The 57671-nt window shown below is 45.1% G+C and carries 53 protein-coding genes and 1 tRNA gene (1 of these 54 running past the window's edge); 43 read left to right on the forward strand and 11 right to left on the reverse strand.

All coding sequences use genetic code 11. From position 1 onward, the window contains the following. The first annotated feature begins 238 nt into the window (after positions 1–238). The 3 genes from rnhA to DYP60_RS08355 are packed head-to-tail and all read left to right on the forward strand — an operon-like array spanning position 239 to position 1784. On the forward strand, positions 239–691 hold the full coding sequence (gene rnhA / locus DYP60_RS08345) for a ribonuclease HI (RefSeq protein WP_117330554.1): 453 nt from the start codon (positions 239–241) through the stop codon (positions 689–691). Beyond that, the gene (locus DYP60_RS08350) at positions 688–1242 is read left to right on the forward strand and encodes a chromate transporter (protein ID WP_117330555.1); all 555 of its coding nucleotides are present in this window, start codon (positions 688–690) and stop codon (positions 1240–1242) included. The genes rnhA and DYP60_RS08350 overlap by 4 nt, the downstream gene beginning before the upstream one ends. Further along, a complete protein-coding gene (locus DYP60_RS08355; protein ID WP_117330556.1) occupies positions 1239–1784 on the forward strand; it encodes a chromate transporter in 546 nt (181 codons plus the stop codon). Before DYP60_RS08350 ends, DYP60_RS08355 begins: the two co-directional genes overlap by 4 nt. A 558-nt stretch (positions 1785–2342) precedes the next feature. On the opposite strand, the gene DYP60_RS08365 is transcribed toward DYP60_RS08355, so the two are convergent. The 4 genes from DYP60_RS08365 to DYP60_RS08380 all read right to left on the reverse strand — a co-directional run bounded on the left by DYP60_RS08365 (position 2343) and on the right by DYP60_RS08380 (position 6505). Next, entirely contained in the window at positions 2343–3407 is a 1065-nt protein-coding gene (locus DYP60_RS08365) for a uracil phosphoribosyltransferase (RefSeq protein WP_117330558.1), read from the reverse strand. Between the two features lie 55 nt (positions 3408–3462). After that, entirely contained in the window at positions 3463–4299 is an 837-nt protein-coding gene (locus DYP60_RS08370) for a carbohydrate ABC transporter permease (RefSeq protein ID WP_117330559.1), read from the reverse strand. 1 nt (position 4300) lies between these two features. Continuing rightward, complete coding sequence (locus DYP60_RS08375) at positions 4301–5131, reverse strand: carbohydrate ABC transporter permease (protein WP_338067793.1); 831 nt, start codon at positions 5129–5131, stop codon at positions 4301–4303. Positions 5132–5272: 141 nt separating this feature from the next. Beyond that, positions 5273–6505 (reverse strand): ABC transporter substrate-binding protein, encoded by a 1233-nt coding sequence (locus DYP60_RS08380; RefSeq protein ID WP_117330561.1) that lies wholly within the window; start codon positions 6503–6505, stop codon positions 5273–5275. A 143-nt stretch (positions 6506–6648) separates the two neighbouring features. On the opposite strand from DYP60_RS08380, the gene DYP60_RS08385 reads away from it, so the two are divergent. After that, entirely contained in the window at positions 6649–7278 is a 630-nt protein-coding gene (locus tag DYP60_RS08385) for an adenylate kinase (RefSeq protein WP_117330562.1), read from the forward strand. Here the strand turns inward: DYP60_RS08385 and DYP60_RS08390 are convergent. Further along, on the reverse strand, positions 7259–8320 hold the full coding sequence (locus DYP60_RS08390; protein WP_117330563.1) for a LacI family DNA-binding transcriptional regulator: 1062 nt from the start codon (positions 8318–8320) through the stop codon (positions 7259–7261). The genes DYP60_RS08385 and DYP60_RS08390 overlap by 20 nt on opposite strands. A gap of 144 nt (positions 8321–8464) precedes the next feature. Here DYP60_RS08390 and DYP60_RS08395 point away from each other — a divergent pair, with 144 nt between their 5' ends. From DYP60_RS08395 to DYP60_RS08430, 8 genes are all read left to right on the forward strand, one after another. Then, the gene (locus tag DYP60_RS08395) at positions 8465–10345 is read left to right on the forward strand and encodes a glycoside hydrolase family 13 protein (protein ID WP_117330564.1); all 1881 of its coding nucleotides are present in this window, start codon (positions 8465–8467) and stop codon (positions 10343–10345) included. An 82-nt stretch (positions 10346–10427) separates the two neighbouring features. Next, complete coding sequence (locus tag DYP60_RS08400) at positions 10428–11936, forward strand: IMP dehydrogenase (protein ID WP_117330565.1); 1509 nt, start codon at positions 10428–10430, stop codon at positions 11934–11936. Positions 11937–12007: 71 nt separating this feature from the next. Continuing rightward, on the forward strand, positions 12008–16423 hold the full coding sequence (locus DYP60_RS08405) for an EAL domain-containing protein (protein WP_117330566.1): 4416 nt from the start codon (positions 12008–12010) through the stop codon (positions 16421–16423). Between the two features lie 36 nt (positions 16424–16459). Next, positions 16460–16531: transfer RNA gene (locus tag DYP60_RS08410), tRNA-Val, on the forward strand. Between the two features lie 101 nt (positions 16532–16632). Continuing rightward, positions 16633–17442: a putative ABC transporter permease gene (locus DYP60_RS08415; protein ID WP_117330567.1), complete on the forward strand. Its 810-nt coding sequence runs from the start codon at positions 16633–16635 to the stop codon at positions 17440–17442. After that, positions 17435–18118: a YggS family pyridoxal phosphate-dependent enzyme gene (locus DYP60_RS08420; RefSeq protein ID WP_117330568.1), complete on the forward strand. Its 684-nt coding sequence runs from the start codon at positions 17435–17437 to the stop codon at positions 18116–18118. The genes DYP60_RS08415 and DYP60_RS08420 overlap by 8 nt, the downstream gene beginning before the upstream one ends. A 2-nt stretch (positions 18119–18120) precedes the next feature. Then, a complete protein-coding gene (locus DYP60_RS08425; protein ID WP_117330569.1) occupies positions 18121–18462 on the forward strand; it encodes a hypothetical protein in 342 nt (113 codons plus the stop codon). Further along, the gene (locus tag DYP60_RS08430; RefSeq protein ID WP_117330570.1) at positions 18452–19459 is read left to right on the forward strand and encodes an RluA family pseudouridine synthase; all 1008 of its coding nucleotides are present in this window, start codon (positions 18452–18454) and stop codon (positions 19457–19459) included. Before DYP60_RS08425 ends, DYP60_RS08430 begins: the two co-directional genes overlap by 11 nt. Here DYP60_RS08430 and DYP60_RS08435 read toward each other — a convergent pair. Then, the gene (locus DYP60_RS08435; protein ID WP_117330571.1) at positions 19392–20000 is read right to left on the reverse strand and encodes an MBL fold metallo-hydrolase; all 609 of its coding nucleotides are present in this window, start codon (positions 19998–20000) and stop codon (positions 19392–19394) included. The genes DYP60_RS08430 and DYP60_RS08435 overlap by 68 nt on opposite strands. Beyond that, positions 19997–20575: a pentapeptide repeat-containing protein gene (locus DYP60_RS08440; RefSeq protein WP_117330572.1), complete on the reverse strand. Its 579-nt coding sequence runs from the start codon at positions 20573–20575 to the stop codon at positions 19997–19999. Before DYP60_RS08440 ends, DYP60_RS08435 begins: the two co-directional genes overlap by 4 nt. A 79-nt stretch (positions 20576–20654) precedes the next feature. On the opposite strand from DYP60_RS08440, the gene rsgA reads away from it, so the two are divergent. The 5 genes from rsgA (at position 20655) to udp (ending at position 25688) form a co-directional block, all read left to right on the forward strand. Next, complete coding sequence (gene rsgA, locus DYP60_RS08445) at positions 20655–21623, forward strand: ribosome small subunit-dependent GTPase A (RefSeq protein WP_117330573.1); 969 nt, start codon at positions 20655–20657, stop codon at positions 21621–21623. Then, positions 21604–23952: an endonuclease MutS2 gene (locus tag DYP60_RS08450; protein WP_117330574.1), complete on the forward strand. Its 2349-nt coding sequence runs from the start codon at positions 21604–21606 to the stop codon at positions 23950–23952. The genes rsgA and DYP60_RS08450 overlap by 20 nt, the downstream gene beginning before the upstream one ends. A gap of 75 nt (positions 23953–24027) precedes the next feature. Further along, positions 24028–24324: a GIY-YIG nuclease family protein gene (locus DYP60_RS14005; RefSeq protein WP_133299321.1), complete on the forward strand. Its 297-nt coding sequence runs from the start codon at positions 24028–24030 to the stop codon at positions 24322–24324. 37 nt (positions 24325–24361) lie between these two features. Next, the gene (locus DYP60_RS08455) at positions 24362–24841 is read left to right on the forward strand and encodes a DUF6530 family protein (RefSeq protein ID WP_117330575.1); all 480 of its coding nucleotides are present in this window, start codon (positions 24362–24364) and stop codon (positions 24839–24841) included. Between the two features lie 55 nt (positions 24842–24896). Next, positions 24897–25688, forward strand: coding sequence for a uridine phosphorylase (udp, locus tag DYP60_RS08460; RefSeq protein WP_117330576.1), 792 nt, complete (start codon positions 24897–24899; stop codon positions 25686–25688). On the opposite strand, the gene DYP60_RS08465 is transcribed toward udp, so the two are convergent. Continuing rightward, the gene (locus tag DYP60_RS08465; protein ID WP_117330577.1) at positions 25654–26055 is read right to left on the reverse strand and encodes a hypothetical protein; all 402 of its coding nucleotides are present in this window, start codon (positions 26053–26055) and stop codon (positions 25654–25656) included. The two genes, udp and DYP60_RS08465, sit on opposite strands and share 35 nt — an antisense overlap. A gap of 47 nt (positions 26056–26102) precedes the next feature. Further along, positions 26103–26417, reverse strand: coding sequence for a GIY-YIG nuclease family protein (locus tag DYP60_RS08470; RefSeq protein WP_117330578.1), 315 nt, complete (start codon positions 26415–26417; stop codon positions 26103–26105). 221 nt (positions 26418–26638) lie between these two features. On the opposite strand from DYP60_RS08470, the gene DYP60_RS08475 reads away from it, so the two are divergent. The 12 genes from DYP60_RS08475 (at position 26639) to DYP60_RS08530 (ending at position 39768) form a co-directional block, all read left to right on the forward strand. Beyond that, entirely contained in the window at positions 26639–27241 is a 603-nt protein-coding gene (locus DYP60_RS08475) for a V-type ATP synthase subunit E (RefSeq protein WP_117330579.1), read from the forward strand. 9 nt (positions 27242–27250) lie between these two features. After that, positions 27251–27784 carry a DUF2764 family protein gene (locus tag DYP60_RS08480; RefSeq protein ID WP_117330580.1) on the forward strand — a complete coding sequence of 178 codons (534 nt, stop codon included), beginning with the start codon at positions 27251–27253 and terminating at the stop codon, positions 27782–27784. 11 nt (positions 27785–27795) lie between these two features. Next, positions 27796–29553: a V-type ATP synthase subunit A gene (locus tag DYP60_RS08485; RefSeq protein ID WP_117330581.1), complete on the forward strand. Its 1758-nt coding sequence runs from the start codon at positions 27796–27798 to the stop codon at positions 29551–29553. A 10-nt stretch (positions 29554–29563) separates the two neighbouring features. Further along, positions 29564–30868 carry a V-type ATP synthase subunit B gene (locus DYP60_RS08490; protein ID WP_117330582.1) on the forward strand — a complete coding sequence of 435 codons (1305 nt, stop codon included), beginning with the start codon at positions 29564–29566 and terminating at the stop codon, positions 30866–30868. A 9-nt stretch (positions 30869–30877) separates the two neighbouring features. Then, positions 30878–31489 (forward strand): V-type ATP synthase subunit D, encoded by a 612-nt coding sequence (locus tag DYP60_RS08495; protein ID WP_117330583.1) that lies wholly within the window; start codon positions 30878–30880, stop codon positions 31487–31489. A gap of 1 nt (position 31490) precedes the next feature. Beyond that, on the forward strand, positions 31491–33329 hold the full coding sequence (locus DYP60_RS08500; RefSeq protein ID WP_117330584.1) for a V-type ATP synthase subunit I: 1839 nt from the start codon (positions 31491–31493) through the stop codon (positions 33327–33329). Between the two features lie 31 nt (positions 33330–33360). Then, positions 33361–33798, forward strand: coding sequence for a V-type ATP synthase subunit K (locus DYP60_RS08505; RefSeq protein ID WP_117330585.1), 438 nt, complete (start codon positions 33361–33363; stop codon positions 33796–33798). Positions 33799–34144: 346 nt separating this feature from the next. Beyond that, a complete protein-coding gene (locus DYP60_RS08510; protein WP_117330586.1) occupies positions 34145–35434 on the forward strand; it encodes an ABC transporter substrate-binding protein in 1290 nt (429 codons plus the stop codon). Between the two features lie 72 nt (positions 35435–35506). Then, positions 35507–36406, forward strand: a complete 900-nt coding sequence (locus tag DYP60_RS08515) for a carbohydrate ABC transporter permease (RefSeq protein ID WP_117330587.1) — start codon at positions 35507–35509, stop codon at positions 36404–36406. Continuing rightward, positions 36406–37254 (forward strand): carbohydrate ABC transporter permease, encoded by an 849-nt coding sequence (locus tag DYP60_RS08520; protein WP_117330588.1) that lies wholly within the window; start codon positions 36406–36408, stop codon positions 37252–37254. The genes DYP60_RS08515 and DYP60_RS08520 overlap by 1 nt, the downstream gene beginning before the upstream one ends. 30 nt (positions 37255–37284) lie before the next feature. Then, a complete protein-coding gene (gene arfA, locus DYP60_RS08525) occupies positions 37285–38775 on the forward strand; it encodes an arabinosylfuranosidase ArfA (protein ID WP_117330589.1) in 1491 nt (496 codons plus the stop codon). A gap of 57 nt (positions 38776–38832) precedes the next feature. Continuing rightward, a complete protein-coding gene (locus DYP60_RS08530) occupies positions 38833–39768 on the forward strand; it encodes an ArsR/SmtB family transcription factor (protein ID WP_117330590.1) in 936 nt (311 codons plus the stop codon). Here the strand turns inward: DYP60_RS08530 and DYP60_RS08535 are convergent. Both DYP60_RS08535 and DYP60_RS08540 read right to left on the reverse strand, forming a co-directional pair. Next, positions 39753–40226, reverse strand: coding sequence for a methylated-DNA--[protein]-cysteine S-methyltransferase (locus DYP60_RS08535; protein ID WP_117330591.1), 474 nt, complete (start codon positions 40224–40226; stop codon positions 39753–39755). The genes DYP60_RS08530 and DYP60_RS08535 overlap by 16 nt on opposite strands. Positions 40227–40291: 65 nt before the next feature. Then, complete coding sequence (locus tag DYP60_RS08540) at positions 40292–40870, reverse strand: nitroreductase family protein (protein ID WP_237446240.1); 579 nt, start codon at positions 40868–40870, stop codon at positions 40292–40294. 129 nt (positions 40871–40999) lie between these two features. On the opposite strand from DYP60_RS08540, the gene DYP60_RS08545 reads away from it, so the two are divergent. The 14 genes from DYP60_RS08545 to DYP60_RS08610 form a co-directional block, all read left to right on the forward strand. Beyond that, complete coding sequence (locus DYP60_RS08545; RefSeq protein WP_117330593.1) at positions 41000–41419, forward strand: YhcH/YjgK/YiaL family protein; 420 nt, start codon at positions 41000–41002, stop codon at positions 41417–41419. A gap of 64 nt (positions 41420–41483) precedes the next feature. Beyond that, a complete protein-coding gene (gene ispG, locus DYP60_RS08550; RefSeq protein ID WP_117330594.1) occupies positions 41484–42524 on the forward strand; it encodes a flavodoxin-dependent (E)-4-hydroxy-3-methylbut-2-enyl-diphosphate synthase in 1041 nt (346 codons plus the stop codon). Further along, on the forward strand, positions 42517–45354 hold the full coding sequence (gene uvrA, locus DYP60_RS08555; RefSeq protein ID WP_117330595.1) for an excinuclease ABC subunit UvrA: 2838 nt from the start codon (positions 42517–42519) through the stop codon (positions 45352–45354). Before ispG ends, uvrA begins: the two co-directional genes overlap by 8 nt. After that, positions 45341–48436 (forward strand): LPS-assembly protein LptD, encoded by a 3096-nt coding sequence (locus DYP60_RS08560; protein ID WP_117330596.1) that lies wholly within the window; start codon positions 45341–45343, stop codon positions 48434–48436. The genes uvrA and DYP60_RS08560 overlap by 14 nt, the downstream gene beginning before the upstream one ends. An 8-nt stretch (positions 48437–48444) precedes the next feature. After that, positions 48445–49410 carry a PhoH family protein gene (locus tag DYP60_RS08565; RefSeq protein WP_117330597.1) on the forward strand — a complete coding sequence of 322 codons (966 nt, stop codon included), beginning with the start codon at positions 48445–48447 and terminating at the stop codon, positions 49408–49410. Beyond that, positions 49407–51620, forward strand: a complete 2214-nt coding sequence (locus tag DYP60_RS08570; protein WP_117330598.1) for an HD family phosphohydrolase — start codon at positions 49407–49409, stop codon at positions 51618–51620. The genes DYP60_RS08565 and DYP60_RS08570 overlap by 4 nt, the downstream gene beginning before the upstream one ends. 7 nt (positions 51621–51627) lie before the next feature. Further along, on the forward strand, positions 51628–52128 hold the full coding sequence (gene ybeY, locus DYP60_RS08575) for an rRNA maturation RNase YbeY (RefSeq protein WP_240622850.1): 501 nt from the start codon (positions 51628–51630) through the stop codon (positions 52126–52128). 2 nt (positions 52129–52130) lie between these two features. After that, positions 52131–52889 (forward strand): hemolysin family protein, encoded by a 759-nt coding sequence (locus DYP60_RS08580; RefSeq protein ID WP_237446238.1) that lies wholly within the window; start codon positions 52131–52133, stop codon positions 52887–52889. Between the two features lie 85 nt (positions 52890–52974). Next, positions 52975–53979 (forward strand): type I glyceraldehyde-3-phosphate dehydrogenase, encoded by a 1005-nt coding sequence (gene gap, locus DYP60_RS08585; RefSeq protein WP_117330601.1) that lies wholly within the window; start codon positions 52975–52977, stop codon positions 53977–53979. Positions 53980–54063: 84 nt separating this feature from the next. After that, positions 54064–55248: a phosphoglycerate kinase gene (locus tag DYP60_RS08590; protein WP_117330602.1), complete on the forward strand. Its 1185-nt coding sequence runs from the start codon at positions 54064–54066 to the stop codon at positions 55246–55248. Continuing rightward, positions 55245–55997, forward strand: coding sequence for a triose-phosphate isomerase (gene tpiA / locus DYP60_RS08595; RefSeq protein ID WP_117330603.1), 753 nt, complete (start codon positions 55245–55247; stop codon positions 55995–55997). Before DYP60_RS08590 ends, tpiA begins: the two co-directional genes overlap by 4 nt. Positions 55998–56017: 20 nt before the next feature. Then, positions 56018–56365 carry a preprotein translocase subunit SecG gene (gene secG, locus DYP60_RS08600; protein WP_117330604.1) on the forward strand — a complete coding sequence of 116 codons (348 nt, stop codon included), beginning with the start codon at positions 56018–56020 and terminating at the stop codon, positions 56363–56365. 74 nt (positions 56366–56439) lie between these two features. Further along, positions 56440–56853, forward strand: coding sequence for a flavodoxin family protein (locus tag DYP60_RS08605; RefSeq protein ID WP_117330605.1), 414 nt, complete (start codon positions 56440–56442; stop codon positions 56851–56853). Between the two features lie 57 nt (positions 56854–56910). Then, positions 56911–57671: the 5' portion of a peptidylprolyl isomerase gene (locus tag DYP60_RS08610; RefSeq protein WP_117330606.1), read on the forward strand. It continues 283 nt past the right edge of the window; 761 of the gene's 1044 nt are visible here — the first part of the coding sequence; it begins with the start codon at positions 56911–56913; its stop codon lies beyond the right edge, outside the window.

Consider the following 57671-nt stretch of genomic DNA (forward strand, 5'->3'; position numbering starts at 1 on the left):
AGAAACATGCCACCAATGCGCACAAGACTGACACCTGGCGGTTTTAGGAGGAGGAAAAAATCATTTACGGGTTACAGTCTATCCTTTGGTGTATATTGCTATTGCTGTGCATTAGCTGTTTCGTTACAGTACCTGCATCCACAAATCCTCTTGTTTCAATGTTTTTCATAGGTGTAACCATACAGGGATCTGTTTCCAATAGTTGACCGGAGTCTCAAGCTATATTACTATCCGGTCTATGAATCATGCAGAAATAGAAGTTTATACAGATGGCGGGTGCTTGGGAAATCCAGGACCCGGTGGGTGGGCCTTCGTGCTCAGGGCAGATAACGGGAAATTCGAGAAGGAAGCAAGTGGGTTTGAAGCTGCCACCACAAACAACCGCATGGAACTCCGTGCCGTTATTGAGGCACTGGAGGTGTGCAAGCAGTATAAGCCAAAGCATATTGTCATCAATACTGACAGCCAATATGTAAAAAATGGAATTACCAGCTGGATCAAGAAATGGAAAATAAACGGGTGGCGAACAGCAAGCAAGAGCCCGGTTAAGAACAAGGAGTATTGGGTAGCACTGGATGCGCTCAACGAACAATTGCCGATTCAGTGGAACTGGGTGAAAGGGCATGCTGGTGTTGCAGACAACGAACGGTGTGACCAGCTGGTACGGCAGGCAATGGAAAACGGGGCATGAAAAGAAAAGAAGCATCAATATGGCAACTCTACCTCACCTTCTTGAAGATTGGTGGGCTTACCTTTGGAGGTGGGTATGCCATGCTTCCCATGTTGCAGCGGGAGGTCATCGACATCCACCACTGGGTTACAGAGGAAGAAGTGTTGGATATCTATGCCATTGGCCAATGCAGTCCAGGTATCATTGCGGTGAATACAGCCACTATGATCGGTTACCGTAAGCGTGGTATTTCCGGAGCAATTGCTGCAACGTTGGGTGAAGTAACTCCATCTTTGGTCTTGATTACGATGCTTGCAACTATTTTGCTACAAATCCAAGACAATATATGGGTGCAACGTGCATTTGGAGGTATCCGAGTAGCAGTGTGTGCGCTCATCACACAATCAGTGTTCACACTTTCCAAGAAGAGTCTTATTGATGTACCAACCGTTCTGCTTTACGTTGCAACGGTTGCTGCAACACTTGCTTTTTCATTATCCCCGCTTATGGTGATTCCTGCTGCAATCCTGTATGGACTGGTCGTACAGCGGCTCAAGCGGAGAAAACCATGATCTATTTGGAACTCTACTGGGAGTTTTTCAAGATAGGGCTTTTTGCAATTGGAGGAGGGCTTGCCACCCTGCCATTTCTGTATACGCTTGCCGAGACCCATGGTCATTGGATTACTTCCAGTGACATCGCTGACATGATTGCCATCAGTGAATCAACACCCGGCCCGATTGGTATCAATATGGCGACGTTTGCCGGGTATCAAGCAGCTGGCCCTTTGGGAGGCTTGGTTGCCACATTGGGAGAGATAACCCCTTCGCTGATCATCATCATCTTCATTGCACGCTTTCTTGGTCAGTTCGACAAAAATCCGTATGTGAAGGATGGGCTCTATGGTCTGAGAGCTGCTGTTGTAGGTCTTATCACCTATGCCGGCTTGAAACTATTTGGAACAACATTGCTCGTGAATGGGAGTATACGAATCAAAGAGACGATTCTGTATCTTGTACTGGTGTTTCTTGTGCTCCGTTTGAAGAAGATCCATCCTCTGTACTGGATTCTTCTGGGAGCAATACTGGGGATTGTACTGCATCTTCCTTCGTAAGATACCGTACCATATGAGCATACCAACTCGATTCTCCCTCTAAGGAAGCGAGTAAGGCGAATGCATCTTTCTCCCTCTGGTGTTCACATACCAAGATGCGTGCAAGTTCAATTGCCTCTTCCTCGAATCCCCAACTTGCAGCCTGTTTGGCTACCTCCAGCTGCTCCGCATAGAGCTCTGGGTTCATGCTGAAAATCTGTCGGTACACCTGCAAGGCCTGCTCATACTGTTTTTGTTGAGCCAAGGCTTTTGCTTGGAGAAAAAGGAATGAGAGATGGGTAGGAAAGTTCTGGAACGAAGCATTGCTTTTATCGAGTACCTGCTCATAATCACCTAAATGAAAGAGAGCCAGCTGCTCATTGTATTGGTAGGATGCTTGACTGGGATCGAGAAATGCTGCTTCCCTGTACAACTGCCCAGAAGCAGCATACTCCTGATTCTGGAAAAGCTGACTTGCCTTTTCTGCTGCCTGCACTGCACGCTTTTCACTGCCCATAGAGGTACAGGAGAAGAGAAAGAACATGGAAAGCAGTAGAAAAACAGTCAGAAGTCTTTGCATCAGCGCTCCAATACCGTTTGTTCGATTTCCCGTACCTGATCACGATAGAGATTGGTAATGGCAGAACCGTAATCAGCAATAAGCTGAATTATGTTCCTTGGGGTGTCACTGTTATCCATACCATTGAGTCGATCCCCAGCATCACCAAGGCCGGGCAGGATGTAGGCAGCATCGTTGAGCACTGGATCCATCCAGAGGGTATACACTTCAGCCCCTTCGATGGCACGGACAATTCTCAATGAACCCTTGAGCGCACTGATGACATTGATGAACTTAACGGACTTGGGTTTTACCCCATTGTCCTCCAGATATTTCACAATGGTGACCAGACTTCCTCCGGTTGCATTCATTGGATCAGCAAAAATCAAATCCTTTCCATCAAGTGATTCCAGATCAAAATAGGATTTGTCCAAATCCAGGATGTAATCCATATTCGCTTCTTTCTTTGCATCATCTCGCTTGATTTTGAACAAGGCAAAAGGAGTGACAAATTTGTCAGTGGAGTATTCCTGGATTTCCTTGCTGAGAATCATACTGGGAAGGAGCGCACCACGAAGCATGACGCACATGACACTATTCTCAATCAATGAGTCGACATCTGGAATTCTATGTACTGCATAGTTTCTTACCGGACTAGTCACAGGAGTCTTGGTGATGATCGAGCGCTTGGTTGGTAGTGCGGCATCAGCGAACACATGGGAAAAGAGCATCTCATATGCACGTTGGATATAGTAGAGAAATTCCTCATGACCAGTACTAGGAGAGCGAAGTTTGGAAATCAATCGGCTTGCCTGACCATGTTGCTCCTGAGGAGTCTCAAAGGAGTAGACATGAATGGAGGGTTCCTCGGCACATACATCCTTGAGGTATCGGCCAATCTCCTTAGCACTATCCACCAAACCTTTTCGAGCTTCTTCTAGTTGCATCACATCGCTGGCAGTCTCGAGAACAGTACAATGGTAGAGCGACTGCTTGTACAACTCATCAACATGGGCGAGTTTATCCCTGTCCGAATCCTTGAGGTACCCGTCAAGGTCGGTTGCGTGTAATACGATTTTATTCATCTAAACATTTCTCCTCAGTATTGGCTTCCGATTCTATCCCAAGTTGCAGAGTCTGTCACCCCTTTACAGAGCCTGCAGTAACCCCTTTGATAAACTGACTGCTCATTGCCAGATAGAGTACAAGCACCGGAATTGCAGACAGGGTGAGGACTGCCAATACTTTAGACCAGTCAGTTTGATATTGTCCAAAAAGACGGGTAACACCAAGCAGTAGCGTCTTATGGCGTTCATCATTGATGAAAATCAAAGGGAACCATAGGTCATTCCAGAATGGTATAAGGTTATAGATTGCCGTTGTTGCAAGGGCGGGCCGTATGAGGGGAAGGATGATCATACTATAGATTTTTCCGCTGGACGCACCGTCGATGATGGCTGCTTCATAGAGATCTTCAGGGAGTTCCCTAATAAAAGTGGTAAGAATGAATACCCCGACAGGAAGTCCCATCGCTACATAGATTGGAGGAAGAGCATAGATGGTATTAAGCAACCCTAGTGCTCTCATAATTTCCAGCAACTTGATTGACGCTATCTTGATGGGAATCATCATTCCTGCAATGAAAAAGTAATAGATGATTGTTCCAATACGGCTCTTGTATCGAGCCAATGCATAGCCGGCAAGGCTTGCAAGCAGGGTTACCAACACCAGTGAGATGGAAACGACGAAAAAACTATTCTTGAAATACGTGAAAAAATCACCATCACGAAGTACCGTGGTGTAGTTGGAGAATTCCCATGTCTTGGGAATCCAAAATGGATTCTCATAAATTGTCAGTCTAGTCTTGAATGAGTTGATCACTAAAACCCAGATGGGGAACAACACCACGAATGTCCAGAGTAGCAACACAATATGGGAGAATATATGCCTATTTTCTTTTCTTAGAGATCCTCTCATGCTATGCACCTCTCTGTGTTTGTCTCAGGGTTGGTATAACCAGCACCATGAGCAGCAGGAAGGTAATTGTTGCGATGGCGGCTCCCAGCCCTGCATCCGGTATTCCAATAGGATGCTGCCCGGCAATACCATAACGGTAGAAGAGTGTTCCAATGAGGTCGGTGGAGTACTCTGGTGCCCCATTCACGTTTTCCATGGCAAAGACAATATCAAATGCATTGAAGTTGTTTACGAAGGTAAGCACGGCAACAATGCCGACGATTGGCTTGATCAGGGGAAGCTTAATGTACCAGAAGGTTTTTACACTTCCCGCACCTTCAAGACGTGCTGCTTCCAACAGTTCAACATTGATATTTCTCAGTGCTGCCACAAACATCATGGTTGGAATACCAAGCCATTGCCAGCAAGAGACCAGGGAGACAGCCCACAAGGCGGTGTTGGTATCACCAAGGTAGGGGTGTTTGAGAAACGGCAATCCAATAGAGACGAGAAAATCACCTGCCCACACCGGGTTAAGCATCAATTTCCATAGGTATCCTGTGATCAGAACTGCAAATGTAGTGGGAATAAAGATAATGGTCTGATATATTTGTCTTCCCTTCATGGTTTCCTGGGTAAGCAGTACAGCGAAGAAAATACCCAGACCATTTTGTACTATGAAATGGACAAAAAAGAACTTCCATGTATTGAAAAAAGCTCCCCAATACCGTGTAGAAATTTCTGGATCAGTAAACAGTCGTTTAAAATTATCCAGGCCTACAAAAACCCGGGTGACTTGATTGTTGCCACTGAAAAGACTCAAGCGTAACGAATCTATGAGCGGAAAAGCCATAAAAACGGTATACACAAGCAACGCTGGAGCCAGATAAAGCAACCAAGGAAAATGTCTGGAGTGTTTTATACGCATACACTACCTCAAAGACTTCCCGGGTATATGCATATGCCCGGGAAGTAAGATTGGACGACTTTTCAGTTACATCAATGCCTGTACGGAGTCTGCAGCCTGCTTTGCTGAAATATCTCCCTTCATCACCTTAATGACTGCTTGGTTCATCGGTGCATACAGGTTCATCAGTTTCGGCCATACAAAACGTGCATCGGTTTTCCTGCCGGCGTTCAGTGAGAGGAACTCATTTGCATGGGGATCCTCAAGCTTGATGGGGAATTTGATCATCGGGAAGTATCCACTAGGCAGGTTTTGACTTGCTGTGGTTGCTCCTTCTTCACTGCAGAGCCATGCAAGGAACGCCCTCGCTTCTTCAGGATGCTTGGTCGCTGTATTCATTGTGATGGCCATATCGGGGTGGAAACAGATTGCAGTGCTCTTTCCCTTGGGTGCAGGAATGGCAAACAAGCCCCAGTCAAAAGGGGCATCCTTGTACACACCGGCTGTCCAACTGCCGTCCACAAACATGACCGCCTTTTGGCTATTGAACAACACCTGGCTGTCGTTGTAGGTGACTGATTCAAATCCATCCGGGCAGTATTGTGCTACATCTGCCATAGCCTGGTAGGCTTCTACAAAGTTTCTGTCGTTGAGAGGCAATTCACCACTTTCATACTTAACACGCATATCAGCTCCGCCAATGTAATTGGGAAGTAGTCCAAAGAAAAAGGTCTCCAGGATATCCCATTCATCAGCCAAACCATTTGCTAGAGGTGTATATCCCTTTTTCTCCAGGGTATCGCAAAGCGAAAGAAATGCTTCCCAGTTTTCGGGAATCGACAAGCCTTCTTTCTTGAAAATATCCTTGTTGTAATACACTGCATGGCTTACTGCAGCAAAAGGAACAGCAAACATAGTACCATCACTCATCTGCCAAGGAGCCAGATTGCTTGCCGAAAAGTTTTCCATCAAGCCTGGAATATCAGTACAATCGGCAAAATAACCAGCGTTGTACAACTCCTGCCCGGCAGCGTAAGAACGTGCATACATCAAATCTGGTCCAGTACCACTATCGAGTTGCAGACGTAGGGTAGCATTATAGTCTGGAGGGTTGGTCGGTTGGAACTTGATTGTTACCTTAGGGGCAAGTTTTTTGTAGGCATTAAGCAAACGGTTCATCTGCTCGACATCGTCGGTTCTCCAAGAGCCCATGGTGAGCACAACCTCATCAGAAATCTCAGCCTTGTTGCCTTGGGCGGAAACAGGAAGCAATACACAAAGAAGCAACAGCATAGGTAGAAGAACGTGCAATCGTTTCATACAATACTCCTTCTTAGTGAAATTTTGTTATAGTATAGCATTAAATAAGCAAATGAGCGTACATTTTCTAGAGCTCCACTAGGGGAGGACAAAATATGGGCATTGTGGTAGGATGCGGATAATCTTCTGTTGTGAGGTGTAACATGAATTTAGTTTTTCTCGGCCCTCCGGGTGCCGGCAAGGGGACCATCGCGTCCGAAGCAAAAAATCTTTTTGGCATTCCCCATATCTCGACCGGCGACCTGTTTCGCAGTCATATCAAAGGGGAAACAGAACTTGGAAAGCAAGTAAAGACTATTCTGGCTGCCGGTGATTTGGTTCCTGACTCAGTTACCATTGAAATGGTAAAGCAACGATTCCTTGAATCTGATGCACAGAATGGATTCATCCTTGATGGCTTTCCACGCACCATCGCCCAAGCCGATGCACTTGCTGAGATGAAACCGCTTGATGCAGTGGTAAATTTCGTACTTGACCGTGATCTAATCGTCAAACGCCTGAGTGGCAGAAGAGTATGTAAATCCACCGGAAAGACATATCATATCCTCTATAACCCACCAAAAAGGGAGGGGATTGATGATGAAACCGGAGAACCTCTCATACAGCGTGATGACGACAAACCAGAAGCTATTCTGAATCGTCTGAGTGTCTATGAAAAACAGACCGAACCCCTGATCGCTTACTATCGTGAGAAAGGTCTGTTGGTAGACATCGATGCTTCCCCGGCTCCAGAGGTTGTCCTAGAAGCCTTGGTCAAGGTTGTCCAGAAGTAAGATCCTTCACTGAATCACGTTGTATCAACGTATGGGGTATTTGTATATGGACGCTTTGCAAGGTTTCCTTGTGTATCATTTTGAACAAGGCCTCAGCAGCAAGGCGTCCTTTTTCTTGTGCTGGTTGCTCAACCGTTGTCAGGTGGGGCATGATGCAGGAAGCTTCGTCGATATTGTCAAACCCAGCGATGGAGATGTCCTTGGGTACAGACAATCCGGCTTCATTCCAGCTGACGATACATCCGATAGCGACAATGTCATTCATCGAAACAACACATGTGGGAAGCTCATTGAAATTGAGGATTTCCTTGCCTTTCAGTTTCCCATCCGCTAAGGAAGGCTCACTGACCAGAACCGGTACATCCTGAAGGTCAACACCTACTTCAGAGAGGGCCTTTTTAAACCCCTCCATTCTTCGTTGGGGAAGACTCATTTTTGTCGCTTTTTCTGCAAAAATGTCCCCTCCAAGTGAAATGATGCAGAGGTTTCGGTGGCCGAAATCTAGAACCGTTTTCATTAACTCATAAGAAGCCATCTCATCGTTTATATTTACGCTTGGCATCTCCTCATTGGGAGTACCATCAATGGTAACATAGGGGAGCAAGCGCGTTTTCATGACCGAGACGATATCCATCCCGACCTGCATGCCCATGGTGATCAACCCATCAACTGCTGCATTACGCACAGCCTCGGTTACGCTTTCATTGAGTGGTGGAATGAGGGTGAGGGTATATCCGTATTTTTCACACACACTCCCGATACCTAACAACACTTGTTGTGCATACGGGTTCTGCAGTGAGTAGCGGATTTCCTGGGGAAGTAGGAAGCCTATCGAAAGATGTCGGCGGAGTGAGAAATTGCGAGCCATTGGGTCTGGAATGTATCCAAGCCGTTCTGCGGTCTCCAGAATCTGGGAACATGCTTTTTTGCTGATCCTTGAAGGATCATTGAAAGCGAAAGAGACTGCAGTCTTGGAATATCCACTTTCCCGTGCGATATCCTTGATTGTAGGTCGTTTCCTCTTCGTCGTTTGCTCTGCCATGGTGCAATCCTCAACTTCGGCCGATTTCCTACCGCAATGTTGTATCGAGCAGTAATAGTGCAGGTTGCACAGCCGAAAAACTTAGTATAGTATGATACTAAACCGGTTTTGTAACAGAGTCAATAAACCATATAAGGAAGTAGTATGCCGAGTACAACCTGGAAGCAATATATTGATAGTAATGTCTCATCCCTGTATGTCCAACCGCTTTATCCAAAGCAAGGTGAAATGGTTGATGTTTCTATTCAAGTGGATGCTGGAACTACAATTAAACAAGTCCGCCTGGTAAGTTTCCAACTAGGCCGAGAGATGCAGATTCCCCTAAAACGTGTGCAGGAAGGGCTTCGTGTTTTGTATCGGGGTAACTTTAAGATGGTGGATTCTTCCGCCCATTGGTATTTTTTTCTCATAACAGATGAAAGAGCCTATTCCTATAGCAAAGCAGGAGTGAAAGCCTCAGTTCCTCCTCTTTCAGAATGTTTCCATCTGGTCAGCAACCTGGTTCCTGTAGAGTGGGTGGGAAGTGCTCTCTGTTATCAGGTGTTCCCTGACCGTTTTAGAAAGGGAGATGAAGCGGTGGGTGCAACAGAAGGGCAATACAACTTTGATGGTGGAAAAGTCTCGGTACATGGGTTTGATGAAATTCCGCTTACATTCGAAGAGGGAAGATGTCTCGATTTCTTCAATGGCGATCTCAAGGGAATAGAGGACGCCATTGATCATTTCAAGCGCTTAGGTGTAACGGTGCTCTATCTCAACCCCATAGGGATGAGCAGGACAACCCATCGCTATGACTGCACCGATTTTTTCCATATAGATGAGAAACTTGGAGGAGATCGTGCCTTTGCTCATCTGTGTGAAGCGCTACACAGGGAAGGCATTCGCGTAATTGTCGATATCTCGATCAACCATACAGGGAGTGAACACCCTTGGTATACAAAGGCGCTTGCTGATCCTTCAAGCAAGGAAGCATCTTTCTATTACATTAATGATGATGGCTCCGTTGCTTTCTGGCAGGGAGTGGAAACGTTGCCTCAGCTGAACTACAACAGCCAGGAACTCCGTGATTTAATCTATCGCAGTCCTGATTCTGTCATGCGCTCCTTCCTTAGGCAGCCATTCCTTCAAGACGGCTGGAGGCTCGATGTTGCAAGCGAGGTTGGAAGAAGGGGAGAAGACCAGATGTGTGAAGAAATCTGGAAGGAAGTGCGAAAGGCAGTCAAGAGTGAGAACAGCCAAGCTTACTTGGTAGGAGAAGACTGGGTAGACTCCACTCCATTTCTCCAAGGGGATATGTGGGATGCAGCCATGAACTATTTCGGTAGCAGCCGCCCAATGAGAAGCTGGATGGGAGAAAAAGACCGATACATGGCTGATGATTGGGGCCATAATCCTGGAACCACACGTGCATTCACCGGAGTTGAATTTGCAGAGGCCTTGGAAAGTCACTTGCATTCAATGCCACAGCAGATGCTCAGCATGCAGATGAATCTGATCAACAGCCATGACACGCCTCGTCTCTATGAACATCAGGAGATTTTTGATTTCTCACTCTATGCAGGAATTGTGAAGTTGCTATATGTGCTTCCCGGTATGCCCAATATTTATTATGGGGAAGAAATTGCCCTACCGGGTCCTTATGGTTCAGTTGAATCATCGCGCTATCCCATGCAGTGGGATGAAGAGCAGTGGAACAAGGAGTTCTACTCCCTCTATACATATCTTGGTCAGTTCCGATCGGCTCATGCTGATACCCTTGCACATGGAGCGTGGAAGGTACTGTATCGTGATGAATACACCCTCTGCTTTGTACGGTATACAAACCATGAAGCGATTTTCTGTATCCTGGGAAAGCATGCACACACACAGACCATCACGCTTGACAATAGGGTGTTGCAAATAACCCACTTTGAAGGTTGCGATGTAGAGAGAACTACGGTTCAGCCTGATCGTATTGAAGTTTCTATGAAGAAAAGGGATTCGTTACTTCTGGTAGGCTGTAGAGAGGCAAAATGCAACAAATAGGTGAATAATTGTTGCAATATGCTTGCAATGTTTCTCTTAACTGTGCACAATATGGTGCCAAAGCCCTCTAAGGAGTTGTGTTATGGCCTACCTCTACGAAGAACCCTCCCGTACGTTCAGTGAATACCTACTTATACCAGGCTATTCAAGTACCGAGTGCATACCAGTCAATGTCTCATTAAAGACACCACTGGTCAAATTCAAGAAGGGCGAGGAACCCTCAATCACCCTGAATATCCCCATGACGAGTGCCATCATGCAATCGGTGAGTGGGGAGGCAATGGCCAAAGCTCTTTCCAGGGAAGGAGGAATCAGCTTCATCTATGGCTCGCAGCCAATAGGATCGCAGTGTGCCATGGTCTCCAGGGTAAAGGCTTTCAAGGCTGGTTTTGTTCCCAGTGACTCTAATCTGCGCTCAGAGGATACCCTTTCTGATTTGATAGCCCTCAAAAAGAAAAAAGGGCACTCCACCATAGCAGTAACAGAAGATGGTACCAGCTCAGGAAAACTCCTGGGCGTGGTCTCTTCGCGTGACTGGAGACCGAGCAGGACACCACTGGATACTCCTATCTACCAGCTCATGACCCCGTTTGCAAACCTGGTCTATGCGAAGGAAGGGATAACACTCAGTGAAGCAAACGATAGTATCTGGGAGCACAAACTCAATAGCCTTCCCATTGTTGATGAAGAGAACCATCTCAAGTATTTTGTTTTCAGGAAGGACTATGACTGCCACAAGGATAACCCTGACGAATTGCTGGATGAGAAAAAGCGCTATCGAGTCGGTGCAGGCATCAATACACGAGATTACAAAGAGCGAGTCCCCGCCCTGGTTGCCAGTGGTGCTGATGTACTTTGCATAGACTCCTCCGAAGGGTATAGCGAATGGCAACACCTGACACTTTCCTGGATCAAGGAACAATACGGTGACCAAGTAAAAGTGGGTGCCGGCAATGTAGTGGATAAGGAAGGGTTCCTTTTTCTTGCCGAAAGTGGTGCCGACTTTGTGAAGGTGGGCATTGGTGGTGGTTCTATCTGCATTACCCGTGAAACCAAGGGAATCGGGAGAGGCCAAGCAACAGCATTGCTCGAGGTTGCCAAAGCTCGAGATGAATATTTCCAAGAACAGGGTATCTATATCCCTATCTGTTCGGATGGGGGAATTGTCCTTGACTACCATATGACCCTCGCTTTGGCCATGGGTGCGGACTTCTTGATGTTGGGCCGATATTTTGCACGATTCGATGAGAGTCCTACGGAAAAAGTGAATGTCAAAGGTTCTTATATGAAAGAGTACTGGGGAGAAGGATCTTCTCGTGCACGTAATTGGCAACGCTATGACCTTGGAGGGGACGAAACGTTGAGCTTTGTAGAAGGAGTCGATTCCTATGTTCCGTATGCAGGACCTTTGAAAGACAACCTTCAGCTGAGTCTGAGCAAGATCAAATCAACCATGTGCAACTGCGGTGCACTCAATATTTCTGAACTGCAGAAGAAGGCAAGACTGACGGTGGTTAGTTCCACTTCCATCATTGAAGGCGGAGCACATGATGTATTGCTTAAGGATTCTCAGGACTCCTTGAAAAAATAAGAGTTTTATCATACTTCTTACATAAAATGTGCTATACTAAGACACTTTTGTCGTAATGGAGTGTAAGAAGCATGAAAGAGGTTGGGCAAAGTAGTCCAGAGAAAGATCGAATGCTTTCCATCAACGATCTTCCTGGCGGAGTAGGTATATATGAACTCGGTGATGAGATACGTGCTACCTATCTTAGCCGAGGTTTGGCTAAACTCCTTGCTTACACTCCTCAAGAATTCCATAGCTACAATGAACTGAATTTATTGGATTCCGTGCATGAGAGGGAGCGAAAACGCATCGAAATAGTTTTTCAGAGCCTGAAGAAGAGCCATCGGGAATTGGATGTTTCCTTTCGCTTGCAGCGAAAGGAAAATTGCTTTATCAGAGTATTGGGACGGTACAGCCGACACCATGGTCAATTTCCGGTCTACTACCTTGTTGCCAGTGATATCTCTGAAGCATACCAGAATGCATTAGCCTTGGAGAGACAGAATACCAGACTGCAATTTGTCTTTTCCCACTCTACCTTGGAAATGTGGGAATACCATCTGGATGCAGATTGTTTGGTCCCTCTTTCCAGAACGATTTTGGGAGGGCACTCTCCTTTTGAGATACACCATCCTGCTTCCTTCCTGCTTGATGAAGGGTATATCCATCCAGATTACTCAATAACACTTCACCATGATTTCTCACTAATAAAAGCAGGGCAGGAACCTGATTCTATTCTCTCTGTGCGAACAGCGGGAGGTTCCTTCCGTTGGTTGAGATTGAGTTATGCCTTTCTCAGTGGTGGTGAACAGGAATATGGCAGAGCAATCGGTATCTTCCAGGATGTGCATGATGAAATTGCCATGCGTTTGAAGGCATTAGGACAGGATGAAGCTTTTTTTGGAGGTTTCAATCTACAAACAGGAGCTCCTGTGCTCGCGGACAACCAAGTATGGAAGATAATGGATGGCAGTCATGATTTCTATGCTCAGTATGATACTGTCCTGCAAGAAGCAATACAAAGTGAATATCGCTATGCATTCCACGAAATTAACACCAGTGAAAAGCTCAAGCGTTTTGTACAGGAAGGAAAGAAAGAACTTACCATCGAAGCAAAAATGATGCATCCGTTCCACAAGGAATACGGCTATCGTTGGGCTAGGTTTCATTTCAGTATCTCCGTTGCAAACAATACAAAGATTGGGTACATCGCAATAAAGGATATTGAAACAAGCAAGAGGCAGGAGCAGGTACTGCAAGAGCGTGCGCATGGTGACAGTCTCACCGGTCTTTATAACAGATTTTCCATAGAGGAAATTGTCACGAGGTATTTGAGAGAGAGAGGAGGCAGTACCTTTTTTCTCATTGATATAGACCGATTTAAGCTGATTAACGATACCTATGGCCATGACATGGGAGACCGCGTTCTCAAACGACTTGCATCCTTGATGAGGACGGTATTTCCACAAGGGGCGATCATCGGTCGACTTGGTGGAGATGAGTTTGTTGCATTTATCCCACATGACAATGAGGCTGTGAGGAATGCTGGAGATGAGCTTTGTCGTGTCATCGCTCAGGATCGGACCCTTGGAATCCACTTCTCCTGTTCACTCGGTTTCTGCATCAATACAGAAGAGGGGGCGACTTTTACAGATCTCTACCAACATGCCGACCTTGCGCTGTATCACTCAAAGAACAATGGAAGAAACCAATGTACCCGGTACGTATCTGATATGGGTATGAACAAAACTCTCTGGTGGTCTAATCATGAGTGGATGCTGGACAATCTTCCCGATACGGTTTACTTGAGCGATATGCAGAACTATGACCTGCTCTTTCTGAACAAGGCAGGAAGGGAACGCCACGCACCTGATGCAAGATATAGAGGACGGAAATGCTATGAAGTTATTTTTCATAGAGACCAGGTATGCGAACATTGCAGATTACACTCACTCAGTTATGATACCTATAGTTTTTGGGAACATACTGATGAATCAGGTGGCATCTGGCTTTGTAAGGAGAAGCTGATTCTTTTCAACGAAAAACCTGCAAAGCTTGCAATTCTTGTAGACCAGCTGAAGCAAGCCAAACAGATTGCCGAGAAATGGGTTTCCTCTACAACAGAAGTACATCTTTCCCGCTCAGCATATTTCAAGGAATTGCAGAGAGGTGAATCTTCCTGGGATTATGACGTTGCTCATGATCTCTTGACGCTCTTTCTTCTTAATACAGGCAGACCATATGTAGAACAAGTGCATGGTTTTCTCAATCGAAATGCGGAAGTCGAAGCACTGCATAAAGACGATCGATCTACTGTTCGTGAAGAACTCAGGAAACGCATAGATGCACCAGACGGAAGACCGATACAGGTTCGGCTAAAGCTTTCTGGTGGTTCGTTTGTACCTGTATTGTTTACCTGGTACTCTATGCAACATCGCATCGGAGGTAAGATTATTCGTTTTTCTCCTTCTGGCTACTCATTACCTAACAATCCTCTCCTTGAAATTTTGGAACAATTCTCTGTACCACTGCTCCATATTGCCTTGGAGAATAACCAATCCACCTTGCTTTTTGCAAATAAGAAATTCCAGGAATTTGCAAAAAAAGTGTTCCAAACACTTGAGATGGACCCTCTTGGTTGGCTTCTGCCTACAGAAAAACAAAGCTTGCTTTCACGTATTAGAGCCATGCAGAAAGATCACCTGGAACATGAAACGTTCATATTGATCGGCTATGACAATCAGCACTTCTCAGTTACATGCCAATTAGGGCCCTGCTTTGGTTATGTACAAATGGTTACCTTCAGCCTCCAGGATGTAAGTCGAGAGCAGAAGCTGCAGCAACTGAACAATCGCATACTCCCCTACATAGAACAAAGCAAGGATGGAATTGCAGTATTCTCCATGGAATCGCATTCCTTGGAGTTGCAATACGCCAATGAGACCCTGGCAACAGTATTGGGATATGAGCGGGAGGAACTGTTCACAAAGTATAAGGATAATGCAATACAACTCTTTTTCCCTGAGGACAGGACACTTTTGTTCCGTCATGTAGAGAGACAAAGCATGATAAATACAGTATCCGACCCCTTCAATCTACGACTTGTAGCAAAGGATGGTGCGGTACTGTGGTGCAGGATTACGTTCCAACAGAACGGGATTCAAGGAAGGGGGGAGCCGTTCAGCCTTCTGATAGAAGATCTCTCAGAATCCATGCATGATGAGGCAGTACTGCAACAAGTACAGGAACAACTTTTATTTGCCTTGAACCATAACCTGGTAACAGGTTTGTACACTCATCAAAGGTTTTGCGAGGCTTGTCGTGAATTGCTTGATACCAATACAGACTCTCCCTATATCATGGTATATTGGAACATTGAACGGTTCTCTGTACTGAACGAATTGCTTGGATTTGATTGTGGGAACCAAGTATTGCAATGTATCGCAAACGATTTGCGTAAATTTATGAAAGATGTTGGGGTATATGGGCATATAGAAGCAGATCACTTTGCCGCATGCATTCCCAAGGCCATGAGTATTTCCATGCATCCAAAACATGCCATAGATATAGAGCACATCAGTGAAGAGATAGGGTATCATCTCTCCCTGGTCATCGGTCTATATGAGATTGAGGATACCAGCCAAAGTATTCCGTCCATCTTGGACAAGGCGCACAGTGCTTCCAAGATTTCACGGTACCACAACCGGGAGGGGTATGCGTTCTACCAGCCTTCCATCTGTAACGACTCATTCAAAGAACAGGATGTGCTGAATGAGATGCAGCATGCATTGGACAGTGGCCAGTTTACCTTCTACCTACAACCCATCTATGACATTCAGGAAAAGCACATAAGCTCTGCTGAGGCGCTCTCTCGGTGGGTGCATCCAAACCGAGGGGTAATCTCTCCTCAACAGTTCATCCCTGTTTTTGAGAAATATGGTTTCATCACTATCATGGATCTTTCGATTCTCTCTAGCGTGTGTGCGTTTATATCTGACTATCGGATAGCTTTTCCTATTTCGATCAATCTGAGTAGGATAGATGTGAACAACAATAAGATTGTAGATCTCATCTTGGAAACCACAGCAAAATTTGAAGTGGACCACGCTCTCATCCAATTTGAGATTACGGAAAGTGCCTACATTGACAATCCTCTCCAGATGTCAGCGTTGGTCAGTGAACTGAAAGGGCACGGATTCACTATTTTGATGGATGATTTTGGCAATGGCTACTCTTCGTTGCATATGCTCTCCGCACTGCCTATGGATGTCATTAAAATTGATCGTTCGTTCATCTGCGAAATCAATGAGAACAAACGTTCCAAAGCGGTACTGTCATCAATCATACAGATGGGGAAACAACTCGATTTGCCTATGGTAATCGAAGGAGTAGAGAATGAGGGACATCATACGTTCTTACGTGAAGCAGGAGCTCTCTATGGGCAAGGATACTATTATCAGAGACCTATGGAAAAGGAAGCTTTCTTGAAGTTGCTCACACATGGTTGACAGTTTTCATCTCGTTATGATATGTTCTGATTCATCGGCCGGATAGCTCAGCGGGAGAGCGGTTGCCTTACACGCAACTGGTCGGGGGTTCAAATCCCTCTCCGGTCAAAAACGCACTCTTCCTAGAGTGCGTTTTTAGCATTCAATAGAGTACTATTGCCGCCTAAAATGCTAGTGAGTATAGTAGTATCAGACAATGAGGAGATAATATGGATCTGACGCTGATGATCTGGTATTTTTTTTGTTATTCCGTCCTGGGCTACTGTATTGAGGTACTTTATTGTTCTATTGGGCAGAAAACATTGGTAAATCGGGGTTTTCTCCATGGCCCCTATCTTCCAATTTATGGATTTGGAGCAGTATTTGTCGTCTTTATTTTCGTAAAGATTACCGATAATCCAGGCTTGTTTTTTTTGATTGCCTGTATCGGTACCAGTATGCTTGAATATGCTACTGGAGTTCTTGCAGAAAAACTGTTTTCTATCAGGCTATGGGATTATTCCTCCTATCGTTTCAATCTTAAGGGGAGAGTGTGCCTGCTCAACTCAACGCTTTTTGGATTGCTCTCACTGTTAGTCGCTTATTGCATTCATCCCTACCTCTCAGCTTTCATACTGAGTGTGGATGAAGCCGTATTGGACCATGGAGCAATGGTAATCATGCTCCTGCTCAGTGTTGACACTACCAGTTCTGTGTTCCGTATGAGTGCATTCCAGAAACAACTTGGAGAGTTCAAGGAGAAGAGAAAGGAAATTGAGAACCGGCTGAGTATTCTCCGTAATTTCAATGGAAACAAGATGCTTGATGGATTACGCGTAAAGTTGAATACTGAATTGGATGAGTTGCGACTACGACTGAGCATATCAGCCAAACAGATTTTAAAAGCATTTCCCTTACTCACCAGCAGTAATGAAGAAAAACGGTTGTTGCTGGAGACCCTGAGAAAAACCATACGAGAAAATGCATTGCATAGGAAGCTTCATAGCAACAAGAAAAGGAGCAAACGACGTGATGATTGAGTTACGGGAACATTATCAAGAGATACAGGAAGCCTTGGCCGATGCGGCAATACAGGCAGGAAGGAAACCAAGTGATATTAGGCTGATGGCAGTGAGCAAGACTCGCTCGTACCAAGAAATGCTGGAACTTTTCTCTTGTGGTCAGCTCCTTTTTGGGGAAAACCGCGTACAGGAAGTTGAAGATAAAGTTCCACAAATCAGACCAGAAGGAATGAGACTCCATCTAATCGGGCACCTGCAGTCGAACAAAGCCAAAAAAGCCATAGAACTCTTTGATGGTATTGATAGCGTTGATTCCCTGAAACTCGCCAATAAACTAGAGGGGCATCTATCCAAGCCTTTTCCTATCCTACTTGAACTCAAGACAGCTGAAGAAGACTCTAAGAGTGGATTCCCATCTGAGGATGTGCTCTTCTCTGCGCTGGATACCATCATGCAAAGTACATATCTACAGGTACGCGGGCTTATGACCATCGGTCCCTTGGATGGGGATGAGAAGATGGTGAGAGCGGCTTTCTCACGACTGAGAAATGCATTTGATGCGGTAAAAACACGATTCGACCCTCCACAATTTGATACCTTGAGCATGGGGATGAGCGGTGACTACCGGCTTGCAATTGAGGAAGGCTCCAATCTGGTGCGTATCGGAACGAAGCTGTTTGGAAAACGGGGGTAGCCATGCGTCGAGCTATAACAATCCTGATGCTGTTACTCTTGCTCTTTCCATTACAACTTTCAGCTGACCAGCTCAAGGGATATGAACCCTATGAAGAAGAGGAATTTCCGCTGTGGAGTTACAAAATCAGGAGGGCCGAGACGCTCTTCTTTGGTTCCATGGTCATCACACTTCCGGTGACAGCCTTACTCTACCGTTTTGCAGTGGAATCACAACTCATCAGTACACCATCCAGTGATTTGCAAGGGTTTCTGATGCAAGGATCTATTGCAGCTGGGCTTTCACTAGGCATATCTCTTGCCGATTACATCATTGGTGAAGTGGGGAATGCAAATGGGCGTTAAGGAAGGAAGGGTTGACTTGGTTGTGGAACCCATGGAACACCCTGTCCGCTTGGATGTCTATGTTGCAGGTCATACTGATCTCATTTCACGTTCTACCTTGAGTGAGACAGAGACAGTGATCCAACTCAACGGGAAAGCAAGCAAGAAAAGCAAGCTTGTCAGGGAAGGTGATCATATTACCGTTCTATATAGTGAAAATTTTTTTGCTGGGATTGAGGGGGAAGCTATTCCGCTCACAATACTGTATGAGGATGAAGACCTTCTGGTAATCAACAAGGAACAAGGGATGGTAGTCCATCCTGCAAATGGGAATACGGAACATACCTTGGTCAATGCCTTGGTCCATCGGTATGGTGAGCGGTTCTGTGAGGAACTGATGGATGAGACTGAAGTTGAGGAAGAGGCAGACCTCTCTAGCCCTGCAGTACGGCCTGGTATTGTGCATCGACTGGACAAGGACACCAGTGGAGTATTGGTGGTTGCACGAAATCGTATCAGTCACAGGCAGCTCTCTGCCCAGTTCAAGAATCATACGACGAAGAAAGTGTACATAGCTCTGGCCAGAGGAACATTCAAGACCAAACAAGGCACTATTGAAAAGCATCTGAAACGTGATCCAAAAGATCGAAAGAAATTTACCACATGTGATGATACTGAGGGGAGGTATGCAAAGACTGAATATCAGGTTCTTAGGCAGTATTCAGGGTTTGCCCTCTTGAGAATCGTATTGCATACTGGACGGACCCATCAGATCAGGGTGCACCTGAGCAAAGCCGGACATCCGATCATAGGAGATCCCATCTATGGAAAGGAGGATGGTCAGACCTTAATGCTGCACGCCTTTCTCCTTGAACTGGACAGTCCTTCAACTGGTACAAGAATCCGTTTTCGAGCAAAAATGCCTGAGCGGTTTCGTTCCTACTTGCGCTCTACTCGTCTTCCCGCCAATTCTGGCGTTCGGTCTCTATCTTCCCCAGCTGCAACAGGTCATGATTGAACATCCTCTCGATTCTTAGCTTACTTGCAGAACCATGACCAGGGAAAATCAGGATATTCTCGTCGAGCTTCATGAGTTTCTGATTGATGGAAGATATGAGCAAAGCTTGTTCACGATACCCGGGAGTTGATCCAATCCTGCCGCAAAGCAGTGTGTCTCCGGTAAACAATGCATGATCTATCCGGTAGGCCATGCTATCCAAGCTGTGTCCTGGAACGTGAATGACCTCGATTTTCAGCCCACAAAGATTGAGGACCTCTGCATCCTCAATGGGATGATAAAGAAACTCATAACTGCTGAACGCTGAGGCATGTACCTCAACATTGTAAATTTTTTTCAATGTACCAAGGCCCTCTGAGTGGGAGGGGTGGCGGTGGGTCAGCAATACATGTTTCAATGTATACCGGTTCGTTTCAATCATATTGATCAACTCAGTATCGACATGACCTGGGTCGATCAAGAGTGCCTCGCTGCCTTTTTCCCTTGCTACAAGATACGTGTTGCAGAATCCTACGACGGAGAAGTGTTGGTAGATGTTCAAAAGCGTGCCTCCTCCCAGTTGGAGTAGCGGAAGGAGACGCGTCTCCTGTCAGTATAGACAAAGTCGACTTTCTTCAAGTTGCAATCCTCAAAATCAGTATCCCTGAGGAAGCTGGAGTTAAAGGTAGAAAAGTAGAGATCACAATCATCGAACGAGCAACGCAAGGCATCGATTCCACTGAAGTTGGTATGCATGATCATGCTGCCAGCAAAATTGCAGTCGATCATCTTGCTGCCAGAAAAAACACTGTAGCGGGAGATAATCCCGTTGAATTTGCATTTTTCAAAAAGACAGAAGTCGAAAAAACTGTTTACCAAAGTGACTTGGGAAAAATCTACACCTCGAAAAGTACACCATGCCATATTGGAAGCAGATATGGTCTTCTTGCCTAAGGTAAGGTTGTCAAACTCACCGCCGGTAAGAGAATAATCAACAATATCTTTGTCTCCGGAAAGCCGGTCAACACAATCATGATAGAGTTGTTCTTGGTTTGCACTATGGCGAAAACAATAATCATCTTGGTTGCATACGTACGTATGACAAAGCGGGTGAGAGCAGGTTTTAAAACTGAACATAGGAATACAGTATCAAATACCTTCTAGTTGTCAAGAGCCCCGTTTGCAGATACAGTACTTTCTGGGAGCAATATACTAGATGCAAACAGGGCTGATAACCAGAGGAATCAACAATATTTATTCAGTGGAGTCGCAAGGAAACGCCTATCTTTGTCGCATCAAGGGAAAACAATTATTTCAAGTTACCGATGAATACAATCCACTCGCTGTAGGGGACCAGGTAACTTTTGTCCTTACCAATGAGGGAGAGGGGTTGATTATTGAACGTCTTGAGCGGCGTAACTGCTTCCAGCGTTGGAATGCAAAGAAGGGGTGTAATCAGACCGTGGTAGCAAACATGGACCTGGTGGTCTGTATAAGCAGTGTAGAGAGCCCTCCCTTTAGACCTCGTTTCATTGACCGTGTAATCGCCTGCTCAAGGAAGGTCCCGGTTATGATTGTCTTGAACAAGAGTGACATCCTACTTACTGAGGAAGAGCATGAGCGCTTTTCCCTCTATGGGGAATTAGGGTATCAGACAATGGCGGTCAGTGCTGCAAGTGGAGAGAATCTTGAACGTTTACATGAGGTTCTGAAGGGAAAGACCGTAGCATTTGTAGGACAGAGTGGGGTTGGAAAATCCACATTGATCAACCGATTGCTGGGATCGGAACAGAAGACTGGTGAAATCTCCCACAAATATAATAGAGGCCGTCATACAACCAACCATGCTCTTTTGTTGCATGGCCCTGATTTCACCATTGCCGATACCCCAGGGGTAAGGGAGTTCCTTGTCCCACACACTGATCCTCATGAGTTGAGTGATGCATTTCCTGAATTTATGGAGTTTGCATCCTCTTGTACGTATGAAGGATGCCTGCATCAGGGGGAGCCTGGATGCAAGGTTATGGAGGCAGTAGAACAGGATCTCATTCACTATGATCGGTATGAGAGCTATCTCAGGATGCTGGCCTCGCTTGATGAGAAAAAACCAGAATGGATGGGTAAGAACGACCGTTCTAAATCCTGGATTAAACGAATGGAGAGAGATGAATCACAAGAGTATTGAAGAACTGGGGTTCTTCCAAGTATTACAGCAGATCAAGGGCATGAGTCATGCGCCTGAAGGCAAAAAGGTTCTCGATGCATTACCTTTTTTAGATACACAGGATACGCTTGCAATACGGCAAAACCAAGTGGCAGCAGCAATGAAGCTCCTCTCTGGAGCAGATAGGCTTATGCTACACTCCTTCCCTGAAATACAGGAAACACTTACCAGCCTTGATGACCCGGCCCATGGAGCGGAGGGGTATGAACTGCTTGATGTGGCACGGTATATCCGCAGTGCTGAACATCTTTACAACCATGTGGATGCTTTGCAGGATACCGACAATGTTGTAACCGTATTGCATCCTCTCTTGGGAGATGGCCTGCCCTATGAATTGGTTGCTCTCTGTGAACAGATAGAGGGCACGCTTGATGAGAGTGGTCAGGTAAGAAATACACACCCAAGAATCAGTGCGTTGTTCCGCCAGGTGGAGACAGCCAAAAGTGAGAGATCTCGCTTTTGTGCACAGTTCATCAGGAGTAATCCTACTGCTGTACAGACTGACCAGGAAGCAATGAGGGATGGGAGACTGGTCATTCCCGTAAGAAGTGACCGAAGGAGCCAGGTGCAAGGATTTGTATCCAGCAGCTCCAGTTCCGGCAACACGGTGTTTATGGAACCCTATACACTTGTTGAGATGAATAATTCAGTAATGTTGGCACAGAACCAGATTCTTGTTGAGATTGCAAAGATTCTCGGGGAGCTCAACAGCAGTGTCAGAAAGCTACGAGTGCATGTAAAAACGTTATCGACACGCATAGGTAACCTGGATGCTGTATTTTCCATGGCGCTTTGGGCTTTGGAAACACATGCTACCGCAACCGACTTACAGACAAATCGATGCAATCTCGAGCAGGCACGCCACCCTTTGCTTGGCAATAAGGCTGTTCCTATTTCCATTACGCTTGAAGAAGATGTAAGGGCAGTGGTCATCAGCGGCCCAAACGCTGGAGGAAAGACCGTTACAATCAAGACAGTAGGACTCTTCGCTCTGCTTAATCAGTATTGTGGGTTTATTCCGGCAAAAGAGGGGAGCAGTCTTCCCCTTTTCGACAACATATTTACTGATATTGGCGATGAGCAGTCGATAGAGGCGGAGCTTTCCACATTCAGTGGACATATGAAACAGATTGGTTACATTCTAAGGAACATGAGCAAACGCAGCTTGGTTATTCTTGATGAACTTGGGAGTGGCACCGACCCTGTTGAAGGTTCTGCAATTGCTCGTTCTGTGCTTGAGTACTGCCTTGAGAAAGCGAAACTTACCATGGTGACCAGTCACCATGGTGTGCTGAAACAGTTTGCCTATGCAAAGAAAGAAGTTATCAACGCCTCAATGGAATTCAACGAACACTCTCATATGCCAACCTTCAGAGTTATACAGGGCTTACCAGGTGAGAGCCATGCAATTGATACCGCTCGTTATATGAAACTACCTGAAGAAGTCATCTCCCGTGCCGAACAATATCTAGGGAGTGAAGCTGTTCAGATTGCGTCCATCATCAAGGATCTTGAAGAAAAACGGAAAGAGCTGGAAACGCAGGAAGAGCAAACCAAAAAACGGTATTACACGCTCCAACAGGAAGTAAAGCAACTGCAACTGAAAGAACTCCGTGTACGGCAGAAAGAAAACCAACTCAAGGAAGAACAAGCTACTGAGCTTGCTCGATTCATGAGCGCCAAACGAAAAGAGTTGGAAAACCTGGTAAAGACTGTGAGAGAGGGTGAATTGGATAAAGCGAAACGAAAGCAGGTAAAGGCGTATGTTCAGAGCCTTGAGGACAGGGTACAGAGTGAACAAGCATTGCTGGAACAACGAGAAGAGGAACTCTCAGCGTTGGAAGTGCAGGAACAGATGGAGTTCAGCGAAGGCATGGAAGTGCTTTGTGGAACTGCAAAACGGTTGGGTAAGATCCTGAAAAAGCAAGGGAAAAACAAGTATCTGGTTGCAATAGGGTCAATGCGCATGACCCTGGATGGAAAGGAGCTGCAAGTACCAAAAGAGCAGCAAAAGAAGGTCCTGGTGTCATATCACAGCAGTACCCCAAGGCCTAAGTTGGTACTTGACTTGCGCGGCTACACCCTTGAGGAAGCGCTCGCTTCCCTTGAAGAGCAGATTGAGAGTTGTTTGGTGCATGGCATGTCTACTTTTTCCGTTATCCACGGCTATGGTGATGGGATCCTCTCCAAGGGCATTACTTCCTATCTCGAGCATCATCGTGCAATACAGGGATTCCGATTTGCCACACCAGAGGATGGAGGTATGGGAAAAACATACGTACAACTATAGCTTTATTGATGGGCCCTCTTTACAGAGGGTTTTTTACTAAGTATACTAATTTAGTAATTTACTAAAGGTTACAGTATGAACAAGAAACATCTTAGAGCCCTCTATGAGGAGCAAAAACCACCAATGAGTGTTTTCCGGTTGGTTGATAGCAGTACATCACAGGAATACCTAGGTGTCAGCAGCGATATCCAAGCGACCAAGAATTCGCTCTTTTTTCGTCTCTCTGTTGAGGCACTGGCAACTATCCAGAACTGCAGGATAGCTACAGCAAGAAGAGGCCAACTGGTATTACGTTTTCACTCTTGGAAGCGTTGGAGTATCAAGATGATATGGTGGATTATGCCAAGGAGCTGGAATCCATGCTTTCCATGATACAACAAACCTATACACAAGCACAGGAGATACATGTATGAACATACCTACAAATTTGAAGCATAAACCTGTAATCGTAGTACCTAACTACGAACAAGTTGATGGAAAACAAGCAAATGATAGTGACGCTAAAGGACTCTCAATAGGTCTTGCTCAATGGAATGATCGTGGTAGTGTGGAGGCCTCTGCCAAAGTCTGGCGTTATACCGGGGAAAAGTGGTCTAGGCAGAGTGAAGAGCTTCCCTTGACCCGTGCTCTGGATTTGGCAATCTTGGTATGTAGGACGAATCTCTACTTCCAGGATGCTTACCGGTTTCCCAAATTCTACAATCCTGAACAGCCAATCATCGACCGTATCGGGTTACAGGGAGATGCTATGAGCGTAGAGGTTTGCACGGATAATCCAATGATAGACACTGATATCCGGCTTCTCCACGATGCACTTTCCCAGGAAGGAGAGAGACTTGGGGAGCGATTCCGTGTGCTTGCCGATATGTTGAAGCAGATGGGATACTGAGACAGCTTGCACCCAACTAGACCAAATGATACCATGAAGCAGGGAAGGAGGATTTATGTCAGATTATATGAACGGGACAGGTATTCAGTACCATTTGCATATCAAAGAGGGTGATGTTGGCAGGTATGTCATTCTTCCAGGAGACCCAAAACGGGTACCGCTTATCGCTAAATATCTTGATGATGCAGTACTGGTTGCTGATAATCGGGAGTTCGTCACGTACACTGGTTACTTGGATGGGGAGAAGGTCTCCGTTACTTCTACCGGTATAGGTGGGCCTTCCGCTTCCATTGCAATGGAAGAACTTTTTAAATGTGGTAGTGATACGTTTATTAGGATGGGTACGTGCGGGGGTATAGCCCTGGATGTGATGGGCGGCGATATCGTGATAGCCACCTCTGCTGTCCGCATGGAAGGAACGAGCCGGGAGTATGCACCGATTGAATTCCCTGCTGTAGCAAACTTTGAGGTGGTTGCTTGCCTGAAAGAAGCTGCAGAACAACTCGGTAAAACAAGTCATCTCGGTGTTGTCCAGTGTAAGGACTCCTTCTATGGGCAGCATGATCCTTCCGTGATGCCGGTTAGTTATGAGTTGATCAACAAATGGGAGGCTTGGAAGCGGCTTGGCGTTCTGGCAAGCGAGATGGAGAGTGCCGCGCTTTTTGTGGTAGCGGCACATTTGGGGGTACGGTGTGGAAGTGATTTCTTCGTTGTGGGCAACCAAGAAAGAGAGTTACTCGGGATGGAAAACCCAAAACTCCATGATACTGAGGATGCCATACGTGTCACGATACAAGGCGTTCGTAATTTGATTAAAAAAGACAAGGAGAAGGTCCACAAAGACTAGCTGATTTCTTGACTTGAAGTATGGTTTCCAGACTGAAAGGCAGGACATTGGTTCCTGCCTTTCCCAGTTCACAGAAGCAGTGACTTGCATGATACAATTCATACATACCAGAAAATGGATAGTGCTTTCCCACTGACCCTAGGGTACCAAAAAGTGAGAGAAGTTGTTTGGAATCAACTGCAAATACATCCTTTTTCGATTTTGGAAAAAAGAGCAGAAGGTCAATAGAATGTGGCAGCAGAAGATAATCGAGGATGTATCCTCCTGCATTCGTGACCTGCAGGTAGTAATGGGCAAGCACCCGATAGGCATCCTGTGCATTGGTGTAGAGCCTTTTTATACTATGTTTCTGAATTCTTCCGTACATTGTAATCCTCCTTGTATTGCAAAAGGAGGAATTACCATGGAAATGCTTCAATACAAGGATTTGCCCTGTGCCATCAAGCGTTTTTCTTGCACAGCAAGTAGCGTTGCAAGGTTTTCTTCATCTTTAGCAGTTACCAGGACTTTGATGGAGAAGGCTTCCAGACCAATTCTTTCATATGCGTCCTGAAGGTCTTTATGCTCAAATGTTCCAAGATCCAAAAGGAACCTAGTGGATTGTATGTCCTTCGCCAAATTCTCACTGGTCATAAGATGCATTGTTCCATCCTGAAGATTCTCGATACAAAGTATACCCCGTTGTGTTTTGTTAGTGAAAAGATGAGCGTGTCTTGTATGCATATCCATGGCAACATCCTAGCAAAAAAAAGAGGTATGGTATAGAATCCATAGAGTATCTCTTTGCTATGAGAGCATAAACATAGCCAAATAGACAAAAATTAATAAATAGGTTGAAATTTTATGTTCATTGCACGATAATTCTTTGAAGTTTGGCAATTTTTGTGTGACTATGCAGAAACCAAACATTTCGTGACCAATTGGAACTTAAGGACAAGGTAGGAATTCAGATGGCTCAACAGATTCAAGATTTGGTTGCTTCCATCCGCAAGGATGGGATTGAGGCTGCCCAGAAAGAGGCTGAACAGATTATTGCCGATGCAAAGGCTGAAGCTGCTGCATTGGTGGAGAAAGCCCGTAAAGAGGCCGCTCAGGAAATCGAGAAGGCTCACAAAGAGATTCAGACGCGGGACCAGAGCGCAATCAGCAGCCTTCAGCAAGCTAGCCGAGATGTAATGCTTTCCCTAAAGAAAGCCATACAGGCAGAACTGGACAGGATTCTTGCAACCGATATTGAAAAAGCCTATTCCAGCAAGGAACTGGCCAATGTCATCATTACGGTTATTTCCTCACTTTCTGATGTTGGGGGTAAGGATGTTCAGCTGAGCAAGAAAGATTTCGACCAGCTTGCAACTTCTCTGAAAAAAGAACTTGGCGAGGAAATGAAGAAAGGCCTTGAGATCAAAGCAGTGCCATCGGTTAGGTCTGGTTTCAGGGTGAGCGAGAAAGATGGATCGGCATTCTATGATTTCAGTGCAGAGGAGACTGTGGAGCTGCTTCGTCCGTTCCTGTCTCCTTCCATCCAGGATATCGTTTTTAAAGCGGAACAATAAGGAGTTGTCGTGGCTTCCTACTATTATCTGGTAGCAACGTTACCTTCCTTACGGTATGACGGAACGCTTCCGTTTACAACTGATGCTTTTCTGGCACTTTGTAAAGATCAGGTAAGCAACGCACACTACCTGCTTTTGGAGCAGGCTGTTGAAGGTGTTGCTTCAATGCATCATTTTCTTTCACGGTACCAACATTTTGCTGATATGGTGAAGAAAGAGCTTACAGAGGCGAGAAGCAAAAAACTATCGCTTTCAGATCCTTCCTACCGTAATGACGGTGAGAAGGAAGCAAGAATCAGCGATATTGTACGGCAGGCCCTTGCCAGCGATGACGTATTGCAAGCGGAAATGTTGCTCATAAAATTACATTGGAACTACCTGGATGAGTTAAGTGCTCTTCATACGTTTGATATTGAAGGGCTTCTTTCATATGCTTTGAAACTGAAAATGCTGCAGAGAAAAAGTCTTTTTACCCGAGAGGAAGGAAACGCTGAGTTCAAGCGTCTCTTTTCCAATATTCAGACTGAGATTGAGAACAATTAGTGGAGTTGGATATGGCAAATACAAGTGGGCGTGTCTTAGGCGTCAACGGGAATATGGTAACGGTCGAGTTCGACAGTGCTATTGCAAAGAATGAAGTCGGATATATCCATGTTGGCGATGATCGTCTCAAGGGTGAGGTAATCCGTATCAATGGGAATACTGCATCTTTGCAGGTCTTCGAGATGACCGGGGGTATCCGCGTCGGTGATGCAGTTGAATTTTCCGGCGAAATGCTGAGCGTTGCCTTGGGGCCCGGGCTTTTGCAACAGATCTATGATGGTTTGCAAAACCCTCTTCCCGAACTAGCAAAGCAGTGTGGCTTTTTTCTGCAACGCGGTGTGTATCTTGATGCAATCCCGAACAAGGATTGGGAATTCACCCCATTGGCAAAGGAAGGAGACCAACTTCGCCCCGGCGATACGTTTGGTACCGTACCTGAAGGTCTGTTTACTCACCAAATCATGATTCCCTTCAATCTAGCTGATGTTGCTTGGAAGGTGGTTTCCATCAAGGAAAAAGGTACATATGGAGTACGCGATACCATCTGTACTGTTGAAGATGCCAAAGGGACCAGGAAAGATCTTTCCATGATTTTCACCTGGCCGGTCAAGAAAGCCATAAAACTCTATGAAGAACGTTTGCGTCCCGATGAGACCTTGGTTACCAAGATCAGGGTCATAGATACATTCCTCCCCGTTGCAAAGGGTGGTACCTATTGTACTCCTGGTCCTTTCGGTGCAGGAAAGACCGTTCTCCAGCATATGACCAGTCGCAATGCCGATGTCGATATCGTTATAATTGCTGCATGTGGTGAACGTGCTGGTGAGGTTGTAGAGGTTCTCAAGGAGTTCCCTGAGCTTGTTGATCCGAAGACCGGTCGTTCCTTGATGGAACGTACTATCATTATCTGTAATACTTCTTCTATGCCGGTTGCCAGCCGTGAGGCTTCTGTCTACACCGCAGTAACGATGGCTGAATACTATCGGCAGATGGGACTCAGTGTTCTGCTTTTGGCTGACTCCACCAGCCGCTGGGCACAGGCAATGCGTGAGATGAGTGGCCGACTCGAAGAGATTCCAGGAGAGGAGGCATTCCCAGCTTACCTTGAAAGCAGAATAGCAGAGTTTTATGAGAGAGCAGGCAAGGTTCGTCTTCGTGATGGTCGTATTGGATCGGTAACCATTGGAGGTACCGTCAGTCCTGCAGGTGGTAACTTCGAGGAACCGGTAACACAGGCGACGCTCAAGGTTGTGGGAGCTTTCCATGGTTTGAGTAGGGAGCGTAGTGATGCTCGCAAATATCCTGCCATTGATCCACTTACCTCTTGGTCGAAGTATGAGGGTATCGTTAAACAGGCCAAGGTTGAGTATGCTAGAAATATTCTGAGAAGAGGCAATGAGGTCAACCAGATGATGAAGGTTGTTGGTGAGGAAGGAACATCGGTTTCCGATTACATCACGTATCAGAAGAGTGAGTTGATTGATGCTTTCTATTTACAGCAGAATTCCTTCGACCCAGTCGATGCTTCGGTTCCGCCAGAGCGACAGAAACAAACGTTTGAAGTATTGTTCAAGGTGCTTGCAACTGAGTTTGATCTAGAAGATAAGAAGCAAGTGCGTTCCTTCTTTAACACGATTAGGCAGAAGTTCCTTGACTGGAATAATGTGGAATCAGGGAGTGAACGCTTCACACAGATAGAAGGGGAGATACATGCCCTGTATCAGGGGAAACAACGTGGTGTTGATCCTGACGCTGAGCAGTTGATCTAAGGGGTTGCAGATGCAGAAAGTATATTCAAAAATTGAATCCATTGTAGGAAACGTCATTACCGTGCGTGCCCGAGGGGTACGTAACAGTGAGCTTGCCATTGTCACCTCTCAAGGTGAGCAGAGCTATGCGAATGTCATCAAGCTGGATGATGATCTGGTCTCGTTGCAGGTGTTCAGTGGTGCTCAAGGTATATCCACCGGTGACCAAGTGCGGTTTCTCGGCGTTCCGATGCGTGTTTCATATTCCGAAAACCTTCTCGGTCGAGTGTTCGACGGAACCGGCAGGCCGCGTGACAACGGGCCTTCACTGACAGACAACATGATTGATATCGGTGGTCCTGCAGTAAATCCAGCCAAACGTATCATTCCCCGTAATATGATTAGAACCGGTATTCCGATGATTGATGTATTCAACACCTTGGTTGAGAGTCAGAAGCTTCCTATTTTCAGTGTAAGTGGAGAACCCTACAACCCACTGCTTGCAAGAATTGCTATGCAGGCAGAAGTTGATTTGATCATACTGGGAGGCATGGGCCTCAAATATGATGACTACCTGTTCTTCAAGGACACCTTGGAGAACAGTGGTGCTATGAGTCGAACGATCATGTTCATTCACACCGCCAGTGACCCAACGGTTGAATGCATGTTGGTTCCTGACATGGCGCTTGCCGTTGCCGAGAGATTTGCACAAGATGGCAAGAAGGTTCTGGTACTGCTTACTGATATGACAAACTTTGCTGACTCAATGAAAGAGATGGCAATTACTATGGACCAGGTTCCTTCCAACCGAGGATACCCTGGAGACCTTTATAGTGCACTTGCTTCCCGTTATGAAAAGGCAGTTGACTTCGAGGGTGCAGGCTCAGTAACCATTCTTGCTGTTACTACCATGCCTGGTGATGATGTCACACACCCCGTTCCTGATAATACCGGGTATATCACGGAAGGCCAGTATTACCTAAAGGGTGGAAGAATTGAGCCTTTTGGTTCTCTGAGCCGACTCAAGCAACAGGTTAACAAGGACACCAGGGATGACCATCGTGCTTTGATGGATGGTATGATCAAATTGTATGCATCGTACAAGGAATCTCTGGAAAAGAAATCAATGGGTTTCAATATGACCGATTGGGATGAGAAACTTCTTAAATACGGTAGACTGTTTGAAAGCAAGTTGATGGACTTGAGTGTAAATATTCCCCTTGAGGGTGCTCTGGACTTGGGATGGGAGATTCTCTCCGACTGTTTCGAACCAAACGAAACCGGACTTAAGAGTGATTTAATCCTGAGCCGCTGGCCCAAGAAGTTGAATAACTAAGGAGACGAGATGGCCGTCAAATTGACCAAGAACGAACAGAAACTGCAGAAAGACAGGCTGAAGCAATACCAGCGGTATTTGCCAACCCTGCAACTGAAAAAACAACAGTTGCAGATGGTCATCAGGCAAATCTCAGCTGAGGCGGCTTCACTCAGGAAAAAGCAGGAATCTCTCGTTCAGGACATGCAGACGTGGATTGCTGTGTACCATGAAAATACAGCATTCGCTTCTGAGCTAAAGGTTGAAAAGCTCATCAAAATTGACAAGGTGGTTAAAGCAAAAGGCAACATTGCAGGTGTTACCATTCCTGTATTCAAGGAACTGACTTTTGTACCTATCTCCTACAACCTTGCTGACTATCCACTATGGGTGGACAAAGGGTTGGAAAGGTTACGGGACTTGGCCAGATACGATGCCTTGATTGCCACGTTGGAACAGCAGGTGAGACTCCTTGAAAGTGAGCTGAGAATCACAAGTCAACGGGTAAACCTCTTTGAAAAGGTGAAGATACCTGAAGCAAAGGAAAATATCCGCAGGATTGCCATTTACCTGGGTGACCAGCAGACTGCTGCTGTCGTTCGTGGTAAGATCGCCAAGAAAAAACTGATGCAGGGGGCATGAGATGATTGTACCAATGAAAAAAGCCTACATCGTCGTTCAGGCGCATAACGGTCGTACCATGCTCAGAGATCTTAGAAAGGCTGGTCTGCTCCATATCAACAGCGAACAGGTACAGAACCAGCAGATCGAACAGCTTCAAAAGCGTCATGACCAAATGTATGCCCTGCGAAATGTCATACTTGATCTGCAAGACAAGAAGCATATGCCTTCGCAGACTGAGGTTTCTGACGAAGTATTCTATGAGTTGCTTGAACGATATCAGGGACTTCTCGAAACAAAAGTAAAGCTCGAAGAGGAAATAAAGGCTGATTCAGCTCGCATTGAAGAATTGAAGGAATGGGGCGATTTCAATCCTGAGGAAGTGAAACAACTTTCCCTCGAGGGTATCAAGTTGCACTTCTATACAATTTCCAAAAAGGACTTGAAGAAGCTCGATTCCTCCATCCAATATATTGAGCTCTCACCCGTTGCAGGTCAGATGGCTATTGCGACTGTCGCTTCAGAACTTGATCCATCTATTCCAGCCAAGCCATTTTCTCTTGGTGAGCATGGGCTAGGGTTTCTTCAAAAGAGAAAGGCTTCGGATGAGAGTCAGCTACAGGATGTAGTCAAGTCACTCAGAGAGGCTGGCACGTACCTTGATGCTTACTCATTCCAGTTACAGAAACTTGAGATGGCAATCCATTTCGAAGAGGTTGGAGAACAACTGGAAGGTGGAGATGACCTTGTCTGGTTGAGTGGGTATCTTCCAGAGACCAAAGTTGATGATTTCGCTGTCCTTGCAAAGCAGAAAGGATGGGCATACCGGTTGGATGATGTTGCAGAGGATGATTATCCTCCAACCTTGATCAAGTATCCAAAGGGGGTAGGGGTTATCAAGCCCGTGTTTGATATCTTGGGTACAGTCCCTGGTTATCGTGAGAATGACGTCAGTACCTGGTTCCTGCTATTTTTTACCCTATTCTTTGCTATGATCATTGGTGACGCAGGCTATGGTATTATCTTTCTGGTCACCGCTATACTTCTGCATATAAAGGCCAAGAAAGCGAATACTATGGTTATGTTGATATATGTACTTAGTATCGCTACTGTGGTGTGGGGGTCGTTGACTGGCACTTGGTTTGGTTCAAAGGAAATCCTTGTTGCTGTTCCATTCCTACAGACCTTGGTGATTCCGTCCATATCAAACTATCCTGAACTCTTTGGTTTGACTGCCAATACTGCTCAGAATACGGTTATGAAGTTCTGTTTCATCATTGGTACCGTGCAGCTCAGCTTGGCCTGTATACTTAATGTAATCCACAAAATCCCCAAAAAAGATTTGAGCTTCGTTGCTGATATCGGGTGGTTGATGGATATTCTTGCGCTTTACTTTGTGGTATTGCAGCTGGTCATTGGGGAACCTGCCAATTTGATGTATGTTGCTGCTGTGGTTGGTTTAGGGTTCCTACTGGTCGTAGTATTTGGGTCACAAGGACCTGGGATCAAGTTTGGAAAAGGACTTGTCAGTGGCTTGGGTGGTTTTTTCACTACGTTCCTCAATACAATCAGCGAATTCTCAAACATTATGAGTTATATCCGTTTGTTTGCTGTAGGGATGGCTTCTGTTGCTATTGCACAGAGTTTCAACAGCATGGCTGGTGGAATGCTCAGTGGTTTTGCGATGGTTGGGGGTATTTTGGTACTAGTCATCGGGCACTCCCTTAATATTGTCATGGGACTGCTAAGTGTAGTAGTGCATGGTGTTCGCTTGAATCTATTGGAGTTCTCCGGTCAGCTCGGAATGGAGTGGACCGGGATCGCATATGAACCGTTTACGCAGACGGTAGAAGAAAACTGATCGTTGTTTGGTAACAACTAAGGAGAAACACATGGGAAACTTGGAATTTATTGGATTGGCATGTGCATTGGCTCTTTCGGCTCTTGGGTCGGGACTTGGCGCTGGCGCCGCTGCCCAGGCAGCAGTTGGTGGTTGGAAGAAGTGCTACGCTAATGGCAAGCCTGCACCGTTCATCATGGTTGCATTTGCTGGTGCTCCGCTTACCCAGACCATTTACGGATTCCTCTTGATGAACTTCATTGCTGCGGCTATTACTGCAGGTACCTCATCAACCTTGGCATTGGGCGTTGGTGTGTTTGGTGGTGCTGCTATTGGACTCTCTGCCTGGATGCAGGGAAAGACTGCAGCCTGTGCTTGTGATGCACTTGCTGAGACTGGAAAGGGTACTGCAAACTACTTTATCGTTATTGGTATCGTAGAGACTGTTGCTCTCTTCACTTTGGTCTTCAGTTTGCTTGCCTTGCAATAAGCAGATTACCGAACAACGGTTCATAATAGAGACGGACATCCTTGGTGGTGTCCGTTTTTCTGTTTCTTATAGTCCAATAAAATTGGCACTATTAGACATAAATACGATAATATACTGTAAACTAACATTACCAAAATGTTTCATATAGCAATCCTGTAAGAATTTCATCCTAAATATGAAAAATTATGTAAAATCTTACAAAACAATATTCTGAATAATTCTTCATGAAAATCTTGACAACTTGTATATCCGTACTATACTAAAACATAAGGACCAAGAATATTGGAATAAAGATTCCAATTGGCTCGTAAAGAACATAAATATTGTTCATAAAAAGGAGTGAGTTATGAAACGGATTTTGTTGTTCTTGGTATTGATCACTTGTATGATCGGTATGGTATTTGCGGCAGGAAGTAAAGAGGAAAGTTCCTCTGCAACAGAAGGTACAGAAATTACATTCTGGACATTTCAGGACCTGCATATGCAGTTCTATGTGGATATGGCTGAATTGTGGAATGAGCAGAACCCAGATAGAAAAATTGACTTTAAGGGAGAGGTTCTTCCCTATGAGGATATGCATACAAAACTGCTTGTATCCTTGCAGGCAGGTAAAGGTGCTCCAGACCTCGTTGACATTGAGATTGCAAAATATCCCAACTTCCTCAAGGGGGATATTCAGCTTATACCACTCAATGATGTCATTGATCCGGTACGAGATAATTTTGTCACTGCACGCTTAGATATCTATAGCAAAGATGGCAAGAACTATGGACTCCCGTTCCATGTTGGCGCATCAGTAATTTATTACAATATGGACATTCTGAATGCTGCAGGTGTTGATCCCTATGCCATCAAGACATGGGATGACTACATGAAGGCAGGAAAAATTGTAAAAGAAAAAACTGGCAAACCTATGACAACAATTGAAGTAACAGAGCATTGGTCTTTCTGGCCTTTAATTGCTCAACAAGGTTCCGATTTCCTGGACGCAGATGGCAATGTCATCCTCGATAATGCAACTAATGTGAAAACTCTTCAATATCTCAAGGATTTGTTGAACAGTGGAGTTGCAATAGCTACTCCCGGTGGATTCCATCATGCAGAAGAGTACTATGGATTTATGAATGATGGAGGTGCAGCTTCCGTATGGATGCCGATGTGGTACATGAATAGATTCACCGATTATATGCCTGACTTGGCTGGAAAGATTCTGATTCTACCTATGCCAAGATGGACATCTGATGGTGCTCGCTCAGCTGGTATGGGTGGCACAGGAACTTCTGTCACCAATCAGGCAAGGGATATTGAACTGACCAAGGATTTCCTAATGTTTGCAAAGGGATCTGAGGAAGGCAATCTTAGAATCTGGGAAGACCTTGGCTTTGATCCTCCTCGTTGGGATGTCTGGGATAATCCTCGGATGAATGCTCCCAATAAATTCACGGATTACTACTTGAATGATGATATCTTCGGTATGTTGCTGGACATCAAGGATGAGATCAATAGCGTCAACATCAAGGAGAAACTTCCTGCTGTTATTGATAGATTGAAATCAACCGTCATGATCCAAGCACTACAACAACAGAACAAGAGCCCAGCTGAAGCTTTGAAAGAAGCGGCAGATCTCGCTCGATAAGTCTCTTTAAGGAGGGGATACGCCAAAACATTGGTGTATCCCCCCATTATTTTTGTTTGCAAGGAGATATTGATGACAAGAAAACAAACTCTAGGATCTGCTAAAATAGCACCGTATGTCTTTATTCTCCCATTTATAGCATCATTCCTCATTTTTTATCTTTACCCTATTATCAGTACGGTTATTATGGGGTTTCAACAAGTTTACCCTGGACAAGTCGAGTTTATTGGTCTGGAGAATTATCGAAAACTTGACAATCCAGAGTTCAAAGTTGCATTAAAAAATAGTTTTCGCTATACGGTTTACACGATAGCACTGCTGATTCCCATTCCCTTGCTTCTCTCTGTATGGTTGAACAGCGGGAATAGAGCTATAAATACAGTGTATCGCTCAGTATTATATATACCTAGCTTAGTATCGATTGTGGTTGCTGGAACTATTATGCGTTTATTGTTTGCATCCAGTGACAAAAGTTTTATTAATACACTTGCGATAGCAGTAGGAGTTGAGCCAAGACAGTGGTTGCTTGGAGGCTCTCACCAAGCGATGATACTTTTATTAATCCTTGCGCTCTGGCGCTGGGTAGGGGTTAATATCATCTATTTTCTTTCCGGATTGCAAGCAATCCCTGATGAACTCTATGAGGCAGCAGACATTGATGGTGCTTCTCCTTCACAAAAACTATGGAGAATTACCATTCCATTGTTGAAAAACACAACCATCTTTGTTACTACCATTTCCATATTTGGGGGATTTGCGATGTTCGAAGAAAGTTTCATTCTTTGGGCAGGTAAACCTTCTCCCAATAATGTAGGACTGACAATTGTAGGGCATCTCTACAACAAAGGATTCCAAGAGGGCGAAATGGGCATGGCAAGTGCCATCGGCATTGTTTTGCTAATCATTGTATTCTCCTTGAGCATTTCCTTCTTGAAGCTGTTCGGTTTCTTTGAAGCCGAAGGGAGGAGATAATGGCAAGAATCTTACACCACTCACGGCGCGCTTTTGTGAAATATATCATTCTAACGTTGTTGGCCCTCTTATACTTGGTACCACTCTATGCGTTGACTTTGGCCGCCTTTCGACCTGGTCGTGACTTGCTACGCTATGGAATAACGCTAAAAACCTTGATTCCTACTGATTTACACATTTCAACATTCAAAGGGCTTTATACTATTCGTGACGGAATTTACATTACTTGGTTTGGAAATAGTTTGCTATTGATGTTGTTGCAAACAAGTTTAGCACTCTTCCTCAGTTCTTTTGTTGCATATGGCCTCTCCTTGTATCACTTCAAGGGGCGGAAGGTGGTAACGACTTTGGTAATATTTCTCATGCTAGTACCAATTCAAATTCTGATTCTTCCTTTGTATAAGTTGATGATTACAGTCAAATTGATTGATACTTTCTGGGGAGTCTTTCTTCCCATGATTGTATCACCATTCGCCATCTTCTTCTTCAAGCAATATATTGATGGAGTACCTCGTGATCTTATCGATGCTGGACGTGTGGATGGATTGAATGAGTATGCAATCTTTTTTAGGATTGTGGTTCCGATCATGCCGCCTGCCTTTTCAGCAATGGCTATTTTCATGTCCATGCAGAGCTGGAACAACTTTCTCTGGCCTTTGATTGTACTTCGTACTGGAGAGAAATTTACCTTGCCCATAGGATTAAATACTTTGCTAACACCTTATGGAAACAATTACGACCTGCTGATTATCGGAGCCTTGGCTGCTACACTCCCCATAATCATCGTTTTCATATTCTTCCAACGTTACTTCATTGCTGGTTTGACCAGTGGTGGAGTAAAAGGTTGATAATCAATACCTCTACAGGAGAGAATCTTCGTGAAATGTACTGTACATGCTTCTAAAAACTTTGTTATTGGTACCGCGGATAAGCGGTTGTTCAGTTCCTTTGTAGAACAATTGGGACGATGCGTCTATGGTGGTCTATATGAGAAAGATCACCCGCTTTCAGATGAAGATGGGTTGCGTAGCGATGTCATAAAGCTCGTAAAAGATCTTGACATCCCTATGGTTCGTTTTCCAGGTGGAAACTATGTTTCCAACCATCGTTGGGAAGACTCTGTAGGACCTATTGATGAGAGACCTGTTCGTCTTGACCTTGCTTGGAAAGCATTGGATCCTAATACGTTTGGTATCAAGGAATTCATAGATTGGTGCAAGAAGGTAGGTACTGAACCTATGATGGCACTCAACTTGGGAACCAGAGGAATCGATGCAGCAAAGGACCTCGTGGAGTATTGTAATCACCCGGGAGGTACTGCGCTCAGTGACCTGAGAAAGAGTCACGGTTCTGAGGCTCCATACAATATAAAAATGTGGTGTCTGGGAAATGAGATGGATGGACCATGGCAAGTAGGACATAAGACTGCCGACGAGTATGGACGTCTTGCCGCTGAGGTAGGGAAGGCCATTAAACTTTTTGATCCCAGTCTTGAGTTAGTTGCCTGTGGTTCAAGCAACAGCGACATGCCCACGTTTCCCTCCTGGGAAGAAACGGTTCTTGAACATACCTGGGAAGTTGCTGACTACCTGTCACTGCATATGTACTTCAGAAATGATGAAGATGATACTGAGACATTCCTTGCTTCAAGCAAGAAAATGGATCAATTCATTGAGACAGTGGTACATGTCTGTGACTATGTTCAAGCAAAAAAACGTTCTAAGAAGACAATGTACCTCTCATTTGATGAGTGGAATGTATGGTTCCATTCCAATGAACAAGACAAAACAGAACCAAAATGGAATGTAGGAAAGCATTTGCTTGAGGATGTATATACCTTCGAGGATGCATTGGTTGTTGGATGTTTGCTCAACAGCTTGCTTAGGCACTGTGACCGTGTGAAGGTTGCCTGTCTTGCCCAGTTGGTCAATGTTATTGCACCAATCATGACCGAAGAGGGAGGGCCTAGTTGGGCCCAAACCATTTACTGGCCATTTTACTATGCTTCCAAATATGGTAGGGGAGAAGTGCTTGATATTCGCTTGGACGTACCCACCTATAAAAACCATCACTATGGAGAAGTCCCCTATGCAGATGCTGTGCTTGTATACCATGCAGAAGAACAAGAGCTTGATCTTTTTGTAGTAAACAGAAGTCTTGATGAAACGATGGAAATTTCATTGGATGCCATAGGCTTTCCCACACAATTGAAGCTTATTGAACATATATTGCTACATCATACAGACTTGAAAGCAAGTAATGACAGAGATAATCCTGAGCATATAAAACCTGTGGTTATGGATATTACAAGGGAACCGTATAAAGCTCCAAGACAATCGTGGAACTTGTTCCGGTTTTCAATATCTTGAAAATAGATGTTTCAGCTATTCGGTTTGTGATAGGATAATTGGGAAGAGGTATTAAACATGCTCAAAGAGATGCTCCTTGACTATTCAGACAAAGAGAAGATGCTGGTTGTTGCAAAGGCGATTGCGAATGAAGCAAGGATCAACATCCTGGAATTGCTGAATGAACGGAGTCTTAGTGTAAACGAAATAGCTGAACATCTACAGTTGCCTACATCAACAGCTGCGCTGCATGTAAGCATCCTTGAACGTGCAGGATTGCTTATCACCGAGTCCCAGCCAGGAATCCGTGGGTCCATGAAAGTAAGCAGTAGGGGATGTGATCGTATTTTGATCAAGTTGCTACTCGATCAATCAGATGCACTGAAAGAAAATTCAGTGGTCCTGAATATGCCGATTGGAAACTTTGTCGATTGCGATATCCATCCCACCTGCGGGCTTGTTAGCGAAAAGAGTGCTATTGGTATCTTCGACCAACCCTGTTCCTTCTACTATGCTGAGCGTACCACCGCACAGTTGCTCTGGTTCTATAAAGGGTATGTGGAATATCGCTTCGCCAATGCTGTTGCCAACTTAGGTAGACCAAAAAATGTAGACCTCAGCTTCGAAGCATGTTCTGAGGCTCCTTTCTATAGGAATGATTGGCCAAGCGACATAACAGTCTGGATAAATGGGAAAGAGGTGGGCACTTGGACCAGCCCAGGTGATTTGGGCGGTAGGAAGGGAAAGTACAATCCACCCTGGTGGCCGGATACCTTGAACCAGTATGGATTGCTCAATCACTGGGTGGTGAATAGCAAAGGCACATATTTGAACAATGAACGTATCGGGGATGTGACTATAGATGAACTCTTGCTCGGGGAATCTTGTTTTATAAGTGTAAAGATCGGCATTAAGGAACACGCCAAGAATATTGGTGGTGTCAGTCTTTTTGGCGAACACTTTGGTGATTACCAGCAGAACCTTCTCTTGAAGCTAGACTATGTATTGCTCTGATTTGCTCTCTCATGAGAAAGAAGCCACTGCTTCTTTTCGAGTCCTCCAGCATACCCGACCAGAGAGCCCTGTTTACCAATGACTCGGTGACAGGGGATGATGATGCTGATTGGGTTTTTGTTGTTTGCCATTCCTACAGCCCGAACAGCTTTGGGGTTGCCTATGGCCTTTGCAATGTCTTGATAACAGACAACATGGCCGTAGGGTATGGCTGAGAGGGCATTCCAGACTGACTTCTGAAATAGAGTACCATGCAGTTCCAGTGGAACCGTAAATTGCTTCAGTACTCCTTTGAAATATGCATCCAATTGTCCTTTTGCTAACTCAAGGACAGGGTTGGTTGTATTCTCATCGAGCATGACTGGATGAAAGGAAACCCCCAGTAATGCATCCCTGTTACACGTTATGTAGAGGGTGCCAAGGGGGCTTCTATAGGCAGTGGAAAATAAGGTGCTCATATCTATCCAGAAGCGTACAAATAATGAGAGGAAGAAACAAGTCTCTCCCCCTCATATGCACCTATCTACGAGATTACCCGTACTCGTTCTTCACTGGGAAGGAAATCCTTATCACCAGGTTCCTGCATGATCGATCCAAATGGCATCTGAGCTGTAAGCGACCATGATGCGGGAAGACTGAAATGTGCAAGCACTTCCTTCTCGATTAGGTTTCCATAATGCTGCAAGCTTGCCCCTACTTTCAATTCAGCTAGAACTGTCCAAACAGAGAACTGCGCAATACCGGTTCCGTGATGACTCCAAAGGGTGAAATTTTCACTATAAAGAGGCATTTGTTCCTGGAGTTGCAGGATTGTTGCCATCTCTTCAAAAAAGAGAATTGTGCCTGAAGCAGCCTTGAATGCAGCAATTTTGTCTTCAGTCTGCTTTTTCTGTTCTGGATCTGGAACCATCGCCAGCAGTTTGGAGAGAATCAAATCCCAGAGCCAGTCATGTTCCTTCCCGTATAGAATTACAGCTCTGCTTGTTTGTGAGTTGAATGCAGATGGAGCGTATGTAATTACCTCGCGAACCGCATCCTCTACTGTAGATTTCATCACAGGAAGTTCTTTTCCTAGATTATAAATGGTACGTCTTTTTTTCATGCTATTAATAATGGTAGATTCCATGGTTATATACTCCTTGCACACAATATAGTTGAATAAAATATTAATGTAAACCCTTCTTTGCCTATTCTTGTAAGATGTTTGAATTGGGTATATTCTAGGCAGACTATGATACACGATACACTTGACCAACTCGTTTTTTATGCTCCTGCCATTCCTCATCTGGAGCAAATAGCATCACTCGACGATACAGGAGTCTCAATTGAAGGAATGAAAGTCGTTTTCTCCCAGTGTATTACTACCGCTTTTGATGGTACTTTTATGGTGCATCCATCAAAGGTTTGTGTGGTACTCACATTGCAAGGAAGTGAGTTGCTTGTTACTACATACCGAAGGAAAGACCAGGAAGGGACCATGGATGAAAAGGGTTTTATTTCTATCGAGGACAGTGAAGCCACTGATGTTGTTCGATCGGAAGAAGGAACCTTTACTGTCTTCATGCCAGGGGAACCCTTTGCTTATGGTATCCAGGGAGAAGAGGGTCCGACCACAATAAAACATCTGCTTATTGTGCTGGATGAGACCTAAATGACTTTACAAATGTGTAGTTATAGCGTACGAATACTATGTGTATGACTGAGAGGAGCTTGGTATGACAGGAGAGCAGCAGGTACATATTGGAGATAAGCTTATTGGACGTGGGTTACCCGTCCTTGTGCAAACGATGTATGACAGTGCAATACCACATGAAACAGATGAGCTGGAAGAGCTGATTCGTAGGATCGGGAAACTCAACGCAATGGGTTGCGATGTCATTCGTTTCTCCTATCCATCAGCTGAAGACCACGATGCGTTCAGCTATCTCTGCAGGAAGAGTCCCATACCCATTGTTGCCGACATTCATTTTGACTATAAACTGGCACTAGATGCACTCAACTGCGGTGCAGACAAGATTCGGATTAATCCAGGGAATATTGGAGCGAAGTGGAAAGTAGAAGAGGTGGTGAAAAGTGCCAAGGATCGAGGAAAAGCTATCCGTATTGGGCTGAATAGTGGATCCCTTCCGCGGGGAAACGACCCTGCAGAGCTCCTGATGAGCAATACGGCCCTTGAATACCTCTCATGGTTTGAACAGTGGGGATTTACCAACACAGTGGTCTCCCTGAAGGCGAGTGATACCGAACTTACCCTGAAAGCAAATCGTCTCTTTGCTTCACAGAGCCCCTATCCGTTGCATCTGGGAGTAACAGAAGCAGGTTCGGTTATTTCGGCGGTCACCCGATCTACTTGGGCACTGGGGCAACTTCTCAGTGAAGGGATAGGCAATACCATACGAATCAGCATTACTGGTGATATCGAGAGTGAGGTACAAGCAGGTGTTGAGTTGTTGAGAACTTTGGGAATGAGGAAAAAGGGTATCAGAATTGTAAGTTGTCCACGTTGTGGAAGGCATAGTTTTGACTCTCAGGGCTTCCTTGCTTCGGTAGAACAAGAGCTACTTACCATCGATAAGGACTTGACTGTTGCCATCATGGGATGTCAAGTCAATGGTCCAGGAGAAGCAAAATCTGCAGATCTGGCCATAACAGGACTCGGGAATAGTATATTTCTCTATGAAAAAGGGAAATTGGTGAAGAAAGTTACGCAGCAGGACGCAAAGGCTGCTTTGTTGGAAGCTATTGAACATGCATAATACGTTGATCATCAAGGGTGCAAGGGAGCATAACCTTAAAAACATCGACCTGGAATTGAAAAAGGATCAATTGATCGTCATAAGCGGACTCTCGGGAAGTGGGAAAAGCTCTTTGGCGTTTGATACAATTTTTGCAGAGGGACAGAGACGTTATGTAGAAAGTCTGAGCTCGTATGCAAGAATGTTTCTTGACAAATTGGACAAACCTGATGTTGATTACATGGAAGGACTCAGCCCTGCTATTGCCATTGAACAAAAGTCGACCCATCGCAATCCACGTTCAACGGTGGGAACTGTTACAGAAATCTATGATTATTTCAGACTTCTCTGGGCAAGGGTGGGCAAGCCACACTGTCATGTGTGTGGTCGTGAGATCAGCGAGATGAGTGTGGACCAAATCATTGATGCCATTTTCAAGGCCGAGGATGGGACGAGAATCATCGTAAGTGCCCCAGTAGCAATCGGGAGGAAAGGAGAGTTTAGGAAGGTCTTTGAGGATGCACGTGCAGCAGGCTTCCAACGAGTGAAGGTAGATGGAAAAATGCTCAACCTTGATGAGCAAATTGTATTGGAGAAACAATTCAAGCACTCCATTGATATCGTGGTAGACCGTCTCATCCTTAGCAAGGACATACGCTCCAGGCTGGCATCAAGTATTGAAACCTCAAACGAAATGACAGAGGGCTTGGTCAAGGTTACCTTTCTGGCAGAAAACGGCGAAGAGATGTATGAAGAGATTTTCAGTGAACGCAACAGTTGCCCACACTGCGGAATTACCCTTCCCGATCTTGAACCGCGATTGTTCAGTTTCAACAATCCGTATGGTGCATGTCCTGAGTGCAATGGGCTTGGGATCAAGACAGAATTCGATCCAGATCTTATTATTCCAGACTACTCAAAGAGCTTCAACAAAGGTGCAATCGCTACAATGAATCCAGATGCAAGGTGGTCACGTTCCCTCATTGAGGCGCTTGCCAAGCACTTGCATTTTACCCTCGATACTCCATTCAGCAAACTACCACAGGAGACCATCGATGCATTGTTGTACGGGACCAAGGAACGGGTATTTGTGGAATACGAGCGGGAGAAAAGTAATCAGACGTATCGTGTTGAAAAACCCTTTCCTGGAATTATTCCTGATCTGCAACGCAGATATTATGAAACAAACAGCATGCAGATAAAAATGTGGATGAATAGTTTTCAGACCACAAAGGTATGTCCGGTGTGTCATGGTGATCGTCTTCGCCCAGAAGCACTTGCAGTGACCATACATGACTTGAATATCATGGAAGCTACGCGTCTTTCAGTAAAAAACGCACATACATTCTTCAATGAACTTATGCTTAGTGACCAGGAAATTATGATTTCCAACCAGGTCCTCAAGGAGATAAGGAGCAGATTGACATTCCTGCGTAATGTAGGTCTCGATTATCTGACCATCGATAGAAGCAGCGCAACCCTCAGTGGTGGAGAAGCCCAGCGTATCCGCCTTGCCACCCAGATCGGGTCTGCCCTTAGTGGAGTGCTCTATGTCTTGGACGAACCATCTATTGGATTGCACCAGAGAGATAATAAAAAACTCATTGATACACTCAAGCATCTCAGGGATATCGGAAATACGGTATTGGTCGTGGAGCATGATGAAGCTACCATCAGGGAAGCCGACTACCTGGTAGATTTAGGGCCTGGAGCGGGAGTGCATGGAGGCTACATTATTGCTGAGGGAACACCCGAGGAGGTTGAGAAGAATCCTGAGAGTATCACCGGGCAATACCTTGCAGGAAAGTTGGCTATGTCCATCCCCGCAAAGAGAAGGAAAGGTTCGGGGAAAACTATCCGTCTTACAGGAGCCAACAGGAATAATCTCAAGTCTGTGGATGTAGATTTCCCCCTAGGAAAACTCATTGTCATTACGGGCGTTTCGGGGAGCGGTAAGAGTTCTCTGCTGAATGAGGTCTTGCTTCCTGCCATTAGACGTCAGCTGGCAAACAAGAAACCTAATTATGACGGCTTCAGCTCTATTGATGGTGTGAAGCACATTGATAAGGTAATCAATATCGACCAGAGTCCTATTGGACGTACTCCCCGTAGCAATCCTGCTACCTATGTAGGGGTCTTTACAGCAATTCGAGAACTTTTTGCCTCACTGCCGGAGAGCAAGGCAAAAGGGTACAAGAGTGGTCGTTTCAGTTTCAATGTGGCAGGAGGAAGGTGTGAGAACTGTCACGGGGATGGGAACCTGAAAATAGAGATGAACTTTCTTCCTGACGTCTACGTGACCTGTGATGTCTGTCATGGCAAACGGTTCAACAAGGAGACACTGGCAGTCCACTACAAAGGCAAGAATATCCATGATGTTTTGGAAATGACCGTTGAAGAGGCAAGTGAATTCTTCAGCGCAATACCGAGAATCAAACGAAAGGTAGACACGCTCCAATCCGTGGGTCTTGAATATGTCAAGTTGGGCCAAAGTGCGCTTACCTTAAGTGGAGGAGAAGCTCAACGAGTAAAGCTTAGTCTGGAACTTTCAAAAGTCGGAACAGGAAATACCTTATATGTGCTGGATGAACCTACCACAGGGCTTCACTTTGCCGATGTCAAGAAATTGATGGAAGTACTGAATAGATTGGTAGATGCAGGGAACACCGTAGCGCTCATTGAACACAACCTGGATGTCATCATGCAAGCTGACCACCTCATAGACCTGGGCCCTGAAGGGGGCGATGGTGGTGGAATGGTCGTTGCAACCGGAACTCCTGAGCAACTTGCACTATGCAAGGAATCCCACACAGGGTATTATTTAGCTCAGATGCTGCATGAAAAAAGTTGAGAAACACAGCGTAGTAATGATATTGATCCTGGCTCTACTTACTTTGGGGGGCCAGTTTCTCTATGCCCAAGATGATCCACTGCTCCTTGCGTTGCGCATAGAGCGTGCCAGCGATGAGGAGCTCATCGAGATGGCTCGTCTCAGGGGCATCGACGGGGACAATCCGATTGATTTACGTGAAGCGTTGTACGAGTACCATGGTATTGAGCACAGTAGTATTCCGACCACCGAAGAAAAAGGTTCCTACCGCTTGGAAATCACCCAAGCAAGATCAATGGAAACTGATGCAGGTTCCTCGTTGGTAACCTTGGAAGGGGATGTCATTGTCTCATTTGTGGGTGAGGGAACGCAAAGACCAAAACAGCTTAAGGCACAAAAAGTGCTTATAGACCTTGCCCATACATTGCTTACTGCCTCTGGAACAGTGCTGTTTGAGGACAATGGAGCTGATGCTGCCTTGCAAGCAATAGAAGGTAGCATCGTAACCTTTGACTGGTCAGATGAGACATTGACCATCAGTGGGGCAACAACCAAAAGCGAGCGAGAGAACAGCGAAAATGAGGATGTCAGCATCTACACCTCGGGAAGTCTGATCACCTACCAGGGAGATGGAGGTGGAATCTATTATCAGGATGGACAGATCGGAACACGTGCAGAGGATCCTCTTTCATCCATTCGGGCAGATCGATTGAGCTTTCTATCTGGTGGAGATCTGATGGTACACGATGCAGCTTTATATCTTGGTAGGGTCCCTGTTCTCTGGACACCATTTTTCTTTTTCCCCGGCAACCGGATGGTTGGCAATCCAGCCTTTGGGCTTACCAGTGATCGTGGGATGTTTGTTTCAACAACATGGGAAGTATATGGAACCTATCCAAAGTTTGAAGCGGGTGATCAGTCCAGTATTACCAAGCTATTAAGCACACCCGACTCAAGGACCACGATTCCCGGCACCATACTCTACACAACGGATGAAGAACTTTCTGCTATACAGTCTTGGGCAAGAAAAAGCGATTCATATCTTACATTCTTCTTCGATGCCTATGAACAGGCGGGATTGCATGCTGGATATGACAGCAAAACAACATTTTTCTCAAAACAACTGGTAATTGATTCTCTTTCTGCGTTTGCTTTATATCCACTTGGGACAAGTCCCCTCAACTACTATTCTGATGTTGGGCAGTATCGTTACTATCTCAATCAAGGGATTAGCCTGAATACCAAATGGGCAAAGCTGGAAGCATCCATGCCTCTTTACTCGGACCCAAAGGTACTCAGCCTGTATGCGAATCGGCTTACTTCATTTGCCTTCGATGCGTTACTGGGAAAGAACCAGGAGTTTCCCACAACCTATAGGTCGGATATCACGAGTTACACCTGGAAGCTGAAAGGTTCCTTCTCATTCCCCACATCCATACTTGATCCGTATCTCTCTTCTTTTACAATCTCCAACGTGGAAGCCGATGCCCTATTCAAATGGCAGGATGCAGGACCAGCTTATTTCTATCTTCTGCAACAGGTACATCTTCCCTTGCTTTCGCTCAATCTCAAGGGGACTTTGCTTGATTACTCTTCAAAAAAACAGAAAACACCTCAAAAAAAAGAAGCTGTCGCAGTGAAAGAAAAGGATGTGTTGCTGCCTGACGCATACCAGATTACGATAACGAACAGCGGGGATTCATCCAAGCAACGTGAGAGGCTTGTTTCCCTTACGTATTCCCTTGATCAGAAACTTACCCATACACTTGATGCAACGCTAGGAGTCATAGATTGGGAATCTGCCTATCTCTATAGCCTTACAAAAGGAACATTGGCACTAAAAGTTTCTCCCAACACCAATTTGTTTACGGTCTCCAGCGAATTGCTTCCACAACTTACGTTCCTTGAAGACCAGAGCAAGCGTATCTATAGGAGCAAATCGTATCAACTGTTCAATGTGAATACGGTCACTGTCCCTGCTGTTGGGCTTACCTATACCTTGAGTCAACGGTTGTATCGGTATCAAGAGAATTATGTAAAAACGGTAGGGACTACAGTGGAGAAAATCGAGCAGAACTATGCTTTTGATAAGGAATCGGTGACAGTGCACCAAGTGCGATATCAACAGAATTTTTCTCTGGCAGCGGGGAGCATAACTCCCAGTGTTACCGCTAGCCTCTATCCAGTCAGACAAAGCTTGTTGCCAAGTCTGAAGTACACCATTGGTTCATTTTCGCTTTCCTCTTCCTTACTCTTTAGTGAAGTAGACTCATCTCTACGCAAGGATACACTCAAATCATCATTCGGCTATTCCACAAAACCACTTTCAGTTTCCCTCTCCCAATCATATGATTTTACCAGGACGGTTGCTTCTTGGGAGGAAGCCATGCGCTTGGATGGTTCTTTCAAAGAGCAGTTTTTCTCATCCTTTTTTTCGCTATCTCAGCAATTTACCTTCTCTTTCTTGACTAGTGATGGACAGGCTAACTACTTTGACCATATTACGTTTGATGCAGCTATTCCTCATCTTAAGGTAACGTATGTTTCGAAAGGAGAGGCAACCGACTTGCAAGCAGAGAAACTACAAGTTGATGTAGCCGGAAAAGACCTTCAGATTCGTTGGTGGAAACGGCGTATGGCCCTTACCTTTGGTATCGATTCTTCCTTGAAGTTCTTCTATCAGGACAGGTATGCAAGCTCATTCTCGATTACTGCTTCAGCTCGACTCCAGATTGCTGAATTCCTGGATTGTACGCTTGCTGCAAAGAGTACCAATACAGGATTTTTCAAATATTACGACGATCAAGATTCATTTTCTTATTCCTTGCTTTGGAGTGATCTGCTAAGGAGTTTTGACTTCAGTGGAGATGGAAGATACAATACACAATTCAATCTCAGTGAACTCTCATTTACTTTGGTCCATGACCTTGAAGATTGGTCACTGAATTGTAAATACAGCGGAAGTGTTGTATTATCGAACAACCAATATAGCTGGGTACCGACTGTTTCAGTATATCTGACTTGGAACACGATTCCCGAGCTGGATGTGGAAGAGACATGGACGCAGAACAACACTGTTTGGACGCGTTCATCCTCGTCATAGGATTATGCATGGATAGAAGTGTGGAATTTCCCAGTGAAGAACAAATGGAACGGGTGTTGGGTATCAATGATCGGAATCTTCCCTATTTGGAGGCGTTGCTTGGATGTGATTTATTTGTAAAAGGGAATTCACTTTTTTGTTTAAGCAAAGATGAACAGATTAGCAATCGGTTCCTTTCCTTGATGGCGCGATTGCAGAAACTTGCAGTAAATCAGCATTATTTCAGTGAAACAGAGATTTTCATGGAATACCAGGCATTGAAAAGCGACCAACCACTCCAAGAGTTACTCGCCAGCGACCAATTGGGAAAGCCTTTTATTATGGTTCATAATCGCTTCGCGTATCCCAAGAGTCGAATGCAAGAGAAGTACATCAAGAGCATGATGCAAAACCAGATTGTTTTCGCAATAGGCCCTGCTGGTACTGGCAAGACGTTCTTGGCTATTGCCTATGCCTTGGGGCAACTACTCAGTGGAAAGAAACATAAGATCATTCTTACCCGTCCGATTGTTGAGGCAGGGGAGAGCCTTGGATTCTTACCTGGTGATTTGGCTCAGAAGATTAACCCATATCTCAGACCACTGTATGATGCCATGGAAGCCATGGTCAGCGTACAAAACATTAGGCGTTTGGAGGAGAATGGAAGTATTGAGATAGCCCCTCTTGCCTATATGAGGGGACGTAGTCTGCAGAATGCCACCGTCATTCTTGATGAGGCACAGAATACCACCAAAGAACAGATGAAGATGTTCCTCACCCGTCTTGGAGAGAACGCCAATGCAATCATTACTGGAGATATCAGCCAAGTGGATTTGCCTCGTCACAAAGACAGTGGCCTGATACATGCTATGCAGATACTGAAAGGAATACCCGGTCTTGATTTCATACGTTTCGATTCTCGTGATGTGGTGCGTTCTCACATCGTACAGCATATTGTGGATGCTTACGCTGGTGATGAGGGGAGCGAGAAATGAATATAAAAAAAATACAGCTACCGGAACGAAGACACAAAAAGCGTGAAATGCAACAACAACTATCACTCTTCTTGATTGTGCTTACCGTTTTTCTTGCAATGGTAGTACCATTGCTGAGCACCCATTCCAGTGGCAACGGTCTCAAGGATTTGGGATCTCAATACGAGGAAGGTGAGCTCTCCAATGATGATATCTTTGCAACCAGTAGTTTTCAGTATGTAGATGAAGAGCAAACGCAAAAGCTCGTAGAACAGCGTATGCAGGAAATTCTCCCTTATTTTAGTTTTTCACTCAGATCCTCTACCGTATCCAGCAGAAGGTTGGAAACCTTTCTTGCGTTGTTTTATCAAGGAGAGACAGGTTTCACTGACTTTCTACAAAAAGAAGGAATTACTGATGAGCGTAATGTAGTGGGGAGGATTGCTGGTCTTGCCGGCGAACAACAGCAGCTTTTGTTGCAAGCCATCAAAGAGTCTGGAAGCTATGTATTGGAACAAGGGCTATTTGATACTGAGGACCTGAAAACGATTCAGGACCAAGGATATGAAACACTTATCGTAAAAAACAGTCTCTTACGACAAGCAAAGAACGAGCCTTCCACTCATAGCATTGCAACACTCCTGACAAAAGAGAACCTCCAAACTCAGCTGGCTCCCGTCTTGGAACCCTATGAACACATTGATAGTCAGTTTCAATCGTTCCTTGTTGTTGATGCATTGACTATGCTCTTAGAACCAAATGTGGATTATGAGGCTGTTGAAACACTTGCACTTCGAGAGGAAGCTGCAGCAGAGATTCCTGAACAAGTGATAACCATTGAACGTGGAGAGAAGATCATTGCCAAGGATACCGTGGTAACGAGCTCTCAGATTGATTTGCTGCAGATGATAGGTACGAACAATTTTCAATACACCATACTGGAGTTGATCGGCAGGGCAATCTTTATCTTGCTCGCTACTAGTGTTTCGGTATATGTATTCATTCAGTTCCTGCGTTCAGAGAAAAGGTTGTATCTCTACTTGAATCTTATGCTTGCCTCTGTCTCAGTTTCCTTGGTCGCAATGTATGGTGTCAATCTATTTTTTACATCACGTTCCGCGCTGTTTTTGGACTCGTATCTACCCGTATTGTTTGCTCCGCTGTTTATCAGCCATATCACAAGCAAAAAACGGTTGGGCTTGGTCTGTGCCTTTCTCCTTGCATGTTACGCAACGCTGATGGAGCAATCTAGTTCCGTTACCTTCTTCTTTGTATTGACTGTTAGTGGTGTTTGTCTCTATTTCTTCCGCTATACCATCAAGCGAATCGATGATGTATTCAATTGGTTCTATGCTTGTGTAATCAGCAGTTTTGCAGCTTTAGCGTTGTATATGTTGGAGGCGTTGCCGCTTCATCAGGTTATGCCTCTTGTAGGTGGTATGATTCTGAACATTACCATATCTTTGGTGTTTTTGGAGGCATTCGTTCCCTTGGCTGAGAAACTCTTCAATATCCCTACTACGTATCGTCTCAGTGAGCTTGCTTTCAGCGCAAGTCCTGTGCTTGACCGTTTGGAATCAGTTGCTCAGGGTACCTATAATCACAGTAGAAACGTTGCAGACCTGAGCTACAATGCAGCTCGATCTATCGGGGTGAATGCAATGCTTGCACGAGTAGGTGGAATGTATCATGATATCGGGAAGGCTGACCATCCAGAATATTTCATTGAGAATCAGAGTGAAGCAAACAAGCATGACGATATCAAACCTTCGCTATCAGCAGCCATCATCAAGAGCCATGTGAAACTTGGCTTGGAGAAGGGTAGGGAGGCAGGACTTCCTCAGGAGGTATTGGATATTATAGGCCAACACCACGGCAATGATGTCATTCAATTTTTCTACAATGAGGCAAAAAACCAGGCAAAAGCGGCAGGAATGGATGTGAAGGAGGATGACTTCAAGTACAATGGCAATCCTCCTGCCTTCCCGGAATCAGCAATAGTCATGTTAGCGGATTGTGTTGAAGCTGCAAGCAGAACCCTGAAACGTCCCAATCACTCACAATATGAAAAACTGGTGCATTCCCTGATTATGGGCAAGTTGGAGAGGGATCAACTGAAGAATAGCCAGCTCTCTCTTACTGATCTTGATCAGATAGAGGATGCGTTCGTCCAAACCTTGCTTGGACGCGATCATCGCCGGATTGAATACCCATCAGAACAGAAAGGATAACCAAACAATGAACAGGTATTATATCGATGTTACCTATGAAGATGAGCAATTTGCTGTGCAGGCACCCTCTCCTTTGGTTGTTGAATATTTGGAGAATGTTCTTGCATTTCTCGGTCAGTCTAGTTGTGAATGTTCAGTGAACTTTGTCAGTGACCAGACGATTCAAGAATTAAACAGGGAGTATCGAGACAAGGACGAGCCTACCGATATTCTTTCCTTTGTACAGGAAGAAGACATAGAAGATTTTTCTTGGCCAGAAGTACAATTGGGAATGCCTGATAGTCCGCCAGAGGAAATCAGGGTACTGGGGGACATGGTAATATCCCTTGATGCCTTGAAAAGAAATGCACTATCCTTTAGTGTAGAACTAGATGAAGAGTTGTTTCGCCTCTTGATCCACGGTTTGCTTCACCTGTTGGGTGAAGATCATTCCAGCAATGATGCTGATGAGCCGATGTTGATCAAGCAAGAGGAAATTCTCCATCAATTGGGGGGGAGCAAACGTTGAGCTTGCCATGGAAAGGTCTGTTCAAGAAACACTCTAATGATCGTGAGGAACGGTTTAAGGCAGAGTTAGAAGAAAGACAGACGATGATTAAGGGCATCCAGGAACTGCAGGACAAGACGGTTAAGGAGATTATGATTCCTCGTGTGGATGTCCAGTTTATCAGCAGTGACATTACGATTGATGAGTTGTATGCAATTATACAGGAACAGGGGTACTCCAGGTATCCTGTGTATGAACAGACAATTGACAATATTGTGGGTGTTCTCTATGCCAAAGATATCATTCGTAATGGCATAGATCAGGTGTTCAATGCCAAGACCTTGATGAGGCAGCCGTACTTCATTCCTGAGAGCAAGCACCTTGATGATTTGCTCAGAGAGTTTAAATTAAGAAAAGTGCATATTGCCATTGCCATTGATGAATATGGTGGAGTGAGTGGAATTGTCTGCATGGAAGATATCTTGGAAGTGATAGTGGGTGACATACAGGATGAGTTTGATGACGACGAGGATGATGGCGTACGTAAATTGGATGACAACACGTTTGTTGTCGATGCAAGAACTTCTATTGAAGATTTGAATGAATCAGTGGGATTGCATCTTTCAGAGGAAGAGTATGAAACAGTTGGAGGCTATGTGTTTGAACTGTTTGGAAGAATTCCGCTCAAGGATGAATCGGTCGAGGATGATGAGGCTGTTTTTACCGTAGAGGATATTGATGGCCATAAGATCAACCAATTAAAATTGGTTGTCAAACCATAGTATGTAGCATACGTTGACCCTTATATAAGGAAAACTGTATACTAATATATCGATACACAATAACTTTTCCCGGAGGAAACGAACAATGAAAATTGCAATTAATGGTTTTGGAAGAATTGGACGTAATGTTTTCAAGATTGCTTTTGAAGACAAGGACATCGAAATTGTAGGCATTAATGATATCACAGATCCAAAGACCTTGGCCCACCTTCTGAAATATGACTCTACCTATGGAGTATACCCCAAAAGCGTCGAAGTAGCAGATAATGCTATTGTTATTGACGGCAAAAAAATTCCTGTGTATGCCATCCGCTCCCCTTCTGAGCTTCCCTGGAAGGAACTTGGTGTTGATGTTGCTATTGAATCCACTGGTATATTCACTGTTGCTGAAAGCCCGAAGGGTGGTTACAAGGACCATATCAAGGCTGGCGCAAAGAAAGTCATCCTCACCGTTCCTGCAAAGGACAAGATTGACCAGACCATTGTTTGTGGTGTCAATGACGACAAAATCGACCTCAGCCTGCTTGCGTACTCCAATGCGAGCTGCACCACCAACTGCTTGGCTCCTATTGTAAAGGTGCTCAATGACTCATTCGGTATTGTGGAAGGATTGATGACCACTGTGCACTCCTACACCAATGACCAGGTAATGCTTGACCAGCCCCACAAGGACTTGAGAAGGGCACGAGCTGGTGCTCTTTCCATCATCCCAACCACCACTGGTGCTGCAAGGGCTGTCGGTGAAGTTATCCCTGAAATGAAGGGCAAGCTTAATGGCATGGCAATGCGCGTTCCAACTCCAACAGGTTCAGTTGTTGACTTGGTTGTAACCTTGAAGAAGGATGTATCCGTTGAGGATGTGAATGCAGCAATGAAGCAGGCCAGTGAAGGTGCTATGAAGGGTATCCTTGGATATACTGAGGATCCTATCGTATCACGCGATGTTGTAGGTAACCCCCTCTCTTCAATCCTTGATGCTGGTCTTACCATGAAGATGGGTGAGAAGTTGTTCAAGGTAATCAGCTGGTATGACAATGAGATTGGTTACTCCAACCGCGTTGTTGATCTTGCAAAGAAGTTGGTGAAATAACACTGTGTTACTGTGAATGTCAGGCCTGTTTCTACAGGCCTGATTTCCTTGCTAACGATTACCATCGAAATTCAGAGGAAAGCTATGATTCTTAATACAATTCGAGAGTGTGATTTTTCAGGCAAGAAAGCCTTGGTTCGTGTAGATTTCAACGTACCCATCAAGGATGGCGTTGTAACTGATGATACCCGTATCAGAGCTGCACTACCCACCCTTACGTACTTGTTGGATAACGGTGCATCACTTGTGGTCATGAGCCATCTTGGCCGTCCAAAAGGGAAGAAAAACCCTGAGTTCTCCATGGCCCCCATTGCAAAACGCTTTAGCGAACTGCTGGGAAAAGACGTACAACTTGCAAATGATGTAATTGGTGATGAGGTTGCTAAACAGGTTTCCTCAATGAAAGCTGGTGATGTACTTTTGCTGGAGAATGTACGTTTCTACAGTGGAGAAGAGGGGAATGACCCAGGTTTTGCAAAGAATCTTGCTTCCTTAGGTGATGTATATGTCAATGATGCTTTTGGAACAGCTCACCGTGCACATGCCTCCACTGAAGGTGTTTCCCACTATCTTCCCTCCTATGCTGGGTTCCTTATTGAAAAGGAAGTGAAATTCATGGCTCCGTTGCTGAGCAATCCTGAGAAACCGTTTGTCGCTATTATTGGCGGCTCAAAGGTTTCCAGCAAGATCGGCGTCCTGGAGAGTCTGGTAAAGACCTGTGATTCCATCGTTATCGGTGGTGGAATGGCCTATACATTCCTTGCAGTCCAGGGTCATACCATTGGAAAAAGCTTGGTCGAGGAGGAGTACAAGGATGTAGCTTCTTCCTTCCTTGCAAAGGCAAAGGAGAAGGGTGTCCAAGTTATTCTTCCTGTAGACCATCTCTGTGGTACAGAGTTCAAGGATGATACTGAGGCAATCAGTGTTGATGCTGCTGATATTCCTGAAAATCTGATTGGTATGGATATCGGTCCCAAGACTATTTCTATGATTGTGGATGTAGTAAATACGGCCAAGAATGTTGTTTGGAATGGTCCGATGGGAGTATTTGAGTTTGATGCTTTTGCAGGGGGAACTCTTGCTGTTGCAAAAGCATTGGCAGAGAGTAAAGCCACTTCTGTTGTAGGGGGAGGTGACTCTGTGGCAGCTATCAATAAGTTTAATCTTGCTGACAAAATTAGTCATGTAAGTACCGGCGGTGGTGCATCCCTCGAGTTTCTCGAAGGTAAGGTCCTTCCGGGAATCAAGGCATTGGAGAAATTAAAATGAGAAAACCCTATATCGCAGGAAACTGGAAAATGAATATGACTCCAAGCGAAGGCGCTGCCTTCGCTAAGAATCTTGCAAAGGCAGTGGAAGGAACCAATACCAAGGTAATGGTTGCTCCTCCTTTTGTCACCATCCCTGCAGTTGTTGAGGCACTCAAAGGTTCTGATATTATTGTTGCTGCCCAGAACATGAGTGACAATCTGAAAGGAGCCTTCACTGGTGAAGTCAGTGCTCTCATGCTTAAAGACCTCGGTGTTACGAATGTAATTCTCGGGCATAGTGAAAGACGCGCACTGTATGGTGAAAGTGATGTTTTCATCAACCGCAAGGTTTTGCTTGCACTTTCTGAGGGAATGGATGTTGACCTTTGCATAGGTGAAACCTTGGAAGAACGCGAGGCTGGTAAACTTGAGGAAGTCCTAAGCCGTCAGGTTTCAGAAGGCTTGAAGGGTGTGTCCGCTGAACAGATGCAACATATCACTTTGGCATATGAACCTGTCTGGGCTATTGGGACTGGAAAGACCGCTACCCCTGAAGATGCAGATGCAGCACATGCTTTTATTCGTAGTCTTGTTGAAAAACTGTACAATAAGGGTGTTGCAGAAGAGCTGATTATACAGTATGGTGGTTCAGTGAAGGCTTCGAATGTGAAAGCCTTGATGTCTAAAGAGCATATCGATGGCGCACTGGTTGGTGGTGCCTCCCTCTCCGTGGAGCAGTTCCTTCCGATTGTGAACTTTGATAAGTAAGTATTCGGAGTAAAGAGAAAATGGGTGTTTTGAGCATTATTCTGTTGGTATTATTTGTCGTTGTCAGTCTTCTCTTAATTTTCCTAGTAGCTATACAGGATGAGCAGAGTGAAGGTCTGGGCGGTATTTTTGGTGGTGGAAGCAATACTGCTTTTGGGTCTCACTCCAGTAGTGTGGTGACCAAGGTTACAGGGACGCTTGCTGTCTTGTTCTTGGTATTGGCCCTCTTGGTGGCTTTCGTGAACAAAACGCCATCACAGGATGAGTTGCTCGATTCCGTCACCACGGAACAGGTACAGCAAACTACTGATTGGTGGATAAGTGGCGAAGATGCAGCAGCAGCTGAGACAGCTACACAAACCAACTAGGACGGTCGCTGTTCCAATTATTATCGACTACCGGCCGCAGACATGCGGTCGGTTGTTGTTTCAAGGGAGTGTCTATGAAAGTATGCATATTGTATGCACCTGCATCGAAAGGGAATGAAAAAATGAAGGCGATTGCCAATGCATTGTCGGAAAGCATCTCTGCACAAGGTCATATGGTCGATGTGTTTGATATGTCTCTCGAAGCAGGGAAGATTGTCTCTTTCTATGACTACTTGATCATAGGTACTGAGACACTCACGTTTTTTGGTGGGAAAATACCCCAAACCGTTTCTGGTTTCTTGAAATCAGCTGGTAGTATTTCTGGGAAACGATGTATGGCATTCATTACCAAAGGTGGCATACGTTCAATGAAAACACTCCAGACATTGATGAAAACAATGGAGAAAGAAGGTATGTTCTTGAAGAAAAGTGAGATTATCAACAAGGTGGATTTAGCCCGTGCTGTTGGTAAACGTGTGCAAATCTAATTGATTCTCTATTCTATTGGTAGTACCTTATCAGAAGATATCCTTAGGAGTTGTTATATGAAACGTAGAGCTAGTATATTGGCCGTCTTCCTGCTCATTGGCACGATGGCATTTGCTGCAACAATTGGTGCCCCGGCTGCAACGGTGAGGCTTACCAAAACCACACCCATCAGCATGGCAGATCTTGAAGCGGAAGTAGCACAATACAAGGCAAATACAGTAAAACAGGGTGGAGACCCTGCAAGCGTTGACCCGTTGCAAGTATTGAACCTTCTGATCAACAATGAATTGTTCCGCCAGGGTGCTGCACGTGATGGTGTAAAGATTACTGATGCAATGGTAGAAAGTGCCTACGATTCACAGAAGACTAATCTTGAGGCTTCGACAGGGCAAAAGTTCACTGATGCGGAATTTGATCAGATTATTATAAATAATTTTGGTTCTGTTGATGCATATCGTAAGGCTATTAGAGAGCAATTGATGGTTGATTCTTATGTACGCATGAAGAAATCAGATATGCTTGGGACAAAGGTACAGGTTTCTGATGCAGAAATCACTTCCTTCTATCGTAAAAACAAGACGAATTTTATAAGTCCAGAAACGGTGAAACTGAGTCATATTTATATTCCTTTCACGAACGATGCACAGAAGGATGCGCAAAATAAGGCACTTCTGGAGCGTGTTGCCAGAGATATAAAGAATGGTTCACTCTCATTTGAGAAGGCAGTGGTGCAGTATTCTGAAGATGCACAGAGCAAGAACAAAGCTGGTGACATTGGTTGGTTGACCATGGATAACATGGAAGCGCGTGCTGGCCT

Source organism: Sphaerochaeta halotolerans (assembly GCF_003429665.1).
Taxonomy (GTDB): Bacteria; Spirochaetota; Spirochaetia; order Sphaerochaetales; family Sphaerochaetaceae; genus Sphaerochaeta; species Sphaerochaeta halotolerans.

Bases quoted from the DNA above. Each gene is read 5' to 3' on its own strand.
- rnhA (WP_117330554.1), top strand. From the start codon at position 239: ATGAATCATGCAGAAATAGAAGTTTATACAGATGGCGGGTGCTTGGGA.
- DYP60_RS08350 (WP_117330555.1), top strand. From the start codon at position 688: ATGAAAAGAAAAGAAGCATCAATATGGCAACTCTACCTCACCTTCTTG.
- DYP60_RS08355 (WP_117330556.1), top strand. From the start codon at position 1,239: ATGATCTATTTGGAACTCTACTGGGAGTTTTTCAAGATAGGGCTTTTT.
- DYP60_RS08365 (WP_117330558.1), bottom strand. From the start codon at position 3,407: ATGAATAAAATCGTATTACACGCAACCGACCTTGACGGGTACCTCAAG.
- DYP60_RS08370 (WP_117330559.1), bottom strand. From the start codon at position 4,299: ATGAGAGGATCTCTAAGAAAAGAAAATAGGCATATATTCTCCCATATT.
- DYP60_RS08375 (WP_338067793.1), bottom strand. From the start codon at position 5,131: ATGGCTTTTCCGCTCATAGATTCGTTACGCTTGAGTCTTTTCAGTGGC.
- DYP60_RS08380 (WP_117330561.1), bottom strand. From the start codon at position 6,505: ATGAAACGATTGCACGTTCTTCTACCTATGCTGTTGCTTCTTTGTGTA.
- DYP60_RS08385 (WP_117330562.1), top strand. From the start codon at position 6,649: ATGAATTTAGTTTTTCTCGGCCCTCCGGGTGCCGGCAAGGGGACCATC.
- DYP60_RS08390 (WP_117330563.1), bottom strand. From the start codon at position 8,320: ATGGCAGAGCAAACGACGAAGAGGAAACGACCTACAATCAAGGATATC.
- DYP60_RS08395 (WP_117330564.1), top strand. From the start codon at position 8,465: ATGCCGAGTACAACCTGGAAGCAATATATTGATAGTAATGTCTCATCC.
- DYP60_RS08400 (WP_117330565.1), top strand. From the start codon at position 10,428: ATGGCCTACCTCTACGAAGAACCCTCCCGTACGTTCAGTGAATACCTA.
- DYP60_RS08405 (WP_117330566.1), top strand. From the start codon at position 12,008: ATGAAAGAGGTTGGGCAAAGTAGTCCAGAGAAAGATCGAATGCTTTCC.
- DYP60_RS08415 (WP_117330567.1), top strand. From the start codon at position 16,633: ATGGATCTGACGCTGATGATCTGGTATTTTTTTTGTTATTCCGTCCTG.
- DYP60_RS08420 (WP_117330568.1), top strand. From the start codon at position 17,435: ATGATTGAGTTACGGGAACATTATCAAGAGATACAGGAAGCCTTGGCC.
- DYP60_RS08425 (WP_117330569.1), top strand. From the start codon at position 18,121: ATGCGTCGAGCTATAACAATCCTGATGCTGTTACTCTTGCTCTTTCCA.
- DYP60_RS08430 (WP_117330570.1), top strand. From the start codon at position 18,452: ATGGGCGTTAAGGAAGGAAGGGTTGACTTGGTTGTGGAACCCATGGAA.
- DYP60_RS08440 (WP_117330572.1), bottom strand. From the start codon at position 20,575: ATGTTCAGTTTTAAAACCTGCTCTCACCCGCTTTGTCATACGTACGTA.
- rsgA (WP_117330573.1), top strand. From the start codon at position 20,655: ATGCAAACAGGGCTGATAACCAGAGGAATCAACAATATTTATTCAGTG.
- DYP60_RS08450 (WP_117330574.1), top strand. From the start codon at position 21,604: ATGAATCACAAGAGTATTGAAGAACTGGGGTTCTTCCAAGTATTACAG.
- DYP60_RS14005 (WP_133299321.1), top strand. From the start codon at position 24,028: ATGAACAAGAAACATCTTAGAGCCCTCTATGAGGAGCAAAAACCACCA.
- DYP60_RS08455 (WP_117330575.1), top strand. From the start codon at position 24,362: ATGAACATACCTACAAATTTGAAGCATAAACCTGTAATCGTAGTACCT.
- udp (WP_117330576.1), top strand. From the start codon at position 24,897: ATGTCAGATTATATGAACGGGACAGGTATTCAGTACCATTTGCATATC.
- DYP60_RS08465 (WP_117330577.1), bottom strand. From the start codon at position 26,055: ATGTACGGAAGAATTCAGAAACATAGTATAAAAAGGCTCTACACCAAT.
- DYP60_RS08470 (WP_117330578.1), bottom strand. From the start codon at position 26,417: ATGGATATGCATACAAGACACGCTCATCTTTTCACTAACAAAACACAA.
- DYP60_RS08475 (WP_117330579.1), top strand. From the start codon at position 26,639: ATGGCTCAACAGATTCAAGATTTGGTTGCTTCCATCCGCAAGGATGGG.
- DYP60_RS08485 (WP_117330581.1), top strand. From the start codon at position 27,796: ATGGCAAATACAAGTGGGCGTGTCTTAGGCGTCAACGGGAATATGGTA.
- DYP60_RS08490 (WP_117330582.1), top strand. From the start codon at position 29,564: ATGCAGAAAGTATATTCAAAAATTGAATCCATTGTAGGAAACGTCATT.
- DYP60_RS08495 (WP_117330583.1), top strand. From the start codon at position 30,878: ATGGCCGTCAAATTGACCAAGAACGAACAGAAACTGCAGAAAGACAGG.
- DYP60_RS08500 (WP_117330584.1), top strand. From the start codon at position 31,491: ATGATTGTACCAATGAAAAAAGCCTACATCGTCGTTCAGGCGCATAAC.
- DYP60_RS08505 (WP_117330585.1), top strand. From the start codon at position 33,361: ATGGGAAACTTGGAATTTATTGGATTGGCATGTGCATTGGCTCTTTCG.
- DYP60_RS08510 (WP_117330586.1), top strand. From the start codon at position 34,145: ATGAAACGGATTTTGTTGTTCTTGGTATTGATCACTTGTATGATCGGT.
- DYP60_RS08515 (WP_117330587.1), top strand. From the start codon at position 35,507: ATGACAAGAAAACAAACTCTAGGATCTGCTAAAATAGCACCGTATGTC.
- DYP60_RS08520 (WP_117330588.1), top strand. From the start codon at position 36,406: ATGGCAAGAATCTTACACCACTCACGGCGCGCTTTTGTGAAATATATC.
- DYP60_RS08530 (WP_117330590.1), top strand. From the start codon at position 38,833: ATGCTCAAAGAGATGCTCCTTGACTATTCAGACAAAGAGAAGATGCTG.
- DYP60_RS08535 (WP_117330591.1), bottom strand. From the start codon at position 40,226: ATGAGCACCTTATTTTCCACTGCCTATAGAAGCCCCCTTGGCACCCTC.
- DYP60_RS08540 (WP_237446240.1), bottom strand. From the start codon at position 40,870: ATGAAAAAAAGACGTACCATTTATAATCTAGGAAAAGAACTTCCTGTG.
- DYP60_RS08545 (WP_117330593.1), top strand. From the start codon at position 41,000: ATGATACACGATACACTTGACCAACTCGTTTTTTATGCTCCTGCCATT.
- ispG (WP_117330594.1), top strand. From the start codon at position 41,484: ATGACAGGAGAGCAGCAGGTACATATTGGAGATAAGCTTATTGGACGT.
- uvrA (WP_117330595.1), top strand. From the start codon at position 42,517: ATGCATAATACGTTGATCATCAAGGGTGCAAGGGAGCATAACCTTAAA.
- DYP60_RS08560 (WP_117330596.1), top strand. From the start codon at position 45,341: ATGAAAAAAGTTGAGAAACACAGCGTAGTAATGATATTGATCCTGGCT.
- DYP60_RS08565 (WP_117330597.1), top strand. From the start codon at position 48,445: ATGGATAGAAGTGTGGAATTTCCCAGTGAAGAACAAATGGAACGGGTG.
- DYP60_RS08570 (WP_117330598.1), top strand. From the start codon at position 49,407: ATGAATATAAAAAAAATACAGCTACCGGAACGAAGACACAAAAAGCGT.
- ybeY (WP_240622850.1), top strand. From the start codon at position 51,628: ATGAACAGGTATTATATCGATGTTACCTATGAAGATGAGCAATTTGCT.
- gap (WP_117330601.1), top strand. From the start codon at position 52,975: ATGAAAATTGCAATTAATGGTTTTGGAAGAATTGGACGTAATGTTTTC.
- DYP60_RS08590 (WP_117330602.1), top strand. From the start codon at position 54,064: ATGATTCTTAATACAATTCGAGAGTGTGATTTTTCAGGCAAGAAAGCC.
- tpiA (WP_117330603.1), top strand. From the start codon at position 55,245: ATGAGAAAACCCTATATCGCAGGAAACTGGAAAATGAATATGACTCCA.
- secG (WP_117330604.1), top strand. From the start codon at position 56,018: ATGGGTGTTTTGAGCATTATTCTGTTGGTATTATTTGTCGTTGTCAGT.
- DYP60_RS08605 (WP_117330605.1), top strand. From the start codon at position 56,440: ATGAAAGTATGCATATTGTATGCACCTGCATCGAAAGGGAATGAAAAA.